This window comes from Saccharopolyspora sp. NPDC047091 (assembly GCF_040643635.1).
Lineage (GTDB): Bacteria > Actinomycetota > Actinomycetes > Mycobacteriales > Pseudonocardiaceae > Saccharopolyspora_C.
Genome location: NZ_JBEYUS010000031.1, coordinates 1 through 57,671 on the forward strand (window position 1 = coordinate 1; position 57,671 = coordinate 57,671).

A 57,671-nucleotide genomic window follows, 5' to 3' on the forward strand; every position below is an offset into this window, starting at 1 on the left:
GCCGTGGTGCACGCCGCGGGCGTCGTCGACGACGGCGTGGTGGACGCGCTCGACGCGGAGCGGCTGGCGGCGGTGCTGCGGCCGAAGGTGGACGCGGCCTGGCACCTGCACGAGCTCACCGGTGACCTGGACGCGTTCGTGCTGTTCTCCTCGCTGGCGGGCACCTTCGGCTCGCCCGCGCAGGGCAACTACGCGGCGGCGAACGCGTTCCTCGACGCGCTCGCCCGGCACCGGCGCACCGCGGGGCTGCCCGCGACCTCATTGGCCTGGGGACCGTGGGCGGCGGACGGCATGACCGGCGCGCTCACCGACGCCGACCGGGAGCGGATGGCCCGCTCCGGGATGCCGCCGCTGGCGGTGGAGCAGGGGCTCGCCCTGTTCGACCTGGCGGTCGGCGCGGGCGAACCGGTGGTGCTCCCCGCCCGGCTGGACCTGCCCGCGCTGCGCGCCCGCGGCGACGTGCCGAGCGTGCTGCGCGGCCTGATCCGCACCCGCACCCGGCGGGCCGGTGCCGGGACCGGGGTGGCCCGCGCGCTCGGCGACCGGCTCGCCGCGCTGCCGGAGGCCGAGCGCGCCACCGCGCTGCTCGACCTGGTGCGCGGCCAGGTCGCCACCGTGCTCGGGCATTCCGGGCCGACCGCGGTGGAGCCGCGGCGCGCCTTCCAGGAACTCGGCTTCGACTCGCTGACCGCGGTCGAGCTGCGCAACGGCATCAACGCGGCCACCGGGCTGCGGCTGCCCGCGACCGCCGTGTTCGACCACCCGAACGCCGAAGCGCTGGCCGGGTTCGTCGCCGAAGAGCTGTTCGGCGCCACCGCCGCCGCGACCCCCGACGAGGTGCTGCCGCCGGTCGTCGACGACCCCGTGGTGATCGTCGGCATGGCCTGCCGCTACCCGGGCGGGGTGTCCTCGCCGGAGGACCTGTGGCGGCTGGTGTCCGACGGCGTCGACGCGACCGGCGACTTCCCGGCCGACCGCGGCTGGAACCTGGACGAGCTGTACCACCCGGACCCCGACCACCCCGGCACCTCCTACACCCGCCGCGGCGGATTCCTGCACCGCGCGGCCGAATTCGACCCGGGTTTCTTCGGGATGAGCCCGCGGGAGGCGCTGTCCACCGACTCGCAGCAGCGGCTGCTGCTGGAGGTGTCCTGGGAAGCCGTGGAACGCGCCGGCATCGACCCGATCTCGTTGCGCGGCAGCCGGACCGGCGTGTTCGCCGGGGTGATGTACAACGACTACGGATCGCTGCTGGCGGGCACCGAGTTCGAGGGTTACCAGGGCAGCGGCAGCGCGGGCAGCGTCGCCTCCGGCCGGGTGTCCTACACGTTCGGTTTCGAGGGGCCGGCCGTCACCGTCGACACCGCGTGCTCGTCCTCGCTGGTCGGGATGCACCTGGCGGCGCAGGCGCTGCGCGCGGGGGAGTGCTCGCTGGCGCTGGCCGGGGGCGTGACGGTGATGTCCACGCCGAGCACGTTCGTCGAGTTCTCCCGGCAGCGCGGCCTGTCCCCGGACGGGCGCTGCCGCTCGTTCTCCGCCGAGGCCGACGGCGTCGGCTGGTCGGAGGGCGTGGGCGTGCTGGTGCTGGAGCGGTTGTCCGACGCGCGCAGGCACGGGCACCGGGTGCTGGCGGTGCTGCGGGGCAGTGCGGTGAACCAGGACGGGGCGTCGAACGGGTTGACCGCGCCGAACGGGCCGTCGCAGCAGCGGGTGATCCGGCAGGCGCTCGCCAGCGCTGGACTGTCCACTTCGGACGTCGATGCGGTGGAGGCGCACGGCACCGGCACGTCGCTCGGTGACCCGATCGAAGCCCAGGCGTTGCTGGCGACCTACGGGCAGGACCGGGACGTCCCGCTGTGGCTGGGTTCGATCAAGTCGAATCTCGGGCACGCCCAGGCCGCCGCCGGTGTCGCGGGCGTCATCAAGATGGTGCAGGCGATCCGGCACGGCGCCCTGCCCGCCACCCTGCACGCCGACGCGCCCTCCACCCACGTGGACTGGGAGGACGGCGCGGTGGAGCTGCTCACCGAGCGGCGCCGCTGGCCCGAGCACGACCGGCCGCGCCGCGCCGGGGTGTCCTCGTTCGGCATCAGCGGCACCAACGCGCACGTCATCCTCGAACAGGCCGAACCCGAACCGGTGCCCGCCGACCGGCCGCGGCGGGCGATCGGGGCGGTGCCGTGGGTGCTGTCGGCCCGCGGCGAACCGGCGCTGCGCGCGCAGGCCGCCCGCCTCGCCGAGCACCTGGACGTCATCCCGGGCGCCGACCCCGCCGACGTGGGTTACTCGCTGGCCACCGCCCGCACCGGGTTCGAGCACCGCGCCGTGGTGTTCGCCGACGAACCCACCGGAACCCTGGAGGCGCTGCGCGCCGTCGCCGAAGGCAGGCCCGAGGCCGTGCACGGTCAGGTGGCCGACGGCGGACTCGCGTTCCTGTTCGCCGGGCAGGGGTCGCAGCGGCTCGGCATGGGCCGCGAGCTGCACGCCCGCTTCCCGGTCTTCGCCGCGGCCCTCGACGCCGCCTGCGCCGAGCTCGACCCGCACCTGCCGCGCCCGCTGCGCGAGGCGATGTGGGGCGAGGACGCGGAATCGTTGCACCGCACCGAATTCGCCCAGCCCGCGCTGTTCGCGGTGGAGACCGCGCTGTTCCGCCTCGTCGAGTCCTGGGGCGTGCACCCGGACCACCTCGCCGGGCACTCCATCGGCGAGATCACCGCCGCGCACGCCGCGGGCGTGCTGTCGCTGGCCGACGCGGCGAAGCTCGTCGCCGCGCGCGGCCGGTTGATGCAGGCGCTGCCCGCGGGCGGCGTGATGAGCGCGCTGCGCGCCGCCGAAGCCGAGGTCGCCGAGCTCGTGGACGGCCGCGAGGACATCGGGATCGCCGCCGTCAACGGCCCCGACTCGGTCGTGGTCTCCGGCACCGACGCCGCGGTCGCCGAGGTGGAGCAGCGGTTCCCCGGGGCGACGCGGCTGCGCGTCTCGCACGCCTTCCACTCGCCGCTGATGCACCCGGTGCTCGCCGAATTCCGCGCCGTGGCGGAAGAACTCACCTACCACCCGGCGGCGATCCCCGTCGTGTCCGCCGTGACCGGGCGGCGGGACGAGGTGCGCGACCCCGAGCACTGGGTGCGGCACGTTCGCGAGGCGGTGCGCTTCGCCGACGCCGTGCGGGAACTGGTGACGCTGGGCGCGACGACGCTGCTGGACATCGGGCCGGACGGATCGCTGGCCGCGCTCGCGCAGCACTCGCTGGACGCGACGGCCGTCGCGGTCCCGCTGGTGCGCAAGGACCGGGCCGAGACGGATGCGGTGCGCACGGCGTTGGCCGGGCTGCACGTCCGCGGCGTCGAGCTGGACTGGGCGGCGCTGCTGCCCGGGGCGCGGCAGGTGGAGCTGCCGACCTACGCGTTCCAGCACCGCCGGTTCTGGCCGGAACCGGCCGCCGGCGGCGGGAACGTGCGCGCCGCCGGGCTCAGCTCGGCGGGGCACCCGCTGCTGGGCGCTGCGGTGGAGCGCGCCGACGAGGACGGGTTCCTGTTCACCAGCAGGTTGTCCACCGGCAGCCACCCGTGGCTGGCCGAGCACGTGGTGCGCGGTGCGGTGCTGGTGCCGGGCACCGCGTTCGCCGAGCTGGCGCTGCGCGCCGGGGACGAGGCTGGCTGCGACCGGGTGGACGAGCTGACGCTGCTCGCGCCGCTGGTGCTGCCGGAGCGGGCCGCGGTGCGGGTGCAGGTGTGGGTCGGCGCCGAGGAGGACGGGCGGCGCGGCGTCGAGGTGTACTCGCGCCCGGACGACGACGCGGACCGCGCCTGGACGCGGCACGCCACCGGCGTGCTCACCGGCGGGGGCGCGCGCGTCGAGCTCCCGACCGGCGCGGGCGCGGGCACGGCGATCGAGCTGGCCGGGTTCCACGAGGGCCTCGCCGAGGCCGGTTTCGACTACGGGCCGGTGTTCCGCGGCCTGCGCGCCGCCTGGCGCGACGAGGACGCGGTGGTCGCCGAGGTGGAGCTGCCGGAGGAGACCGGCGTCGCCGGGTTCGGCCTGCACCCGGCGCTGCTGGACGCGGCCGTGCAGGCGGCGGCGCTGCTCGGCGGGTTGCCTGCCGGGGCGCTGCCGTTCGCCTGGCGCGGCATGTCGCTGCACGCCACGGGCGCGCGAGCGCTGCGAGTGCGGATCACCCGCACCGGCGCGGACGAGGTGTCGATCGCCGCCGTCGACCCGGCCGGGGAGCCGGTCGTCTCGGTGGAGTCGCTGGTGCTGCGCGCGGGCGCGCCGCAGCGCACGGCCGAGCAGGACGGGCTGTACCGGTTGCGGTGGACCGGGACCGAGCCCGGCACCGCCGAGCACCCGGTGGTGGTGCTGGGGTCCGCGGACTTCGCCGCCGAGTTGCGCGCCGCCGACGTCGATGCGCGCCACGTGGCGGACCTCGCCGACATGACCGAGTTCCCGGACGTACCGGCGGAATCCGCGCTGGTGCTCGTCCCGATCACCGGTGGCGCGGACGTCCCGCGATCGGTCCGCGAGCTCGTCACCCGGGTGCTGGACCTGCTCCGGGAGCCCGCGCTGCGCGAGGCCCGGCTGGTGTTCGTCACGCGCGGCGCGGTGGCCCGCGACGACGCCGAGGACGTGCGCGATCTCGCCGCCGCCGCGATCTGGGGCCTGATCCGCGCGGCGCAGGCGGAGAACCCGGGTGCGATCGGGCTGCTCGACCTCGACGACGACCCGGCCTCGCTGCCGTCGGCGGCCGAGTGGTCGGCCGAACCGCGCGTGGTGCGCGCCGGAGTCCCGCACGTCGGGCGGCTCGCCACCGGCACGGCCGGGCCGGGCGCGTCCTGGGCGTCCTGCGGCCGGGTGCTCATCACCGGCGGAACCGGTGGTCTCGGCGCCGCGGTCGCGCGGCACCTGGTGGCCGAGCACGGGGTGCGGGAGCTGCTGCTGGTCAGCCGCACCGGCCGCGCCGACGAACTCGTCGCCGAACTATCCGAAGTGGACGTACTGGTGGAGTCCTGCGACGTCGCCGACCGGGACGCGCTAGCCGCGCTGCTCGACCGCCATCCGGTGGGCGCGGTGGTGCACGCGGCCGGGGTGCTCGACGACGGGGTGCTCGACTCGCTCACCCCGGAGCGGTTCGACGCGGTGCTGCGACCGAAGGTCGACGCCGCCTGGAACCTGCACGAACTGGCCGGGGACGTCGCCGAGTTCGTGCTGTTCTCCTCGCTGGCCGGCACGTTCGGTTCGGCCGGGCAGGCGAACTACGCGACCGCGAACGCGTTCCTCGACGCGCTGGCCGCGCACCGCCGCGCGGCCGGGCTGCCCGGGGTGTCCCTGGCCTGGGGGCCGTGGGTGGAGTCCGGTGGCATGACCGGGACCCTCGCCGAGGCGGACCGGCGGCGCCTGGAGCGCTCCGGCATCCCGCCGCTGACGCACGAGCGGGGCCTCGCCCTGTTCGACGCGGCGGTCGGCGGGGACGAGGCCGTCGCGGTCCCGGTGCGGTTCGACTTCGCCGCGCTGCGCGGGCGGGAGGAGCTGCCCAGCCTGCTGCGCGGCCTGGTGCGGGCGCCCGCGCGTCGCGCGGTGGCCGCCGCGACCGCCACCCAGGTGCAGCGGTTCGCCGGGCTCGGCGCCGAGGAACGGCACCGGCAGGTGCTGGAGCTGGTACGCGGCCAGGTCGCCGCGGTGCTCGGCCATGCCACCACCGACGAGGTGGACCCGCACCTGGCGTTCCAGGACCTCGGGTTCGATTCGCTGACCGCGGTGGAGCTGCGCAACCGGCTCGCCGCCGACACCGGGCTGCGGCTGCCCGCGACGCTGGTGTTCGACCACCCGACGGCGGCCGCGCTGGCCACCAGGCTGCTCGCCGAACTCGTCGGGGAGGAGGAGACCGCGCCGGCCGAGGTGCCGGTGCGGGCGGTCGACGGCGATCCGATCGTCATCGTCGGCATGGCCTGCCGCTACCCGGGCGGGGTGTCCTCACCGGAGGACCTGTGGCGGCTGGTGTCCGAGGGGACCGACGCGATCAGCTCCTTCCCGGAGAACCGCGGCTGGGACCTGGACGCCCTCTACGACCCGGATCCGGACGCCGCGGGCACGTCCTCCACGCGGCACGGCGGATTCCTGCACGACGCCGCCGAGTTCGACCCGGGCTTCTTCGGGATGAGCCCGCGCGAGGCGCTCACCACCGACCCGCAGCAGCGGCTGCTGCTGGAGACCTCCTGGGAGGCGCTGGAACGCACCGGCGTCGACCCGATCTCGTTGCGCGGCAGCGACACCGGCGTGTTCGCCGGGGTGATGTACAACGACTACAGCGCCACCTTGGCCGGTTCGGAGCACGAGGGCTACCAGGGGCACGGCAGCGCGGGCAGCGTCGCCTCCGGCCGGGTCGCCTACACCTTCGGGTTGGAGGGACCTGCGGTCACGGTCGACACGGCGTGCTCCTCCTCGCTGGTGGCGATGCACTGGGCCGCGCAGGCCCTGCGCTCGGGGGAGTGCTCGCTGGCACTCGCGGGCGGCGTGACGGTGATGTCGACGCCCGCGGCGTTCGTCGAGTTCTCCCGGCAGCGCGGGCTGTCCGCGGACGGCCGGTGCAAGGCGTTCTCGGCTGCGGCCGACGGGGTCGGCTGGGCCGAGGGCGTCGGGATGCTGGTGCTGGAGCGGAAGTCGGATGCCGAGCGGCACGGGCACGAGGTGCTGGCGGTGCTGCGGGGCAGCGCGGTGAACCAGGACGGCGCGTCGAACGGGTTGACGGCGCCGAACGGGCCGTCGCAGCAGCGGGTGATCCGGCAGGCGCTCGCCGCCGCTGATCTGTCCACTTCGGACATCGATGCGGTGGAGGCGCACGGCACCGGAACCCGGCTGGGCGATCCGATCGAGGCGCAGGCGTTGCTGGCGACCTACGGGCAGGACCGGGACGTCCCGCTGTGGCTCGGCTCGATCAAGTCGAACCTCGGACACACCCAGGCCGCCGCCGGTGTCGCAGGCGTCATCAAGATGGTGCAGGCCATGCGGCACGGCACCCTCCCGCGCACCCTGCACGCGGGCAGCCCGTCGTCCGAAGTGGACTGGACGGCCGGAGCCGTGCGGCTGCTCGCCGAACCCGCCGACTGGCCGGATACCGGGCGGCCGCGCCGTGCCGCGATCTCCTCGTTCGGCATCAGCGGCACCAACGTGCACACCATCCTCGAACAGCCCGCTCCCCGGCCGCTGCCGGAGCGGGAGGTGCCGGCCGGTCCGGTGCCGCTGGTGCTGTCCGCGAAGACCCCGGCGGCGCTGCGCGCCCACGCCGAGCGCCTCGCCGACCACCTCGCCGACCCCGCTGCCGACTGCGCTGTCGAACCGGCCGACCTGGCGTTCTCGCTGGCCACCGGCCGATCCCGGTTCGACCGGGCGGCCGCGGTGGTCGCCGCGGACGGACCGGCGGCGGTGCGCTCGCTGCGCGCCCTGGCCGCCGGGACACCGGACGGCGCCACCGTCGAAGGGCTGGCCGGTCGTGGCGGTCCGGCCGGTCGCGGCGGGCTGGCCGTGCTGTTCACCGGCCAAGGCGCCCAGCGGCTCGGGATGGGCCGCGAACTGCACGCGCGGTTCCCGGCGTTCGCGGCCGCCCTCGACGAGGCCTGCGCCGCGCTCGACCCGCACCTGGAGCGCCCGCTGCGGGACGTCATGTGGGGCGAGGACGTGGAAGCGCTGCAGCGCACCGAATTCGCGCAGCCCGCGCTGTTCGCCGTCGAGGTGGCCCTGTTCCGGTTGCTGGAGTCCTGGGGCGTGCGGCCGGACCACCTCGCCGGGCATTCCATCGGCGAGATCACCGCGGCGCACGTCGCGGGCGTCCTCGACCTGCCCGACGCGGCCACCCTCGTCGCCGCGCGCGGCGGCCTGATGCAGGCGCTGCCCGCCGGTGGCGCGATGACCGCCGTGCAGGCCACCGAGGACGAGGTGCTGCCGCTGCTCGCGGACCGCGAACTCGGCGTCGCCGCCGTCAACGGACCGGACTCGGTGGTGCTCTCCGGTGCCGCCGACGCCGTCGAGGACGTCGCCGCGCACTTCCGGGAGCTCGGTCGCCGCACCACCGCACTGCGGGTGTCGCACGCCTTCCACTCACCGCTGATGAACCCGGTGCTCGACGAATTCCGCGCGGTGGCGGCCGGGCTGACCTACCGCGACCCCGAGATCCCGATCACCTCCACCAGCGGCGAGCCCGGCGACTTCGACGCCGAGCACTGGGTGCGGCACCTGCGCGCCCCGGTCCGGTTCGCCGACGCCGTCCGCGACCTCGCCGACCGGGGGGCCACCGCGTTCCTCGAACTCGGGCCGGACGGCGCGCTCACCGCGCTCGCCCGCGACACCGCCCCGGAGTACGCGGTGCTGATCCCCGCGCTGCGCGCCGGGCACCCCGAGGAACCGGCGGTGCTCACCGCGCTCGCCCGGCTGCGGATGCACGGCACCGAACCGGACTGGCGGGCGGTGCTGCCCGGGGCGCGGCGCGTCGACCTGCCCACCTACCCGTTCCAGCACCAGGAGTTCTGGCCGGACACCCCGCCCGCCGCGGCCGGGAACGTCACCGCGGCCGGGCTGCGCGACGCCGGGCACCCGCTGCTCGGGGCCGCCGTGGAACTCGCCGACGCGGGCACCGCGCTGTTCACCGGCACGCTGTCCCGCCGCACCCACCCGTGGTTGGCCGAGCACGTCGTCGGCGGCACCGCGCTGGTGCCCGGCACCGCCCTGCTGGAGCTGGCGCTGCGCGCGGGAGAGGAGACCGGCTGCGACCGCGTCGAGGAGCTCACCCTCACCGCACCGCTGGTGCTGCCCGCGCGCGGCGGGGTGCAGGTGCAGGTCGCGGCCGCCGCTCCGGACGCGGACGGCCACCGCGCGCTCACCGTGCACGCCCGCGAGGACGACGGGCAGGACTGGCGGCTGCACGCCACCGGATCGCTCGCCCCGGCCGCCGGCGAACCGGCCGAGCTCGGCACCTGGCCACCGCCCGGCGCGGAACCGGTCGATGTCGACAACTGCTACCAGCGGTTCGCCGACCTCGGGTTCGACTACGGGCCGGTGTTCCAAGGCCTCCAGGCCGCCTGGCGCGACGCGGACGCGGTGTTCGCCGAGGTGGCCCTGCCCGCCGAGGTGGACGTCGCGGGCTACGGCCTGCACCCGGCGCTGCTGGACGCGGCGCTGCACGCCGCGATCCTCGCGAGCTCCGGCGACGGCGAGCTGCCCTTCGAGTGGCGCGGCGTCACCGCGCACGCCACCGGCGCCCGCGCGCTGCGGGTGCGGCTGACCCGCGACGGGGACGCGTTGAGCATCGCGCTCACCGACCCGGCCGGGACGCCCGTCGCGACCGTCGACGCGCTGCGCACCCGGGCGGCCGCGCCGGTGCGGCACGGCATCGGGCGGGACTCGCTGTTCCGCCGCGACTGGGCCGAACCCGCCGCGACCGGCGCGCCCGCCGAGGTCCCGGCGCTGGCCGGACCGGACCCGTTCGGGCTGACCGAGCTGTTCCGCGAAGCCGGGCGGCTCGCCGAGATCCACGACCACCCGGGCGACGCGACCGGGACGGTGCTGTGCTCGCTGGACGGCGGCGACGAGCCGGCGGCCGCACACGCTCTCACCCGGCAGGTCCTCGACCTGGTGCGAGAGCACCTCGCCGCCGACCGCGGCGGCACGCTGGTGTTCGTCACCCGTGAAGCCGAGGACCTCGCGGCCGCCGCCGCGGCCGGACTGGTGCGCACCGCCGCCACCGAACACCCCGGCCGGTTCGCGCTGCTCGACCTCGGCACCGGGCCGGTCACCGCGGACGCGGTGCTGCGCGCCCTCGCCGTCGACGAACCGCACGTGTCCCTAGTGGACGGTGCGCCGCGGGTGCCGCGGCTGGTGCGGGCCGAGCCCGTCGAACCCGCCGAGCTCGCCGAACCCGCCGACCAGGACCCGACCGGCACCGTGCTCATCACCGGCGGCACCGGCGGCCTCGGCCGCGCGCTGGCCCGGCACCTCGCCGGACGGGGAGCGCGGCACCTGCTGCTGGCAGGCAGGCGCGGACCCGACGCCGACGGCGCCGCGGAACTGGTCGCCGAACTCGCCGGGCTCGGTGCGCACGCCGAACTCGCCGCCTGCGACTTCGCCGACGGCGAGGCCGTGGCCGCGCTGCTCGCGGACATCCCCGCGGACCGGCCGCTGCGCGCGGTGCTGCACGCGGCCGGAGTGCTCGACGACGGGACGCTCGACTCGCTCACCCCGGAACGGGTGGACGCGGTGCTGCGGCCGAAGGTCGACGCCGCCTGGAACCTGCACGACCTGGCCGGTGACGTCGCCGAATTCGTGCTGTTCTCCTCCATCGCCGGGATGTTCGGCGCCGCCGGGCAGGGCGGCTACGCCGCCGCCAACTCCTACCTCGACGCGCTGGCCCGGCACCGCCGGGCGGCCGGGCTGCCCGCCGTGTCGATGGCGTGGGGCCCGTGGGACAGCGGCATGGCCGGAGCGCTCGACGAGCGGGACACCGCACGCCTCGAACGCGCCGGAACCCCACCGCTGAGCGAAGAACTCGGCCTGGCGCTGTTCGACGCCGCGCTCGCCGCGGACGATCCGGTGCCCGCACCGGTGCGGCTCGACCTGGCCGCCCTGCGCACCCAGGACGAACCGGCGCCGCTGCTGCGCGGACTGCTGCGCACCCCCGCGAAGCGGGCCGCGAGCACCGGCGAGGACCTGGCCACGACGCTCGCTGCGCAAACCGGGCCGCAGCGCCGCGACACCCTGCTGGAACTGGTGCGCACCCACGCCGCCCAGGTCCTCGGGCACGCCGACGCCACCGGTGTCGAACCGCACGACGAGTTCAAGGGACTCGGCTTCGACTCGCTCACCGCCGTCGAATACCGCAACCGGATGAGCGCGGCGACCGGGCTCCGGCTACCCGCCACCCTGCTGTTCGACCATCCGACCCCGGCCGAGCTCGTCGAGCACCTGCTCGGCGAACTCGCCCCGGAACGCGGTGGGGCGGCGGCGCTGCTGGCCGAACTGGACCGGCTGCACCGGGCCTTCGACGGGCTCGAAGTGGACGAGGAGCTGCACGAGCAGGTCACCGGTCGCCTCGACGTGCTGCGCAGCAAGTGGGGAGCGCTGCGCGGCGGGGAACCCGCCGAAGAGTTCAGCTTCGACGAGGCCAGCGACGAGGACATGTTCCACATGCTCGACGACGAACTGTCCTGAAAACGGTCTCCGCGCTCGTTCTGCTCGGTGGGGTGGGTGGCGGAACCTCAGCTGTTCCCTCGCTGCGGGATCGATTTCACCGGTGGCTCCGCCACAGGAGAAATCGCTGTCCTCGCGAGGAAACAGCTGAGAACCCGCGGGTGGTCCTGCTGCGTGCGTGGTCGCTGCTCAGCGGCTTCGCCGCTGACAGGATGGTGGGGAGATCCGGTTCGTAGGTGTCGTTCGCGGTTGCTTTGTTGCGGGAGATCTTGCGGGCGGCGATGTTCGTACTGCGGGGTCGTCGTTCTGGGACGCTGGGAGTCGCCGGGTGTGCCGGCGGCCGGGGTCGCCGGTGGGATGGAATCGGGAGTTCGCCCGGTCTGAGCCTGCGGACTGGGGGTGGCGCATCCGCAAAGAGCGCAACCAGGGCTCAAGCGGGGACGTTTTCGCCCGCCGTCAGGGGATCGGCGGTGCCTTACGGTGATACGGCGCGGTGGCATCCGTTGCCGTGCGGGGAACCGTGCGGCGGCCGAGCTGGATCGGCGGTGGTCGAGCCGGACCGGCGGTCGAGCCGGACCGGGCGGCGATCAGGCCGGACGGGCGGCGGGCCGGATCAGAGCGGGCGGCGGAAGCCGCGGATCGCGAGGGCGGCGCTGGCCAAGGTGACCAGGACGCTGATCAGCAGCGACGGCACCACCAGCTGCCCGCCGTCGGCCAGGTCGAGCGCCACCGCGCGGGAGGCGTCCACCGCGTAGGTGAGCGGGTTCAACCGCGCCACGACCTCCAGCCAGTCCGGCAGCTGCTCGATCGGCACGAACGCGCTGGAGATGAACATCAGCGGCACCATCACCAGCACGCTGATGTTCTGCATCGGCTCGGTGCGCCGCATGCAGGCGCCCATCGCGAGGAAAGCCCAGCTCAACGCACTGCCCACGGCCAGCGTCAGCAGCGCGGACAGCACCATGCCGACGAACCCGCCGCGCGGCGCGTAGCCGAGCAGCCCGACGGCCAGCGCCAGGATCATCACCAGCTGCACCGCGGTGCGCACGAAGTCGGAGGTGCTGCGCGCCAGCAGCAGCGAACTCGGCATGATCGGCAGCGATCGCAGCCGCGACACGATCCCGTTGCGCAGGTCCTCCACCAGCCCGACGCCGGTCTGCGAGGACGTCTGCACCACGTGGTTCACCAGCACCGCGGGCATCAGGAAGTCGAGGTATTCGGTGCCCGGCGGCAACCCGCCCGCCAGCGGCAGGTTCCCGAAGATCTGGGTGAACACGAACAGCGTCATCACCGGCTGGATCAGCCCGACCAGCACCAGTCCGGGATCGGTGAGGAAGGCGCGCAGCGAACGGCCGGTCAGCACCACCACCTGGGTGACCGCGGAACTGCCGTTCCAGCGGGGCGGTGCGCAGCCGGTGATCGTGGTGGTCATGCTCGCTCCACTGCGGTCGAGGGGGGCGCGTCGCGCGCGTGGCGGGCGAGCGCCAGGTACACGTCGTCCAGCGTCGGCTCGCCGAAGGCCAGCTCGGCCGCGTCGATCCCGGCTTCGTCGAGCACCCGGATCACCGCGGCCGTCTCCCGGGATTCCTCGATCGGCGTCACGATCGCGGCGCCGTCCTGCGCGGCCGACGGGGCGAAACCGGCGCGGCGCAGCGCCGCGCAGCCGATCTCCGCGTCGGAGCCGGTGCCGAGCACGACGGTGACGGTGCGCTTGCCGACCTGCGCCTTGAGCTCCGCGGCCGAGCCGGCGGCGACGACCGTTCCGGCGGACAGCACGGTGATCGTGTCGGCGAGCCGGTCCGCCTCGTCGAGGTACTGGGTGGTCAGCAGCACCGTGGTGCCCTCCGCGACGAGGCGTTCCACGATGTCCCACATCGCCATCCGGCTCGACGGGTCCAGCCCGGTCGTCGGCTCGTCCAGGAAGATCACTTCGGGGTTGCCGACGAGGCAGGCCGCCAGGTCCAGTCGCCGCCGCATCCCGCCGGAGTAGGTGCCCGCCCGGCGGCTCGCGGCGGCGGTGAGGTCGAACGCCTCCAGCAGCTCCGCGGCGCGCTTGCGGGCGCGGCTCCCGTCGGCGCCGAGCAGCCGGGCCAGCATGACGAGGTTGTCGCGGCCGCTCATCTGCTCGTCGACCGAGGCGAACTGGCCGGTGAGCCCGATGCGCTTGCGCACCTCCCGCGGCTGTTCGGCGACGTCGAACCCGGCGACCCTGGCCACCCCGGACGTCGCGGGCAGCATCGCGGTCAGCACGTTCACCAGCGTCGTCTTGCCCGCGCCGTTGTGCCCGAGCAGGCCGAGGACCGAGCCGCGCGGCACGCTCAACGTCACCGAATCCAGCGCGGGCACCGCGCCGAAGGACTTGCCGACGTCGATCGCCTCGATCATCGGAGTCCCGGCGCCGACGGCACCGCGGGCGGGCCGCTCACCGGGGGCCGTTGGCAGCACGGTCATGCGTGGCTCCCCCGCAACTGGTTCGTCGTGTGCCCCGGGGACGGTGCTCGCGTCTCCCCAGGATCCGCGAGCCGAGCATGCGGTACCGGTCGGTGGCGGGCCAACGGCTAGCACCGAAACACTCGTGCGACGACTAGAACAGCACGCGCCTCCGACGTCGGGAGCGCCGAATTCCGCTCCACATCTAGGGATTCGCCCACCGCCGCGCGGCGTAGCTTGGCGGCGCACGTCGAGCGGAACGAGGAGACGCGCATGCGAGTGCTGTTCGCGGTGTCCGCCTGGCCGGGCCACTACTTCCCGCTGGTCCCGCTGGGCTGGGCGCTGCGCGCCGCGGGCCACGACGTGCGGGTGCTGTGCGCGGAGTCCGATGTGGACCCGGTGACGCGGGCGGGACTGACGCCGGTGCCGGTGCTGCGCGGGCTGGACCTGCTGCTCGGCGCGCGGATGATCAACCTGATCGGCGCGTACCAGGGGAACTGGCCGTACCCGGTGCCGCCGCTGCACCCGGAGACGGGCGAGCCGCTGGACCTGGCGAGCTTCGATTTCGCCGCGTGGCAACAGGAACTGCGTCCGGTGCTGCTGGAGCACGCCACCCGCAGCACCGACGCGGCCGTCTCCTACGCCCGCGACTGGCGGCCCGACCTGGTGGTGCACGACCTGATGAGCCTGGAAGGCCCGCTGGTCGCGAAGGTCACCGGGGTGCCCGACGTCCTGCAGCTGTGGGGCCCGGTCGGCACCGGCGACGACTACAGCCCCGTCGGTGGTGGTGCACCGCAACCCGCGGTGCCGGTGGACACCAGCGGTGCCTTCGCCCGCTACGGGGTGGGCGAGATGGGTTTCCACCACGTCGACCACGTGCTGGACCCGTGCCCCGAGCAGCTCCGGCCGGGCGGCGGCGAACCGCGCATCCCCGCCCGCTACATCCCGTACAACGGGCCGGGCGCGGCACCGCTGGACCTGCCGCCGCGCACCGGGCGACCCCGGGTGTGCGTGGTGTGGGGCCGCTCGGCGACCCGCACGTTCGGCGCGACGGTGAACAAGATGCCGCAGGTCGTGGCGGCCGCGACCGGGCTGGGCTGCGAAGTGCTGCTGCTCGCCTCACCCGCCGACGCGCGCGAGTGCGGGCCGCTGCCGGACTCCGCGCACGTGCGCACCGACCTGCCGCTGAGCCTGGTGCTGCCGGAGTGCGACGCGGTGGTGCACTACGGCGGCGGGGGAGTGACGATGACCTCGGTGCTGGCCGGTGTGCCGCAGCTGGCGCTGCCGTGCGGGTTCGACCAGACGCTGATGGCGCGGCGGCTCACCGGTTCCGGAGCCGGGCTGGACATCCCGAACTGGGAGGCCGACGCCGATGGGATCACCGGTGCGCTGCACCGGCTGCTCACCGAACCGGCGTTCACCGAGTCCGCTGCCGAGGTGGCCGCTTCCGCTGCCGAACTGCCTACCCCGGCTGATGCGGTTCCTGCGTTGCTGGGGCTCGTTGCGCGGGGATGAGCTTGCGTTGTTCCGGGGTGGGTGGCGGAACCGCAGCGGGATTCTCGCTGCGGGATCCTTTCTTCGTCACGAGGGAAAAAGCCCTCCTCGCGAGAATCCCGCTGGGAACCCGCTGCGGTGCCGGTTGCTCTGGTGGTCGTCAGCTCAGCGGCTTCGCCGCTGACAGGCGAAAGACACGGCCTGTCGGGTTGGTCCACGTTGGTGGGTCACCAGGTGAACGGCCTGCTGGTCCGTCCGGATCGGGCCGGGGCCGCTCATCCGGAAATCTTGTCCACAGTGGACGCCGTGAGGTAGGAGTCCAGGTAGCGGTCCAGGAGGTCGTCGAGGTAGCCGGGACCGAAGTCGTGCTCGGCGAAGGCGGGGACCAGGCGGTGCAGCTTCGCCAGGTCCACCCGGGTCAGCTGCGGGGGGCGGGACAGCGTCCGCACCTCGGGGTCCGCGCCCAGCCGCCGCCGCAGCGCGGCCACCACCGCGGGCACCGCGATCGGCACCCCGGAGGCCACGTTCACCACCTCGTCGCGCACGCCGGCCGCGCACAGCGCATCGAGCACCGGCGGCACGTGCCGCACGTCCAGCAGGTCGCGGTGCGCCTCGGGATGCACCGTCACCACCCCGTCCAGCACGCCGCGCACCAGCGACGGCAGCAGCTGCCGCGGCTGCTGGCCGTCCCCGACCAGGTGCGTCAGCCGCAGCACCAGGTATCGGGCGCCGGAGAGCTCGCAGACCCGCTCCAGCGCCAGCTTGTGCCTGCCGTAGGCGTTCAGCGGGAACACCGGCCCGTCCTCGCGCCCCGGCGTCCCGTCCGAGCCGTAGATCGCCGCCGAGGACGTGGACAGGAACACCGCGGTCCGCCCGTCCGCCCGGCAGCGCCGCAGCACCTCGCCGACCAGCGCCGCCTCCCGGTCGAATTCGGCGGTGTCCGCGGCCGCGGTGGTGGACACCCCGGCGGCGATCACCACCACCTCCGGGTGCGCCGCGCCGAGCCGCGCGGTGAAGTGCCGGGCGAGGAAACCGGAACCGACGACCTCCATCAGGCGGGCACCCGCACCGCGCCCGCCCGCACCTGCTCCACGAGCCGCGCGGTCTCCTCCGCCGCGTCCAGCCACGCCGGTTCGTCCGGCGCGCGGTCCAGCACGGTGCGGGCGAACGCGGCGAGGGAGTCCCGGAACTGGTGCGCCGCGGCGAGCACGAGCTCCTCGGCGTGGTCCTGCTCGTCGATGCGCAGCAGCGGCCGGTGCTCGGCGGGCGGGGTGAACGCGCGGTCCAGGCCCAGCGCCCCCGTCGCGCCCCACAGCCCGTAGCGGGACCGGTAGCCGTGCTGGAAGCCGAACTCCAGGTCGGCGAACGTGCCGTCCCGCGCCACCAGCAGCGCGTGCCCGGCGAGGTCCACGCCGCGCCGCTCGTCGACGCGCAGCACCGCCCCGGACAGCGCCAGCCCCGGCCCGAGCAGCAGCTGCGCTGCCCGGATCGGGTAGACGCCCACGTCGAGCAGCGCGCCGCCGCCGAGCGCCGCGTCGTAGCGGATGTCGGAGTCCGGCAGCGGCGGGATGCCGAAGGTCGCGGTGAACGTGCGCAGCGCCCCGATCCGCCCGTCCGCGACCAGGTCGGCGACGGTCCGGTGCTGCGGGTGGTGCAGGAACGCGAAGTTCTCCCGCAGCACCAGGTTCCGCTCCCGGGCCAGCGCGGTCAGCTCGCGGGTGCGGTCGGCGCGGTCGGTGAGCGGTTTCTCGCACAGCACGTGCTTCCCGGCGCGCAGCGCCCGCAGCGCCCACTCGTGGTGCAGCGCGGTCGGCAGCGACAGGTAGACGGCGTCGACGTCGGGGTCGTCCAGCAGCGCCGCGTAGCCGGTGGTGGCGGTGCCGCCGAAGCGGTCCGCGAACTCGGCGGCCTTCGCCGCGTCCCTGCTGGCGATCGCGGTGATCTCCAGCTCCGGGATCTCGGCGACGGCGGGCAGCGCGCGGCGCCGCGCGATCGCCGAGCAGCCCAGCACGCCGAGCCGCACCCGCCGGCTCACCGCAGGCCCCGCAGGCAGGCGATGAGGCTGCGGGCCTGCACGTTCACGTAGTGGCTGTGCTCCAGCAGCCCGGTCAGCTGGTGCAGCGCCAGCCACCGGAAGTCCGGGAGGTCCGAGTCCGGGAAGTCCGCGTCCACCTCGATGATCTGGTACCGGTTGCGGGCCTGGTAGAACCGGCCGCCCTCCTCGGACAGCTCGGTGTCGAACAGCACCTGCTCGGGCCGCCTGCCCAGCACCACGTCCAAGTGCGGCGGCCGGTAGTCGACGCCGAGCCCCGCGTAGTTCTCAGGGGTGCACTGCACGGTCGGCGCCAGTTCGACCACGTCCAGGTAGCCGGGTTCGACGCGCGCGTTCAGCAGCGCGTGCAGCACCCCGTCGACCCGCTTCACCAGCAGCGCCACCACTCCGGTGCCGTGCGGGTGCAGCAGCGGCTGGGTCCAGCCGCCGACCTCGCGGCTGTTGCTGCGCACGTCCACGGCCAGCACGGTGAAGAAGGTGCCGAGCTCGTGGCGTATCTCGGCGTCGGTGCGCCGCCAGTCGCGCACCGCGTGCAGCGGGATCAGCGAGGTCTTGACCTGGTGCTCGGACTGGCGGGAGGTGATCCAGCTGCGCACCTCGGCGGTGGTGTGCAGGGTGCCCGCGCGCGGGTCCCCGGACCGGGCCAGCGCGCCCGCGAGCTCCGAACCGTCCACTTCGGACCCTTCGAAGCCGCCGGGGAGGCAGGACAGCACGGTGCGGGCGTCCATGTTCACCAGGTTGTCCACCGCCAGCAGCCGGTGCAGCTGGCCGATCGTCACCCAGCGGAAGTCCTCGTGCTCGGCGACCGGCTCGTGCACCTCCACCAGCATGTTCCGGTTGCGCTTGCGGAAGAACCAGGAGCCCTGCTCGGACTGCAGCACGTCGCTGAGCACCTGCTGCTCGGCGGCGTCGCGGAAGTGCTCCAGGTACGGCACCGAGCCGCCCTCGTGCACCCGCGTGTAGTTGCTGCGGGTCGCCTGCACCGTCGGGGACAGCTGCACCCCGTTGACGTTGCCCGGTTCGGTCTTCGCCTGCATCAGGCAGTGCAGCACGCCGTCGATCTCGCGCAGCAGGATGCCGAGGATGCCGATCTCCGGCTGGTTGATGATCGGCTGCGTCCAGGAGCGCACCGGGCCGTGGTCGCTGGACACGCGCAGGCCCTGCACGCTGAAGAACTTGCCGCTGGCGTGCCCGAGGTCGCCGGTGGCGTCGTCGAAGCGCCACTTGTCCAGCGCCGCGAACGGAATCCGCCGCACGTCGTGCAGCTGCGCCGCGCCGCGTTCGCGCACCCAGGCGAGCAGTTCCTCGGTGGAGTGCAGCGCGTCCTGCTCGGCGTGCGCCGAGCGCGCCAACCGGTGCGGCAGCGTCGTGTCCGGCTTGCGCAGCAAGCCCGTTCCGGCGGAGGGCGCCATCGGGATCTCCTCACGGCGGTGATTGCCGGCGATCCGCAGGCGCGGCAGGCCGGTTCGCGACCATTCCTACCGGGCGAAGAGTAGGAGAAACCCCAACCCGGGCCCGCCCGATCGGATGATTGCGCGCGGAACTCGGCGGGTAGCCGGGGGCTGATCGCGATTTCCGAAAGCAAGGAGGCGCAGCACGATGACGACGGCACGGCAGATCATGACGGCGGGCGCCGAGTGCGTGAACACCGACCAGACCGCGGCGGACGCGGCGCGCAAGATGACCGACCTCGGCGTCGGCGCGCTGCCCATCTGCGGCCCGGACGAGAAGATCAAGGGCGTGATCACCGACCGCGACCTGGTCGTCAAGGTCGTCGGCAAGGGCCGGGACGCCGGGACGTTCCCCGCCGGGGACCTGAACCAGGCGGAGGCGATCACCGCGGGCGCCGACGACTCCGCGGAAGAGGTGCTGGCGACGATGAAGGACCACCAGGTGCGCCGGGTACCGGTGATCGACGGGCAGCGGCTCGTCGGCATGGTGTCCCTGGGCGACGTCGCGAAGGCGCTGCCCCACCACGAGGTAGGAGACCTGGTGGACACCCTGTCCACCTGACGGAGTGCGCCGAACCCGCGCGGCGGTTCCGGTAGTCGTCCCATCAGCGGCTAATCGTCCTGTCAGCGGCGAAGCCGCTGAGCAGACGACCACCCGAGCAACTCGCACCGCAGCGGGTTCTCAGCTGCTTCCTCGCGAGGACAGCGTTTTCTCCTGTGGCGGAGCCACCGGTGAAAACGATCCCGCAGCGAGGGAGCAGCTGAGGTTCCGCCACCCCAGCACCACGCGGCAGGAGCAGAGCAAGAATCAGCTCTTCGGGGTGAGTTCGCCCATCTTGGACCAGCCGTCGCCCGGGACCTCGACGTTGATGATGTCCGGGGTCGCCGAGATCGCCTCGGACATGCGCTCCAGCGCGGCCTGGAAGTGCGCGGACTGCACGTGCTCGACGCCGGCCTCCTGCGAGGCGAAGCCTTCGGTGAGCACGAACTGGTTCGGGTCGTCGACGCTGCGGGCCCAGTCGAAGAACAGGTTGCCGGGCTCGTTCCGGGTCGCCCTGGTGAACTCGTCCACCAGCGAGAGCCACTGGTCGGCGAGGTCGGGCCGGACGTGGAACTTGACGACGATGAAGATCACTGGCTCGGCTCCCTGCGAGATCGACGACGCGCGGCGCCCGCGCGCCGCCCCGCACACCCTGCCGCACCGTCCGAACCGGCCCAACCCCCGTTGTCACATGCTGATAACCCGCCGCGCACCCCAGCCGAACACCCATCGACCTCGCCGGAGCCCCCACCGACCAGGAGAGCCGCCCAAGGTGAGTGGCCCACCGGCCCAACAGGGTTGGTCGGGTGGGCCATTCATCTGGTGGGTCGGTCGGGGTGAGTGGCCCACCGGCCCAGCGGGGTTGGTCGGGTGGGCCATTCACCTGGCGAGTGGATTCAGGTGAGTGGGCCACCGGTGCGGGGGGTCGGGTGGGTGGGCCGTTCACCTGGTGGGGGTCAGGTGGTGTGGTGGACCTCCTGGAGGCCGTAGACGGGAGTGGGGACCCCTTCGAAGCGGGCCTTGAGCTGCAACGCCAGGTACAGCGAGTAGTGCCGGGACTGGTGCAGGTTCCCGCCGTGGAACCACAGCGCCTCCTGCTGCGTGGGCTTCCACATGTTGCGCAGCTCGCCCTCCCACGGCCCGGGGTCCTTGGTGGTGTCGGAGCCGACGCCCCACACCTTGCCGACCTTGTCCGCGACCTCCTGGCTGATCAGGTCCGCCGCCCACCCGTTCATCGAGCCGTACCCGGTGGCGTAGACGACGAGGTCCGCGGGCAGCGCGGTGCCGTCGGCGAGCAGCACCGCGTCCTCGGTGAGCTCGGCGACCTGTCCGTGCGCGAGCGCCACCCGCCCGTCCGCGACGAGGTCCGCCGCCCCGACGTCGATGTAGTAGCCGGACCCGCGCCGCAGGTACTTCATGAACAGCCCCGAGTCGTCGTCGCCGAAGTCGTGCCGGAACCCGGCGGCGGCCAGCCGCGCGTAGAAGTCGGCGTCGCGCTCCCGCATCGCCTCGCACGCGGGCCGCTGGAACCGGTCCATGATCCGGTAGGGCTGGGAGGCGAACACCAGGTCCGCCTGCTGGGTGGTGATGCCCGCCTCGACGGCTTCCTCGGAGTACAGCGGGGCGAGCGAGAGCTCCATCAGCGAGTCGGACTTGGCGATGTGCGTGGAGGAGCGCTGCACCATCGTCACGTCGGCGCCGACCTCCCACAGCGCCCCGCAGATGTCGAACGCCGAGTTGTTGGATCCGATCACCACGGCCCGCTTCCCGCGGTACGCGTCCGGTCCGGGGTGCCGCGAGCTGTGGTGCTGCTCGCCGCGGAACCGGTCCTGCCCGGGGAGTTCGGGCACGTTCGGCTTCCCCGCCATGCCGGTGGCGAGCACGAGCTGCCGCGGCCGCAGTTCGACCTGCTCGCCGTCGCGGTCCACCAGCACCGTCCACTCGCCGGTGCGCTCGTCGTAGGAGGCGGAGCGGCAGGTCGACGAAGACCAGTAGTTGATCTCCATGACCTTGGTGTACATCTCCAGCCAGTCCGCGATCTTGTCCTTGGGTGCGAACACCGGCCAGTTCCGCGGGAAGTCCAGGTACGGCAGGTGGTCGTACCAGACGGGGTCGTGCAGGCACAGCGACTTGTACCGGCCGCGCCACTGGTCGCCGGGCCGGGCGTGCGCGTCGAGCACCACGTGCGGCACCCCGAGCTGGCGCAGCCGGGCGCCGAGCGCGATGCCGCCCTGGCCGCCGCCGACGACCACCACGTACGGCTGGCGGGTGCGGCCGAGCTCCGCCGCTTCGGCGTCGCGGGATTCGCGCCAGGTGGTGCGGTCCGGGTCGGCGCCGTGCTCGGCGCCCTTCGGGCGGCGGTGCCCGCTCGGTTCCTCGTGGCCCTTGAGCTCGTGCAGCGTGGTCAGCAGCGTCCAGGCGCCCTCGTCGACGAGCCGCAGGTGCCCGCGTCCGCGACCGGCCGTGGTCTCGAAGCCGAGCCACGCCTCGACGACGCCGTCGGTTTCGGTGGGTTCCGCGGTGAGGTGGAAGTCGTGGGCGCCGGTGTCGGCGGCGGTGGCGCGGACCAGGTCGGCGACGCCGTCCCGGTCCTCGACGGTCTTGAGGTTCCAGGTGAACGCGACCAGGTCGCGCCAGAACGAGGTGGTGGCGAACAGCGCGGCCGCCCGGTCCGGGTCGCGGGCGGTGAGGGCCGCTTCGAATTCGGCGAGCCAGGCCTCGGCGCGGGTGCGGGCCGCGGACTTCGCGGCGGGTGGCCGCGTCTCCCAGCCCTGCCGCGCCGCCGGGTCTCCCTGGGACGTCTGGTTCGCTTCGCGCGTCTGGTCATCTCCGAGCGTCTGGGACATGGACGAGCCTCCCGGAACACCGCGCGCCGTCGCCTGTGACGGCGCGTCCGGCACCCAGCGAACCCGACCGGCGCCGCACCGGGGAAGCGGTGCACCGCGTGATTCCCCCGGATGCGGGATCAGTCGCCGATCGCCTTCCCGCGCTCCGGCGGCGGCCCGACGACCACGAGGTCCAGGTCGGTGGCGGCCAGCTCCGCCGGGTCCACCGCCAGGGAGGCGGGGCCGTCCGGGTGCACGTGCAGCTCGGTGGGGCGGCCGGTGAGATCGAAGAACGGTTCGAACACGTCGGAGGTGAGGATGCCGAGCATCCGGGTGTGGTGCGCTTCGAACGCGAACGTGTGGACGGTGCCCGCCGGGGCGTGCACGAAGTCCCCTTCGGTCAGCAGCACCTCCCGCCCGTTCACGTACAACCGGATCCGGCCGGACACGCACAGGAAGTTCTCGGTGTGCAGCCGGTGGAAGTGCCGGATGAAGTACTCGGAGCGCCCGCCGAGGGTGTCGACGGCGAAGTAGCGGCCGCCGGTGTTCGCGCCGCGTGCCAGGAACGTGTTCAGCGCGTCCCCGGTCTCCCGCCGATCACCCTCCCCGCGCCGCAGGAAGTAGGGCAGCGCGCCGCCGGGCAGCGCCGCGTCCCACTCGTCGCCGGCGTCCGCGCGCGCCGCGTCCGGGAAGGTGATGCCCAGCGGTGCGCCCGCCTCGGCCCGCTGCCGCGCCGAGGTGGTGACCTCGGTGCGCCCGGAGTGCACGTGCCGCCGCGCCGGGGTGCCGAGCCGTTCGACGAGCGCCAGCGAACCACCCGGTGCCGCCCAGGTGAGCAGCCGGGTCACGTGCGCCAGCATCCGGAAGGCCACCGGTGTCCCCGGCGGCACGTGCAGGGAGTCGCCGCGGGTGAGAACGCGGCTGCGGTCGCCGAGCCACACCTGCACGCTGCCGTCGAACACGTGGAACGAGCGCTGCTCGGCGGCGTGCGCGTGCCACGGCACTTCCGCGCCGCGTCCGCCGCTGACGAAGGCGGCGTCGAACAGGCCGCCGGTGTCGGCGGCGCGGGCGATCACGGTCCACAGCACGCCGTCGATCTCGTAGCGCCGTCCCTCGCCGCTGGCGAGGTAGTACGGCACCGGTTCGCCGGGCAGCCGGTCGACGACGGGCGCGAGGTCGTGGATCGCTTCGACGTCGTGGGGCATGGTCCTCCTCGGGTTCCGGAACGCGGAACGGTGGCCCGGAGTCCGCGGGCCTGCGCGCTCACCGGCCGCCAGTGTCCCGACGTCCGGGCGCGGTGCCGGGCTGAGGCGGAACAGATCGGTGCCAGATGTTCCACCGCGCAGGTCGGCGAGGCGCGGCGGACCCGCCCACCGCGCCCGGTGGGACGATGGGCCGGTGCAGGACGTCGTTCGCGGACCGGGCCGGGTGGAGGTTGCACTGCGGGGTGCGCTGGTCGAGCTCGGTGCCGCGTCCGACGTCGGCGCGATCACCGTCTCCGCGCTGGTGCGGCGCGCCCGGGTCGGGCGCACCACGTTCTACCGGCACCACGCGGACATCGGCTCCTACCTGGAGTCGCTGCGCACGCGGGTGCTCGACGAGCTGTGCGCCGCTTTCCGCGCGGCGCAACGGGAAGCGGGCCGGGACGCCGGGCTGTACCCGGTGCTCACGTCGCGGATCGGGGCGGTCCTCGCGGTCGTCGAGGAGCACGCGGAGCTGCTGCCGCTGCTGTGCCGCGGGCCGGAGGGCGCCGGGTTCCGGCCGCGCTGCCGCCGGCTGCTGAGCGGCCTGCTCGCCGAGGACTTCGCGGTGCTGGGGGCGCGCATCGACGCGGCATACTGCCCGCCGGACTACCTGCTGGCGTTCCTGTCCCACGCGTTCGTCGGGACGGTCGAGACCTGGGCGGCGAACCCCCGGCGGGAACCGGTGGAGGACATGACGTTCTACCTGGCGGCGCTGATGAGCGGCAGCACCGCCGAGTTCCTGGAACCGCGGGTGCCGCCGCGCCGCTGACGCGCCTGCCGGGGGGTCAGGTGCGCCGGGCGCCGGTGATGGTGGTCATGGCGGCTTCCGCGGACTTCCGGCAGACCACGGCCACGTCGTAGCCCTGCAGGGACAGCACGCCGTCGAGGTAGAAGGTGGCGTAGCCGTGCGCCTGGGTGAGCAGCTGCTCCATCAGCAGCAGCGCCTGCTGCGCGGACGGGGCGGACGCGAAGCACAGCACCAGGTATTCGTCGATGAGTTCGCGGGCCGCCCGGCGCAGCTCCGGGAACCGGTCCCCGTTCAGCGGTTCCGCGAACACCACGTGCAGGCCCGCCCGGTGCCGGATCGAGTGGCCGGTGTAGGTGGCGGCCGCTTCGGCGAGCCGCCGGTCGGGGTCGTCGTGCTCGGCGATCGCGGCGGTGACCTCGGCGCGCAGTTCGCGGGCCACGGTGATCGCGACCTCGGCCTGCAGCGCGGCGCGGTCCGGGAAGTGCCGGTAGGGCGCGGCCGAGCTCACGCCGCAGCGGCGGGCGACTTCGGCGACGGAGTAGTCGCCGCGTTCCGCGAGCAGCTCGCGAGCGGCGCGGACCAGCGCGGTCCGGAGCTCGCCGTGGTGGTAGGCGCGGGGCATAAGGCAGCTCACAACGGTATCGGTTGCGTGCGATGTAAGTGGTCTCTTACTTTAGGGGAACACATGCGCATCCGGCAATGCGGATGATCACCGAACACAGGAACAGGAGGCCGCAGTGGCTCCCACACCCGCCATGGCCGCACCGAGCGCCGGTGCACCCCTGGAACGCACCGTGATCGACCGTCGCGACCTGCGCCCGGACGACGTCCTGATCGACATCGCCTACGCGGGCATCTGCCACAGCGACCTGCACCAGGCCGCCGAGGAGTGGGGCGACGCGATCTTCCCGATGGTCCCGGGTCACGAGATCGCGGGCACCGTCGCCGCCGTCGGCTCCGCCGTCACCGCGCACCAGGTCGGCGACCGCGTCGGCGTCGGCTGCATGGTCGACTCCTGCGGCGAGTGCGACCCCTGCCGGGCCGGCACCGAGCAGTTCTGCGTGCGCGGCAACGTGCAGACCTACAACGGCGTCGGCTTCGACGGCGAGAACACCTACGGCGGCTACAGCAAGCAGGTCGTCGTCCGCGACGCGTTCGTGTGCCGCATCCCCGACGGGATCGGGCTCGACGTCGCCGCCCCGCTGCTGTGCGCCGGCATCACCACCTACTCCCCGCTGAACCAGTGGCACGCGGGCCCCGGCAAGAAGGTCGCCGTCGTCGGCCTCGGCGGGCTCGGGCACATGGGCGTCAAGATCGCGGCCGCGATGGGCGCCGAGGTGACCGTGCTCAGCCAGAGCCTGAAGAAGAAGGAGGACGGGCTGCGCCTCGGCGCGTCCGACTACCACGCCACCTCGGACGAGGCGACCTTCGACGTCCTCAAGGGACGGTTCGACCTCATCCTCAACACCGTCTCCGCCGAGATCCCGGTCGACTCCTACCTGTCGCTGCTGCGGCCGGGCGGCGCGATGGTGAACGTGGGCGCGCCCGGGACCCCGCTGTCCTACAACGCCTTCTCGCTGATCGCCGGGAACAAGTCGCTGGCCGGATCGATGATCGGCGGCATCCCGGAGACGCAGGAGATGCTGGAGTTCTGCGCCGAGCACGGCATCGGCGCCGAGATCGAGGTCATCGCCGCGGACCAGGTCAACGAGGCCTACGAGCGGGTTCGGGCCAGCGACGTCCGCTACCGCTTCGTCATCGACACGGCGACGTTCTGATCGGGGCTCTCCGGGCTCCTGTTGCGTAGCAATGGGGTGGCGGAACCTCAGCTGCCTTCTCGCTGCGGGATCTTTTTCCCGAGTGGCTCCGCCACGAGGGAAAAGCTGTCCTCGCGAGAAGGCAGCTGAGAACCCGCGGGTGGTCCGGTTGATCAGGTGGTCGCCGCTCAGCGGCTTCGCCGCTGACAGGAAACGGACACGATCTGCCGGGCAGGTTCGCTCCGCGCGCACGGCCCCCGCTCCCGCTGCCGGGAGTGGGGGCCGCGTCACGTTGAGTGATCCCCCGGACGTGGGCCGTGTTCGGCGGGCGCTAAGTTGATCACCGTCCGAAATGGAGTCAGTCCGGCGGGAGAACCACCATGAGCGTGCGCGAGCGCGTCGAGAACGTCGTCGAAGCGCCCCGGTTCCACGCGTTCATCATCGGCGTGATCGTGGTCAACGCGATCACCCTCGGCCTGGAGACGGTGCCGCACCTGCTGGACCGCTACGGCACCCCGCTGCACGCGATCGACCGCACCGCGATGGCCGTGTTCGTCGTCGAGCTCCTCGCCCGGCTGTACGTGCACCGCGGCCGGTTCTTCCGCGACCCGTGGAACTGCTTCGACCTGGTGATCGTCGGGGTGGCGCTGGCGCCGGCCACCGGACCGTTCGACGTGCTGCGGGCGTTGCGCGTGCTGCGGGCGCTGCGGCTGATCTCGGTGGTGCCGACGATGCGCCGCGTGGTGTCCGCGCTGCTGGCGGCGCTGCCCGGCATGGCCTCCATCGCGGCGCTGCTCGCGCTGATCCTCTACGTGTCCTCGGTGCTGGCCACCACGCTGTACCGCGACGTGGCGCCCGAGTACTTCGGCGACCTGGGCAATTCGCTGTTCACCCTGTTCCAGGTGATGACCGGGGAGGCCTGGTCCGACGTGGCCCGCGAAGTGATGGCCGAGCGCCCCATCGCGTGGATCTTCTTCGTCGCCTACATCGCGGTCACCACGTTCACCGTGCTCAACCTGTTCATCGCCGTCGCCGTCAGCGCGATGGAGACCCAGGTGGGTCAGGAGGACCGGGAACGCGCCGCGGACGAGAGCGCCACGATGGCGGCGCTGCTGGCGGAAGTCCAGGCGCTGCGCGGAGAAATCAGCGAACTCCGCGAACTCCGCGAACTCCGCGACGAGACCGCGCGGGTCTGACGCCCGGGTGGGCGACCCGCCGGGACGGGCCGCCCACCTCGACGATCAGAGCGTGCTGGCGAGGCGGTTCGCGAGCAGCGAGGTGAACTTCGCCGGATCGCGGAGCTCACCGCCCTCGGCGAGCAGCGCCATGCCGTAGAGCAGCTGCGCCGTCTCCGCCAGGTCGGCCCGCTCGCCGTCCGCGGCGTGCGCGGACCGCAGCCCGGTCACCAGCGGGTGCGACGGGTTGATCTCCAGGATGCGCTTGACCCGCGGCACCTGCTGGCCCATCGCCCGGTACATCTTCTCCAGCGTCGGCGTCATGTCGTGGTTGTCGCCGACGATGCACGCGGGGGAGCTGCTGAGCCGGGAGGACAGCCGCACCTCCTTGATGTCCTCGGACAGCGCCTCGCCCATCCAGGACAGGACTCCGGCGAACTCCTCCTGCTGCTGGGAGTCCTCCTCGGACTTCTCGTCGAGGTCGACCTCGCCCTTGGTGATGGACTGGAAGCGCTTGCCGTCGAACTCCGGCACCGACTCGACCCACATCTCGTCGATCGGGTCGCTCAGCAGCAGCACCTCGACGCCCTTGTCCCGGAACGCCTCGATGTGCGGCGAGTTCTCGATCTTGGTGCGGGAGCCGCCGGTGATGTAGTAGATGACCTCCTGGTCCTCCGGCATCCGCTCCACGTACTGGCGCAGCGTCGTCTTGTCGCTCTCGTGGTGCGTCGACTCGAACGAGGAGATGTCCAGCACCAGCTCCGCGTTGTCCGGGTCGCCGACGATGCCCTCCTTCACGGCCTGCCCGAAGTTGTCCCAGAACGTGGCGTAGCGCTCGGCGTCGTTCGCCTGGATCTCCTGCACCGTGCTGAGGATCTTCTTCACCAGGCGGCGGCGCACCATCTGGATGCGGCGGTCCTGCTGCAGGATCTCGCGGGACACGTTCAGCGACAGGTCCTGCGCGTCCACGACGCCCTTGACGAACCGCAGGTACTCCGGCATCAGCTCTTCGCAGTCGTCCATGATGAACACGCGCTTGACGTAGAGCTGGGTGCCGCGCTTCTGGTCCCGGGAGAACAGGTCGAACGGCGCGGTCGACGGGATGAACAGCAGCGCCTGGTACTCGAAGGTGCCCTCGGCCCGCAGATGGATCGTCTCCAGCGGGTCGTTCCAGTCGTGGCTGATGTGCTTGTAGAACTCGTTGTACTCGGCCTGCTCGACCTCGCCCTTCGGGCGGGCCCACAGCGCCTTCATCGAGTTGACGGTCTCCACCTCGGTGGTGGATTCCCCTTCGGCGCCGGGCTTGTCCACCTCCATCCGGATCGGCCACGCGATGAAGTCGGAGTGCTTCTTGATGATCTGCGTGAGGGTCCGGGTGTCGGCGTAGTCCAGCAGCCGGTCCTCCTGGTCCTCCGCCTTGAGGTGCAGCGTGACCGCGGTGCCCTGCGGGGCCTCGTCGACGGTCTCGATGGTGTAGGTGCCCTCACCGCTGGACTCCCAGCGGGTCGCCGCGTCCTCGCCGGCCTTGCGGGTCAGCAGGGTGACCTTGTCGGCGACCATGAAGCTGGAGTAGAAGCCGAGGCCGAACTGGCCGATCAGCTCCTGCGCGGCGGCGCCGTCGGAGGTGTCCTTGAGCTCCTGCAGCAGTTCCGCGGTGCCCGACTTCGCGATGGTGCCGATCAGGTCGCGCACCTCGTCCTTGGACATCCCGATGCCGTTGTCGCGGATCGTCAGGGTCCGCTGCTCGCGGTCCGGCTCCACCGAGATGTGCAGGTCCTCGGTGTCGACCTGGAGGTCCTTGTCCTGGTACGAGGCCAACCGCAGCTTGTCCAGCGCGTCGGAGGCGTTGGAGATGAGCTCCCGCAGGAACGTGTCCTTGTTCGAGTAGATGGCGTGCACCATCAGCTGCAGCAGTTTTTGCGCCTCGGCCTGGAATTCGGCCGTTTCCACCTGCGTGCTCACGTGAGTTCCTTCCTGGCCGCATGTCGCGTCCGGCCGTCGAATCCGGGGATCTGGGTCCGGCCTGCGCGGCCGGGTTCGCTGGCCGTGAGGTTACCGGGCCGGTGATCGCGCCGTGCACGTGTTCGCCCTCGTCCCGGCAGGTGCGGGGCGGTCCGGCATGCTGTTGGCCATGTCCGATCCGGAGAACCCGCAGCGGCGCGCGTTGCGCTCCGACGCCCAGCGCAACCACCGGCGGATCCTGGCCGCCGCGCGCGCGGAGCTCGCGGAGCGCGGCCCGGCGATCCGGCTGGAGGACGTGGCCCGGCGTGCCGAGGTGGGGCTCGCCACGCTGTACCGCCGGTTCGCGGGCCGGCGGGAGCTGGTGGCGGCCGTGTTCGACCAGTACTTCACCGAGGAGGTCGAGCCGCTGCTCGCCGAGGCCGCCGCCGAACCCGACGCGTGGCTCGGCCTGCGCCGCGGCCTGGAGGAGAGCCTTGAAACGGTGGTGCGCAACGGAGCGCTGCTGAACGCGGTGCACGAAACCGGCGTGACGATGTCCGACGTGCTGCCGAGGTTCCTGGCGACGATGGGGGAGGTGCTGCGGCGTGCCCAGCGCGACGGGCGGGTGCGCGCGGAACTGGGGGAGCGCGACCTCACCGCCGTGGTGGTGATGGTGCTGGCGACCGCGACGACCGGGGTGGCGGAGCGCGCCACCGGCGAATCGTGCGGCTGGCGGCGCTACCTGGCACTGCTGCTCGACGGCAGCCGGGCGGGGGGAGCGGAACTGCCGTGCCCGCCGGGCGAAGCCTCGACGGCTTCGGAGTGCTGAGTTTCTGCTGCTTCGGTCGCGCGGTGGTGGAGTGGCGGAACCTCGGCTGTTCCCTCGCTGCGGGATGCCAGCGGCCGCGCCGCTGACGACCTAGGTGAGTGGCCCGCTCGACCAACCCCGCTGGGCGGGTGGGCCACTCACCTGAATCGGCATGTTGGGTGAGTGGGTCGCTTGACCATTCCTGTTGGGCGGGTGGGCCACTCACCTTCGGCTCGGTGGGTGGCCGGTCGGGTCGGGGTGAGCTCTCAGGAAGTTCACAGCCGGATTAAGTGAGAGTCGACTCTCGGTTAGGTAGCGTGGGTCGGGTTCCCCTTCCGACACCAGGAGCGCCCATGTCCTCTGCGACGGACAGCCCGGCCACCACTCCCGCCCTGCCCCTGCACATGCGGCGCAACGGGTTCGACCCGGTTCCCGACCTCGCCGCGGCCCGCGAGAACGACGGCGTCACCCAGGTCGCCACCCCGTTCGGCGCCCGCGCCTGGCTGGTCACCCGGCACGCGGACGTCCGCGCGCTGCTCGGCGACACGGAGACCTTCAGCAACGGCTGGCAGCGGCCGAACAGCGACTTGTCCCCGGAGGAGGCGGCGGAGCTGCGCCGCGGCAACCTGCTGGGCTACGACCCGCCGGAGCACACCCGGCTGCGCAAGATGCTCACCCCCGAGTTCACGGTGCGCCGGATGCGGCGGCTCGAACCGCGCATCGTGGAGATCGTCGACCAGCACCTGGACGCGATGCGCCGGGCCGGTGCTCCGCGCGACCTGGTGACCGACTTCGCGCTGCCGGTGCCCTCGCTGGTGATCTGCGAGCTGCTGGGCGTGCCCTACGCCGACCGCGACGAGTTCCAGACCCGCACCGGCACGATCCTGGACACCTCGCTGCCCGAGGACGTGCGGCGGCAGGCCAGCCTCGCGCAGCGGGCGTACATGCGCGAACTCGTCGAACGCGCGCAGGCCGATCCGGGCGAGGACATGCTCGGCATGCTGGTGCGCGAGCACGGCCACGAGCTGGAGACCCCGGACCTGACCGGCATCGCGAGCCTGCTGCTGCTCGCCGGGCACGAGACGACCTCCAACATGCTGGGCCTCGGCACCCTCGCGCTGCTGCGCCACCCCGACCAGCTGGCGCTGGTGCGCGACGACCCGGAGCGGGTGGCGCCCGCGGTGGAGGAGCTGATGCGCTGGCTGAGCATCGTGCACTCCGGCACGCCGCGGGTGACCACCACCGAGGTGGAGATCGCCGGCCAGGTGATCCCCGCCGGGGAGATGGTCGTGTTCGCGCTGCCCGCGGCGAACCGGGATCCGGAACTGGTCGACGATCCCGACGCGCTCGACATCACCCGCAAACCGACGAACCACATCGGCTTCGGCCACGGCATCCACCACTGCCTCGGCGCGCCGCTGGCCCGGATGGAGATGCGCATCGCGTTCCCCGCGCTGCTGCGGGCGTTCCCGGAGCTGCGCACCGCCATCCCCGACGACGAGATCGAGTTCCGCTCGTACCACTTCGTCTACGGCCTGAAGTCGCTGCCCGTCGCCTGGTGATCCCGCGGCCCGGCCCGTCCGACTCGATACCTCGGGACGGACGGGCTGTTCGCCTTACCCGGGTTTCGCCGACCAGCGTGCGCCGGTGGCGCAGCGCAGCGCTGGAAAGATCCGCCTACGTCGCCGAAGGCGCGCCTTGACGTAGATAGAGAAATCCTCGCCTGCCGGAGCAAGCGAGGATTCACAAGGAAGCGTCTTATTCTGCGTGAGGTAAGCGTCCCGCTTTAACTGCACCGATGAGCGAGACCACGGTGTCGTGACTCAGAGACAGGGCCGGGCCGTGCGGGTCCTTGCTGTCACGGATGGCGTGCCAGGTGTGGTCTTGAGCGCCGAGTTCGACGCAGTTGTTCGCGCCGCCGCTGCTGCGGCTGCTCTTGTGCCAGGTGGCGCTGCGTTCGTCCTTGAGCGTCGTCACGTCGCTTCCTCACTCGGCAGTTCACGGATCGCCCTATCGAGCGTCTCCAGTGTCTCACGCTGACCGAGTGCAGCGATCCGCAGTCGCTCGGCGACCAGCTCGTACACCTGCACGTGTTGGTCGCCGTCCAGGCAATCCGCCCGTGTGAGGTCTTCGAGGTAGGCGTAGGTGAAGGCGACGCCCTCCAGGTTCAGGCGAAGTAGCGTGAACGAGGTGCCCAGCGCGGCGTGCTCGCCGGATTTGAACGGCAGCACTTGGAGAGTCACGTGAGGCAGCGTGGCGATGGTGCGCAGGTGAAGCAGTTGCTCGCGGAGCACTGCCGGGCCGCCGATCTCACGTCTGAGGGCGGCTTCTCCGAGGATGATATTCAGCTGGGGTGGTTCGGGTCTGGTGACGAGGTGCTGTCTCCGCAGTCGCGCCTTGACCGTTTGATCGATATCGGCCGTGGCCACAACGACTGACGTCGAGACCACCGCACGGGCGTAGCTTTCGGTCTGAACCAGTCCTGGGATCAGCTCGGCATCCCAGATGGTCAGCGTGTCCGCGTCTGACTCCAAGCCGAGGTATTGCCTCGACCAGTCGGGCACCTTCCCGAAGCTCCCGCGCTTGCGTGCTTGTTGTGCAAGTGCACGGACCCGGTCCGAGTCGGCGTCCTTCACGTTGAACAACGTCAGCAGCTTGTCGACTTCGGTGACTTGCAGCGTGGCCTGACCTTGCTCGACTCGGCTGACCTTGCTTCCTGTCCAGCCTGTTCGTTTGCCGAGCTCGTCGCGCGTGACGCCTGCGGCGTCGCGGAGTTGTCGGAGTTCACGGCCGAGAAGCAGACGGCACACCGCCGGGCTCGGTGGGTTCATGGTCGTCAATCTTGCCCCCTTGGCTCAAGACGGTCCCATCACCCGAACGAATCATTTCAACTTGAATTTCAAGTTGAAATGCTTCTGCGAAGTCGGGTCAGTTCTGGTGGCGGAAGTTGTACCAGCTACGACCGAGGGGACCTACGCAGGGAGGCCACGTGTCAGATCAAGTTCAGCGGCTTGCGCAGCAGGAACTAGCTAGCGGCACGGCCGCCGAAGTCGTCGGAGGTGGTCGGTGATGTGGGTGTGGGCTGCGTCGTGGGGTCCGGTGGATACGCGGTGGCACGTGGTGACGCGTCGGGGTGGTGGTGCGTTGCCGTCGGCGTGTGGTGCGTGGGTGTACGGGCCGGTGTTCACGCGTCGGGCGGTGTGTCCGGATGGTGTGGCGGATCGCGAGGTCTGCCCGATGTGTGCGCTGCGGGTGGGTGTGGCGGTGCCGCGTCCGGTGAGCTTGTTCGCGTGGGATGAACCGGTGGTCGATCCACCTGTCGCGGATGTTGCGGGGATCGTGGCGTCGGGGGTGTTGCCGGAGCCGTGCCGGGCCGGTGCGGCCTTCGAGGACGGGGACGCGGTGGTGTGGCCGACGGCTGACCCGGATGCACCGGCCCCGGCTCCGATCTCGGCGATCTCCGTCGAAGTGCCTGCGTGGAAGCGGGGGCGGGGTCGGCATCGGTTGCGGGAGGGGCCGGGGTGCGCGGGAATTCGGCAGGCGGCGGCGTGAGTCCGCTGGAGCCGGATCCGGGGTGGCACTTCTGGCGCCCGGCGGGTGACGGAATCCGGCACGCGTTCCGGGGGAGGCGCTACAACGGTCAGGCCGAGGGCATGTCGGTGTGTGACGTGTCGGTGGCGTTGGAGCAGGAGATTTCGGAACAGGGCTGGTGCATGGCCCCGACGTGCGGAACGTGCAACGGGATTCTGATTTCGGAGCGTGCGCCGGTGGGAGGCGCGGACATCGATGACGACGAATAGCTAGTACCCCTTGAAAGTCTCCTGATCCACGCGGGGCCGCTGATCCGTGTGGAGGCAGGGGCCTCCTGTCCGCAGCGACCCGAAAGCCCCGATTCGGGGTGTGCGCGAGGGAGGAAGCCGGGGGCATTCCGCGGCCCCAGCAGGAATGCCCCCGGCATCTCGTCGGCTCGTGATCGCGAACCGTGTTCCAGGAAAGATGACCAAGCGAGGATGAGACTCGTCCTGCGGGCTCCGGTCGATCCGGTTGTAGGACCAGGTCGGCCGAAGAGATCACCGAGTGACGTTGCACTGAACCGGAAGGAGCATCATGAGCACTGAGCCTCGCGGCTGGCGCAAGTCCAGCAGGTCGGCCCAGCAGACCGATTGCGTCGAGGTCGGTCGGGTTGTGGACGGCGCCGCGGTCCGCGACACGAAGGATCGTGCGGCCGGTTTCCTGACGGCGACGGCCGGTCAGTGGTCGGCGTTCGTGGGTGCGGTCAAGTCCGGTCGCTTCGACGGCTGAACCACTTCGAGCAGGTGCCCCGGCGAAGCGAATCCGTCGGGGCCTTTTCCTTTCCGCGGAGCGCGAGTCGTCCAGCGGTGGTGCTCGTTTCGTCCGGTTGGGCGTGCGGATGCGCCGGGGAGTTCGGGATCATCGACTGATGATTCCGCCGAGCTGGAAGGAGCATCATGATCAGGCAGCCCAGCGGTTGGCGCAAGTCCAGCAGGTCGGCCCAGCAGACGAACTGCGTCGAGGTCGGCCGGTCGGCCGGTGGTGCCGCGGTTCGTGACACGAAGGACCGCCCGGCCGGTTTCTTGACGGCGACGGGCGGCCAGTGGTCGGCGTTCGTCGGTGCCGTGAAGAGCGGCCGTTTCGACGGCTGAACCGCTCGACTATCCCCCGGCGATGCGATCCGGCGGGGCTCCTCGCCGTTCGAGTCTCGTCCGACAGGTTCCGAGCTCGGCGAATCACCGAGCTGGAAGGAGCATCATGAGCACCGAGCCTCGCGGCTGGCGCAAGTCCAGCAGGTCAGCTCAGCAGACCAGTTGCGTCGAGGTCGGACGGGTCGCCGATGGCGCGGCCGTCCGTGACACCAAGGATCGAGCGGCGGGGTACTTCACCGCCACGGCCGGCCAGTGGTCGGCTTTCGTCGGTGCGGTGAAGGCCGGTCGTTTCGACGGCTGACCTGTTCCGAGACGGAGCCCCGGCGGTGCGATCCGCCGGGGCTCTTCTCCGTTCCGGGTGTCAGAACGAGCTCAGCGTCGGGTCGTAGTCGGTTTCGCCGACCGGGTACATGCTGGTCATCCAGTGGTAGAAGTTGTCGCCGCGCTCGCGCAGCAGCTCGTAGAGGCGGCGCAGCATCGCGTTGCGGATCTCGCGGACCTCGGGCTGCTCGTAGCGGTTGTGCAGCTCGTCCGGGTCGAGTTCCAGGTCGTAGAGCTCGTTGTGCGATTCGGGGTTGACCACCAGCTTGTAGCGGGCGCCGCGCAGCATCCGCTGCGGGTACGGGAAGTGGTGGCCGTGGTACTCGGCGACCAGGTCCGGCGCCCACTCCGGGTGCTCGCCGCGCACCAGCGGCAGCAGGCTGCGGCTGTCCACGGCGGGGGACGGGTCCTCCCCTGCGAGGTCCAGGATCGTGGCGGTGAAGTCGGTGAGGCTGACGAACTCGTCCCGCACCTGCGGCGGCTCCCCGGGCACCGAGACGATGCCGGGGATGCGGTAGATGTCGTCGTACATCGCCGGGCCCTTGTCGTGCAGCCGGTGCGCGCCGGTGAACTCGCCGTGGTCGGCGGTGAACATGATCGAGGTGCGGTCGGCCAGGCCGAGTTCGTCGAGCGCGCGGCGCAACCGGCCGACCTGCTCGTCGATCAGCGTCACGTAACCGCGGTAGACGGCGATGAGCTTGCGGCTCTCCTCCGGCGACATCGTGTCGAACGCCCAGTGCTCGCTGTAGTTGCGCTGCACCGGCGGCTTGCCCTCGAAGGTCTCCAGCACCGAGCGCGGCAGCTCGATCTCGTCCGGGTCGTACATGTCGTAGTAGTGGTCCGGCAGCAGGTACGGCAGGTGCGGGCCGAAGTAGTGCGTGGCCAAGAAGAACGGTGTGTCCGAAGTGGACTCATCGGCGGCGAACCGGTGCAGCATCTCGATGGTGCGGGTCGTCAGGTAGTGCTCGAAGGTCGCCTCCACCGGCTGCTGCAACCGCGCCGCGAGCAGGTTGCCGGGGTTGCCGTTCGGCGCCGTCCCGCGCACCTCGTCGCGGATCGCGTACGGCGGCAGCCCGTGCTCCGCCAGGTACGCCAGGTAGTCCGGGTGGTCCACCGGGTTGTGCCAGCCCGGCAGGTCCGGGCCCTGGAAGCCGTAGTCGGCGGCGTTGCGCCGCACCCCGCCGTGCCACTTGCCGAGCAGCCCCAGGTTGTAGCCGCGCTCGGCGAGCCGCTCGGCGAAGGTGAACTGGTCCGGCGCCAGGTCCTCCAGGTAGCCGACGTTGCGCTCGTAGTTCGCCAGCAGCTTGTGCCGGAACGGCGCGTACCCGGTGAGCAGGCTCGCGCGCGCGGGCGTGCAGATCGCGGTGGGGGTGAAGCAGTTCGCGAACCGGGTGCCGCCCGCGGCGAGCGCGTCCAGGTTCGGAGTGTGCACCGCCGACGGGTCGCCGTAGCAGCCCAGCGTGTCGATGCGGTGCTGGTCGGTCATCAGGAACAGGACGTTGCGCGGCACGGTGGAACTCCTGGTCGGGGAGGGGCGGGTCGTCGGGAGAGGGGTCTGGTCGTCGGGGAAGGGTCAGCTGCCGGATCCGGCGTCGGCGGGAGCGGCCGGTTCCGAGCCCGCGGGCAGCGGATACCGCGCCAGCAGCGGGGATTCGTGCAGGGCGAGCGCCAGCCCGCCGAGCGCGCCGCCCCACGGCGCGGTGGTGGCGCGGTCGAACTCGACGCCGCCGCGCAGCGAGCGCATCGCGCGCCGGTCGAAGGATTCCCGCAGCGGGCCGAGGAAGACCTCGCCCAGCTCGGCGAGCTCCCCGCCGAGCACCACGCGCCCCGCGTTGACCGCGGTGCACATCGCGGCCAGCGCCGTGCCCGCGTGCGCACCGGCGGCTCGCACCGCTTCGCGTTCCGCGGCCCGCGCCGCGCCCTGATCGGCGGCCCGCGCATCGCGTTCGGCGGCCCGCGCACCGTCTTCGACGGCCCGCGCAGCGCCGGGTTCGGCGACACCGCCGAGGGCGTCCCGCAGCATCGGCCAGCGCCGGTGCCCGGCGGCGCGCAGCACGGCGGGCACCGAGGCGTAGCGCTCCAGGCAGCCGCGACCGCCGCACCAGCACTCCGGTCCGGACTCGTCCACGCACAGGTGCCCGAGCTCCGCGGCCACGCCGCCCGCACCGCGGATCAGCTGGCCGCCGACGATCAGGCCACCGCCGACGCCGTGCGAGAAGTGCGCGTACAGCAGGTCCGAAGCCCCGGCGGCCGCGCCCCAGGTCGCCTCGGCGAGCGCGGTGAGCCGGGTGTTGTTGTCCACGCCCACCGGTGCCCCGAACGCGCGGGCCAGCCCGTCGGCGACCACTTCCCGCCCGCGCAGCGCACCGGGCAGTCCGCCGGCGTCGGCGAGTACCAGCTCACCCGGGCCGGTGGAACCGACGCCGATCCCGGCGAGGGCGTCCAGCGTGATGCCGTGCCGCCGCGCGGTGTCCCGGACGGCCCGCTCGGCCAGCGCGAGCCGTTCCGCAGCCGACCGCGCCGCGCCGTAGGGCAGTTCGTGCCGGGCCCGCACCTGGTGCGAGGCGTCGGCGAGCACCAGCCGGATCCGGTTGCGGCCCAACTCGATCCCCAGGTACTGGCCCGCGGCCGGGTTGAGCACCAGCCCGCTCGTGGGACGTCCGCGCCGGTTCGACGGCGGACGTTCCGTCTCCACCACGAGGCCGCGGCGCATCAGGTCGCCGAGGATCGCCGACAGCGTGGTGCGGGACAGCCCGCTGTGCTCGGCGACCTCGGCGCGGCTCAGCTCGCCGTGCCTGCGCAGGCAACCGAGGACCCGTTCGGCGTTGCTCTGGCGCAGCCGGTGCAGCGCGGTCGGTGCGGCGTCGGACATGGCGGCAGCGTATCCGCCGCCCGGCCGAATTACGACCGGAGTCGGTCAAAAATCCGTCCCGGAATCTGACCGAGTGTTGACGGAAATGGTGGCCGGTGCCACGCTCCATCGCACCGATCCGCCGGGACCATCCGATCCCGCCGCCGGAAGTGGAGATGTGCATGACCGAGACCCGTTCGCCCAGTTCGTCCGCCGCGGCGCGCTCGGTGTTCTTCTTCGGTTCCTTCGGCGGCATCCTCGCCGGGTACGACCAGGGCATCGCGGCCGGTTCGCTGCTGTTCCTCACGCCCGCGCTGGGGCTCACCCCGTGGACGAAGGGCCTGGTGGTGAGCTCGCTGATGTTCGGCGCGATCCTCGGCAGCCTGGTGGCGGGCTCGCTCGCGGAGCGCTGGGGCCGGCGGCCGATCCTGCAGCTGGGCGCGGCCGTGTTCGGCGTGTCCGCGATCGGCATGGCGCTCGCCCCGTCGGTGGCGGTGCTGGTCGCGGCCCGGGTGCTCGGCGGGCTCGCCGTCGGCATCGCCTCGGTGGTGGTGCCGACCTACCTGTCCGAGCTGGCGCCGACCCGCAACCGCGGCGGCATCGCCACCCTCAACCAGCTGATGATCGCGATCGGGATCTTCGTCGCCTACGTGACGAGCCTGGCACTGTCGCCGTGGGGCGCGTGGCGGTGGATGCTGGGCCTCGCGCTGGTGCCGTCGTTGCTGCTGCTGTTCGGGGTGTCCCGCTCGCCGGAGACGCCGCGCTGGCTCGTCGCGCACGGCCGGGACGAGGAGGCGCGGCGGGTGCTGCGCGCGCAGCTCGGCGAGGACGAGGCGGCATCGGTGCTCGCCGACATCCGCCGCACCAAGGACGCCGAACCCGAGCAGGACCGGGCCCGCTGGCGCGAACTGCTCACGCCCGCGCTGCGCAGGCCGCTGCTGGTGGCCGTCGGACTGGCGCTGCTGCAGCAGTTCATCGGCATCAACACGATCGTCTACTACGCGCCGACGATCCTGCGCGCCGCCGGGTTCGGCGACAGCGCCGCGCTGCTCAACAGCGTCGGGCTCGGCGCGCTGTCCATCATCACCACGCTGATCACGGCGCGGGTGGTGGACGCGGTGGGGCGCAAGAAGCTGCTCATGATCGGCGGCACCGCGATGCTGCTGAGCATGAGCGTGCTCGCGGTGCTGTTCGGCGCGGAACTGCTCGCCGGAACGGCCGGGGCGACCGGTGCGGTGCTGTGCCTGGCGGTGTTCAAGGTGGCGTTCTCGCTGAGCTGGGGCCCGCTGATGTGGGTGCTGCTGCCGGAGCAGTTCCCGCTGCGGGTGCGCACCCTCGGCGTCGGCGTCGGGTCGTTCGTGAACTGGACGGGGAACCTGCTGGTGTCCCAGTTCTTCCCGGTGCTGCTCGTGTTCGGGGCGGGTGCCGTGTTCGGCATCTTCGCCGGTTTCGCCGCGCTGGCGCTGGTGTTCACGTTCTTCTGCGTGCGGGAGACCTCGCGGCGCAGCCTCGAAGACCTCGAACTGGCGGGGTAGCACCGGCACCGGCGGTGTGCATCGAACCGTTGCGGCGCAACGGGTTCCCGCCGGATTCGAGCACCTCCCCGGAACGGGTTCGGCGACGTCGCGCGGAGTCCTGCCCGGGCGGCGCCGACCCGGCTCGGGGTGCGCCGGCAGCCGGCCGGAAACCCCGACGCGACGGCACACCTGAACGCTCCACCCGGCCTGATGGCCCCGGAGCACCGGCCGATCAGCCGACCCCGCGCGGCCGGTCGGATGAGGTGCGCGCCCCTCGTCCGCTGCGAACGTTCCTCCCGATCGACTTCGGCACCAGCGACCGCGCCGCACGGCGCGCATCGGGACCAGGGGGAACAACACATGCAGCAGGGGCGCACACCGGCGAGCCGGGCGGTGCTGGCGGGCCGCGGCCTGGCGAAGCAGTACGGCGAGCACTGGGCGCTGGGCGGCGCCGACATCGAGGTTCGAGCCGGTGAGGTGCTGGCGATCGTGGGCCCGTCCGGCTCCGGCAAGACCACGATGCTGCACGTGCTCGCCGGGATCCTGCGCCCGGACCGCGGGGAGGTCGTCTTCGGCGAGCGCCGCGTCGACCAGCTCTCCGAGACCAAGCGCAGCGAGCTGCGGCGGCACGAGTTCGGCTTCGTGTTCCAGCAGGGCATGCTCGTCGGCGAGCTGACCGCCGAGGAGAACGTGGCGCTGCCGCTGCTGCTCGGCGGCACCGACCGGCGCACGGCCACGAGAACCGCCCGCGAATGGCTGGCCGAGCTGGGGCTGAGCGGCATGGAAGGACGACTGCCCGGCCGGCTCTCCGGCGGCCAGGCGCAGCGGGTGGCGATCGCGCGAGCGATGGCGCACGAACCGAAGGTGATCTTCGCGGACGAGCCGACCGGCGCGCTGGACACCCGCACCGGTGCGGCGACGATGCGGGCGCTGGCCGACGGCGCGAGCCGATCCGGCGCCGCGGTCGTCGTGGTCACCCACGACCGCGAACTGGCCGCCCGGTGCAGCCGCGTGGTGGAGATCCGCGACGGCCTCATCGCCGACGACGTCACCGCGCACGGCGGGGCGGTGGCCCGGTGAACCCGCTGCAGCTGGCCGTGCGGGTGCTGCGGCACGACCCCCGCACCCGCACCTCGGCGATCCTGACCGCGGCCGGCGTGATGGTGGCGACCGCGCTGGTGCTGATCCTCACGGCGCTGCCACACGCCGCGCAGGCGCGCACCGATCGCTCCTCCTGGCAGGAGGGCCACCAGGGCGTCTCCGAGACGGGCGGGGTGGAACTGGCCTCCCAGGACTACGTGCGCGGCGAGATGATCACTCGGCTGGACGTCTCCGGCGCCTCCGGCGGTGGGAAGGCCCCGGAATTCCCGGCTCCCGGCGAGGCGCTGCTGTCCCCGGCGCTCGCGGAGAAGGCGGCCGCGCTGCCCGACGGCGAACTGGCCGACCGCTTCCCGCAGCGCATCGCGGGCACGATCGACCCGCGGCTGCTGCGCTACCCGGAACAGCTCGTCGCCGTCGTCGGGCATCCGCGAGGCGCGCTGGACGAGGCCGCCGCCGTCGCCAACCCGTACTCCTCGGTGACGATCCAGGCGGAGTCCGAGGACCTGCTGCTGCAACCGATGGCGTTGTTCGGCTTGTTCGTACTGGCGGCTCCCAGCCTCGTGCTGGTCGCCTCGGCCTCGCGGCTGACCGCGGCGCGCCGGGAACGCCGGATGGCGTCGCTGCGGATGGCGGGTGCGACTCCGTCCCAAGTGGTCTCGACGGTCGCCGCGGAGACCGGGCTCGCCGCGGTGGCCGGAACCGCCGCCGGGCTGCTGCTGACCTGGCCGCTGCGGTACCTCATCGCAATGGTCCCCTGGGGCGACGGCACCTGGTTCGTCAGCGACATCACCCCGTCGACCTGGGCGGTGCTGGGCGTGGCGATCGGCGTTCCGGCGCTGGTGGTGGCCTCGTCCGTGCTGGGCGCCGGGCGGGTCGTGCGCGCGCCGCTGAGCGCAGCCACCGAGCAGCCGCGCGGCAGGCCCCAGGCGTGGCGGCTGCTGATCATCGCGGTGGTCGCCGGGCTGTTCGTGCTCGGCATGGTGAAGTACGACGACGGCGCGGGATTCCTGGTGCTCGTGCTGCCGATCGCCGCGGTGGTGTGGTCGTTCTCGCTGGTCGGACCCTGGATCACCGCCACCATCGGCCGGCTGTTCGCGCGGGTGTGGCGCGGCCCTTCGGTGCTGCTGGCGGGCAGGCGGCTGGTCAGCGACCCGAAGAGCGCCTACCGGTCGTCGTCCGGCATGGTGCTCGCGGTGTTCACCGGGGCGATGGCGCTGACGGCGTTGCCCGCGATGACCGCCGGGCCCTCTTCGATGGGCAGCTGGGACGAGCAGGACGTGATCCTCGCGGACGTGCCCGGCAGCCGAGCACCCGAACTGCGCCAACGCCTCACCGACGAACTGGCGGCGCGGGGCGTGCGGGCCACCGTCGCCGACTACGAGCAGGTGCTGGTCGGCGGGATCGGCGACTCGTCCACCTTCGGGCTGGTCATCGACTGCCGCGCCGCTCGCGAGGTGACCCCCTTCCGGCCCTCCTGCGAGGGACCGCCCGGCGTCCACGTGCCGAGCGGGGCGCAGCCGTCGGAACTCACCGTCACCCCGAGCACCGGTGGCGCCGACCGGCCGCCCGCCGTGCCGGTGCCGCCCGGAACCCCGGTCATCGCCGAGCCGAACCTGGACACCGTGCTCATCGACCCGGGCGCGGTGCCCGCGGCGGACGGTTCGGAGCAGGCCACGGTGTCCGTGCTCCCGGCCACCGAGGCGGACCGGATCGAGGTGCGCACCGCCATGGCGCGCACGATCCCCGGTGCGGACATCGAGTCGATCGAGTCGCGCAGCGTCGCCGGGGACGTCCAGACCGGCGACCTGCACCGGATCACGGTGATCGGGTTGTCGATCGCGTCGGTGCTCGCGGCGGCCAGCGCGGCGATCACGGCGGCGGGCTCGGTCGTCGACCGGCGCCGCACGCTGGGGGCGCTGATCGCCGCCGGAACGCAGCGCCGGGTGCTGGTCCGCGCCCTGCACGTCGAGGCGGCACTGCCGGCGCTGGTCGCGGCCGGGATGGCGACCGCGGGAGGCACCGGGGTCAGCCTCGGGCTGCTCCACGTGCTGGACCAGAGCACCACGCTGGCCCCGTCGATCCTGGTGCCGATCGTGCTCGGCCTGCTGGTGGCGGCGCTGGCGGCGTCGGCGAGCGGGCTGATGCTGCGCGGGATCGGCGCGGAGCCGCTCGCCGACGAGTAGCGGGACGGCGGCGGACAGCCCCCGCCGCCTCCTGCCCGTCCGCCGGGGATCAGGCCCTCGGTGCCGCGCGGGTTCCCCGACCGGCCGATCCGGTCGACCGGGGTGGCACCGGCTCCGGCGGGTTCGCGCCGAAGCGGCGGCGGTAGGCGGACGGGCTGAGCCCGGTGTGCTCGCGCAGCCGGGCGCGGAGGTTCGCGGCCGTGCCGAACCCGCTGGCCGCGGCGACCCGGTCCAGGCTGAGCGAGCCGCGCTCGATGAGCCGGCACGCCAGCGCGACCCGCTCGGCCGTGAGCCAGCCCAGCGGGGTGGTGCCGAGCTCCGCGCGGAACCGCCGGTGCAGCGTCGCCGGGCTGGTGGCGAGCCGGGCGGCCAGGTCCGGCACGGTCAGCGGCCGGTCCAGGTGCGCGCGGGCCCAGTCCAGCGCGGGTGCCAGCGAGGTGTCCGCGACGTCCGGCACCGGCCGTTCCACGAACTGCCGCTGGCCGCCGTCGCGGTGCCCGGTGAACACCAGCCGCCTGCTCACCGCGTTCGCGACCTCGGCGCCGTGGTCCCGGTTGATCAGGTGCAGCCCCAGGTCCAGCGCCGCCGCGCTGCCCGCCGCGGTGAGCACCGGGTCGTCGTCGACGTAGAGCACGTCCGGTTCGAGGCGCACCGCCGGGAAACGGCGGGTGAACTCCGCGGCCCAGCGCCAGTGCGTGGTGGCGCGCCTGCCGTCCAGCACGCCCGCCTCGGCGAGGGTGAAGGCGCCGGTGCAGAAGCTCACCAGCCGAGCCCCGCGCCGCGCCGCGCGGGCGATGACGGCCAGCACTTCGGGCGCGGCGGGCACGTCCGGATCGGGCCGGTTGGGCACGATCAGCGTGTCCGCGGCGTCCGCGACCTCCGGCCCGGCGACGTCGGAGAGGGTGAACATGCCCAGGTGCATCCGCACCCGCGGCCGCACCGCGCACACCGCGAAGTCGTACCAGCGGCGGTCCAGCTCCGGGCGGCGCAGCCCGAACAGCTCGGTCGCGACGCCCATCTCGAACGGGTTCGAGCCCTCGTCGACCAGCACCGCGACCCGGTGCGAGAATTCTTGCGGCATGTGCGATTCCTAGCACTCGTGGTGCGGTCGGGTCGAGCCGAGGATGGGTGCCATGACCACGAACCCGATCGACCTCAAGTCCGCGCTGGACGGCTTCGACGCCCCGTGGAGCCCGCGGATCATCGCCTACCTCAACGACTACGACATCCGGCTCGCCCGGTTCCACGGCGAGCACGTGTGGCACGTGCACCTGGAGACCGACGAGTTCTTCCTGGTGCTGGACGGCGAGATCGCCATCGGGCTGCGCGAGGAGGACGGCGAGCGGACGGTGACCTTGCCGCGTGGTTCGGTGTTCGTGGTGCCGCGCGGCACGTTCCACAAGCCGTCGTCGGAGCACGGCGCGGCCGTGCTGCTGGTGGAGCCGACCGGAACCCTCTCGGTCGGGGACGCGCACGACGAGGTGCCCGAGCACGTGGACGTCACCACCGGCCATCCGGTGCCGTAGCGGCGTCCGCGCGGGTGATCCCGACCGGTCCCGGCACCACCGCCTCCAAGATCATGTTCAAATGTCCGTTGGGCCGCAACGGAAATCGGTGGCCCGGTGATCCGGCGCTGCGCCGTCCGGCCGAGCGCAGCGTTCGTCCGTCCGGTCGCGGCGCCTCGACCGAGGGAGCGGACAGGGCATGGAAGCGGGCGGCCACGCGTGCACGGGAGCGTTGGCGGGGGCGGCATCGAGCAGCACGGTGGGCGCGCTCACCGGCGCGGACCTCGGAGTCGCGGGCACCGCGCTGGGCGCGTTGCTGGGCGCGGGCGCGGCGCTGCTGCCCGACCTCGACGCCGACGGCGCCACCGCCTACCGCAGCGGCGGGCGGGTGACGGCGCTGGTGGGGGAGTCCTTCCAGCTCCTGGCGCGCACCACCTACGGCCGGACGCGGCTGCCGCACGATCCGCCCGGCGACGGCGAGCACCGCGGCCTGGTGCACACCCCGCTCTTCGCGGCCGGGCTGGGCCTGCTGGTCGCGCTGGGCGCGCTGCTGACGCCGTGGGTGCCGGGGATCGCGATGGTCCTGGTGCTGGCGCCCGGTATCAGCACCCTGTCCCGGTCCGGCCCGAAGTGGGTGCGGCGCAGGCTGTGCACCGACCAGGACGCGGTGGCGCTGATCGCCGCGGTCGCCATCAGCTGGTCGCTGGCGGCGGCGGGCGCGATGGCCGAGCTCGGCTGGTTCGCCGGGGTGTCCATCACGATGGGGATGCTGGTGCACTCGGTGGGGGATTCGGCGACGCGCAGCGGGATCTGCTGGACGTTCCCGATCCGCCGCCGCTGCGCGAAGTGCAGCCGGAAGCGCACGGCGCGCTGCTCGGGTGCCCGCTGGCGCCGCGGTCACGTGCTGCCGAAGTCGATGCGCTGGAGCGTCGGATCGAAGCAGGGCAAGCGGATCGAGCGCAGCATCGAGCTGGTGTGCCTGGTGCTGGTCGCGGTGCTGCTGGTGCCGGACGCCGCCGAACTCGCCCGCACGCTCGGGTGACATCGGAATTCCCGTTGTGGCCAAGGGTTTCAGCGGACTCTGGTCGTTCGGGACGGCCGACTGTTCGGGACGGGCGGGCGTTCGGCGACGGCTGGTTGTTCGGGACGGCCGGTTATTCGGGAAGGCTGGTCGTTCGGGGCCGCCGGGCGTTCGGCGACCGCTGGATGTTCGGGGACGCGGCCCCGGCGCGCACCCCCGCTGGTGCGCTACCGGAGCCGCTCGCCGACGGCGGAACCCCCGTTCCCCTCCACCGCCGGCGGTCTCATCCCGCCGCGATCACGCGTCGGCTCACAGCACGCGCGTCGCGATCCAGGTGGTGAGCACGCCGGTCAGCACCAGCACCGGCGCGCCCACCGAGGATGGGTCCGCCCACCAGCTCTCGATCACGGCGGCGGAGATCGTGGCCGCCCACATGTACGGACCCGACCGGGTCCGCCTGCGACGGATCTTGCCGACCGGCAGCGGAGCCGTTCGGTGCGCGGAAGTCGTGGCCATCATGGAAGAACCTCCTGTCGAACGCCGGAAACTGCTCGCTGATGCCTCATTGGTAGTCCCGCGCCCCCGCCCCCTCTACGTCAAAAGTCACGTTCGGCGGATTTCCCCGGGCCGGGCACGCAAGTGGGAAGCAGTGGTCCGAGCGCGAACGCGGGAGCACGAGCGGAGGCGGCGGTTGCGTCGTGATCGGCCCGCGCGGGAGGGCCGGGCGCTGGACAGCACCGCGGCTGATCGTTCCGAGCGGGCCACGAGCTCGCCGCGCTGACGGGCTTTCGCCGGTGCGCGGCCCATCGGCATCGGCCGCGCACCGCGGTCTGTGATGGTTGGCACGGTTCGTTCCGGTGGTGCGGAGCTTGTGATCTGCTGAAGCCGCGCTCCGAGGAGCCGCATCGTCGGAAGGCCGTCGCCGTCCCTCCGCGCTCGTGCCGCGGGAATCCGGTCGCGATCGCACCTCCGCCCGTGCCCGCGCCGCCTGCCGCGGGAAACCACCGGGCTGACGCCTGTGATCACCGGATTCGGAGAAGCCGTGCACTGGAACTGGAACGATGCCGCTGAGTTCGACGAGGAAGCCTTCCTGTCGGCGGCGATGGACTGGCACTTCTCCCCGGAAACGGGGTCGCCCTTCTGGCTCGACCGGGCGGCTTCGCTCGGGTTCGACCCGCGGCGCGACGTGCGCAGGCACGCCGACCTGGCCCGCTTCCCGAACGTGGTGAACGAGCTCCGCGGCGTCCCGATCCGCGACCTGGTTCCGCGCGGCTACGGCGACCGGCCCGACGTGCTCGGCGCGTTCGACAGCGGGGGCACCACCGGTGCCCCGAAGCGGGTCGTGCTGCTGCGGGACTGGCTGGAGCACTCGCTGGCGTGGAAGTCGGCCCGGATGGACGAGCTCGGCTTCCCGCGCGACGCGCACTGGCTGACGGTGGCGCCCGGCGGCCCGCACATCTTCGGCAGGTTGATGGCGGAACTGCCGGGCATGCGCGGCGGCATCGCGTTCACCGTGGACCTCGACCCGCGGTGGGTGCGCCGCAGCATCGCCGAAGGCCGCCCGGACGAGGCGGACCGCTACGCCGAGCACGTCGTGGACCAGGTGGAAGCGGTGCTGGACAGCCAGGAGGTCGGCGTGCTGGTGGCGACTCCGCCGCTGCTGGAGCGCATCGCCGACCGCGACCGCCTCACCGCGGCGATCAACGACCGGGTCGGCACCATCATGTGGGGCGGTGCGCACCTGGACCCGGACACCCGGTACCTGCTGCAGCACGAGGTATTCCCGGACGTGGCGCTGCGCGGCCAGTACGGCAGCACCACGATCCTCGGCGGCAGCATGGAACGGCCGGGTTGCGACGACCGGGCCTGCACGTTCGACTCGTTCTCCCCGTACACCACGTTCACCGTCGTCGACCCGGACACCGGGGCCGAGGTGGCGGAAGGCGAGCGCGGGCAGGTCGTGATGCACCACGTCAGCAAGGCCATGCTGCTGCCGAACAACCTCGAACGCGACGTCGCCACCCGCATCGCCGCGCCCGCCGGATCGCTGGGTTCCTCGGTCGCCGACGTCGCGCCCGTGCGGACCTTCGAGAACTCCGCCGTGATCGAGGGGGTGTACTGATGAGCGCCCGCCGGCTCGATGCGCTCGGCGCCACCGGTGCGTTCCGCGCCACCCGCCGCCGGGAGGTCACCGCCGTCGACGGAGCGGTGCTCGCCGAGCTGAGCCTGGTGCCCCGGCTCTACGTCAAGCGCAGCGTCGCCGCGCTGCGCCGGGCCGAGCCGCTGTCCGCGCCGCGCCGCCGACGCGCGCTCGCCGACGCGGCCCGGGCCTTCCTCGGCACCGTGGACGGGATTCCGCTGCCCGAGCACGAACGCGAGGTGTGCCGGGCGTCCGGCGTCGCGCTGCCCGTGGTGCGGGCCGCATCGCTCGCGCTCGCCCGCAGCGCCGAAGCGGCCGCCGAGTCGGTGGACCGGGCGCGCCCGACCGGCTCCGCCGCGCACTGGCTGGACCGCGCCGGATCGGGCGCGGTGTGGAGCCGCCGCGGTGAGGTGCTCGCCGTGCACGCGCCCGGAAACCACCCGGGCACGCACACCGAGTGGATCGAGGCGCTCGCGCTCGGCTACCGGATCGCGGTGCGCCCCTCCGCGCGGGAACCGTTCACCCCGCACCGGCTGGTCGCCGCGCTGCGGCAGGCCGGTTTCGGGCCGGACCAGGTGGTGCTGCTGCCGACGGACCACGACGTCGCCGCCGACCTCGTGACCGCCGCCGACCTCGCCCTCGTCTACGGCGGCGACCAGGCGGTGCACCGCTACGGGAACCGGTCCGACGTGCTGGTGCAGGGGCCGGGCCGGTCCAAGGTGCTGCTCGCCGACGGGCGGCCCGCCGAGCACCTCGACGTGGTCGTCGACTCGATCACCGGTCACGGCGGGACCGCCTGCGTCAACGCCACCGCCGTGTTCGTCGACGGCGACGCCGAGGACCTGGCCCGGCGGCTCGCCGAACGCCTCGACGCGATCCCCGTGCACCCCGTCGACCACGACGAGGCCGTGCTGCCCGCGCACACGCCCGAACGCGCCCGCGAACTCGAAGCGCACCTGCGGTCCCGGCTGGACGGCGCCCGGCTGATCACCGGGGGCGACCTGGTGCGCGAGCAACCCGACGGATCCGCGGTGCTGCGCCCCGCCGTCGTGCTGCTCGACGTCGCCGACGCGCCGCAGGCCGGCATCGAGCTGCCGTTCCCCTGCGCCTGGGTGGCGCCGTGGACGCCCGGCGACGGCGTCGGCCCGCTGCGCGACACCCTGGTGCTCACCGCCGTCACCGGTGACGACGCGCTGCTCACCCGGCTCATCGACGAACCGAGCATCAGCAACGTGCACGTCGGCGACCACGCCACCCACCTGATGGCGCCGGGACTCCCGCACGACGGCCACCTCGCCGAATTCCTGATGCGCAGCAAGACGGTGCTGCGCACCGGAACCGAGGACGCCGACCCGCACACCAGGCTGCTCGGGCTGCTGTCCGGGCACTGGGCGGCGCGCGCCGTGCACGTCGCCGCCGGGCTCGGCCTCGCGGACCTGGTGCGGGACCGACCGCTGACCGGCGCGGAGGTCGCGGCGGGCCTCGGCACCGACCCCGGCGCGACCGAGCGGCTGCTGCGCTACCTCGCGCACCTCGGCCTGCTCCGCGACACCGGAGGCGGCGCGTTCACCACGACCGGCACCGGTGCGCTGCTGCACGACGACGACCCGTTCCGCGACCTGGTCCGGCTCTACGGCGCGGAGTTCTACCAGGCGTGGAACGACCTGGAGCCCGCGGTGCGCACCGGTGGGACCGCCTTCGGCCACCACTACGGCATCGAGCACTTCGACCACTTCGCCCGGCACCCCGGCACCGCGCGGACGTTCGACCGCGCCATGCGGGCCGTGACCCGGTTGGTCGGGGAGGCGTTGCCCGCGGTGGCGGAGTTCCCCGCTACGGGCACCGCGATCGACGTCGGCGGCGGCGACGGCACCCTGCTGCGGCACGTCCTCGCGGCGAACCCCGGGCTGCACGGCGTGCTGTTCGACCGCGACCACGTCACGGGCCGCCTCGACGACGACTGCGGCGGCCGGTTGACGGCCGCGGCGGGCGACTTCTTCCGGCAGATGCCCGCGGGCGGCGACGTCTACCTGCTGTCCCGGGTGCTGCACGACTGGAACGATGCGGACTGCGCGCGGCTGCTCCGGACCTGCCGGGACGCCTGCGAACCCGGAACGCGCCTGCTCGTCGTGGAACGGCTGCTGCCGGACGTCGCGGGCCGGGAATCGCTGGCCGCGGCCTGGGACATGCAGATGCTGGCGATCACCGGCGGCCGCGAACGGCACCGGGACGAGTACGAGAAGTTGCTCAGCGGCGCCGGGTTCGCCGTCGAATCCGCGCGGCGCCTGCCGGTGGACCTGTCGTTGCTCACCGCCCGGGCGGTGTGAAGCCGCGCCGGGCGGATCTGGTCGGATGTCCGGTGGGGCGGCCTGGTTCAGTCGTTTGACTCAACCGGGTGGTGGTTGTTGACTGGCGGTGCGCGAGAACCCCGTGCGCAGGGGGAACTCGGTGCCGGACGGGTTGGAACGGGTGGTGGTGCAGATGGCGGGCCAAGCGGCGCGCAGCGAGCGGGTCGGGGCGACCCGGGAGGCGATCCTGGACGCGGCGGAGCGGTTGTTCGCCGAGAACGGGGTGTTCGCGGTGTCCAACCGGCAGGTCAGCGAGGCCGCCGGGCAGGGCAACAACACCGCGGTCGGCTACCACTTCGGCACCAAGACCGACCTGGTGCGGGCGATCGTGCGCAGGCACGCCGAGCCGATCGAGCGGATCCGGGTGCGGATGCTCGCCGAGGTCGGCGAGGACGCGGGAATCCGGGACTGGGTGGAATGCCTGGTGCGGCCCAGCATCGAGCACCTCGCCTCGCTGGGGGTGCCGACCTGGTTCGCCCGGTTCGGCGCGCAGGTGATGACCGATCCGTCGCTGCGCCCGGTGATGGTGGAGGAATCGCTCAGCGAACCGTCGCTGCACCGGATCATCGACGGGATGCGCCGGTGCCTGCCCGCGCTGCCGGACGAGGTGCGCGCCGAGCGCAACGACATGGCGCGGCAGCTCATGGTGCACATGCCCGCGGAACGGGAGCGGGCGCTCGCGGACTCCGGCTCCACGCCGCGGTCCACGTGGGACGACGCCGCGACGGGGCTGATCGACGCGATCACCGGCCTGTGGCTGGCGCCGGTCTCCGACCGCTGATCTCGCGGCGGCCCTCCGGCCGCTGATCTCGCGGCGGAAGGGTTTCTGATCGCTGATCTCGGGGCGCGACGATCTCCAGGCGCTGATCTCGCAGCGGAACGGCCCTCCGGGCGCTGATCTCGCGGCGGAGGGGCCTTCCGGCTGCTGACCTCGCGGTTCGGCCCTCCACCGCTGATCTCGCGGTGAGCGCTCCTCCGGCGCTGACCGCGGGCGGAACGGCCGCCGGGCCGGACGGGCCGTCCGCCCGCGGTGATCAGGCTTCGTGGAGCAGGCGTTCGGTGACGGTGACCTCGCGGGACCCGGGCACCACGTGCTCCGCGGCCGCCTCGGTCCAGGCCGCGAAGTGCGGGCTCGCCCGGTGCGCCTCCAGCGCCGCCTGGTCCCGGTAGACCTCGTACAGGAAGAAGTGGTGGTCGTCCGCGGTGTCGACGACCACGTCGAAGCTCACGCACCCCGGCTCGTTCGCCGCGGAAGCCTCCGCGTCGGCGGTGATGGCGGCCAGGAAAGCGTCCCGGTGGCCCGGCTTGGCCTGCATGGACACGACGAGGGCGAGCACTCGATCCTCCTGAGCTGGAACGGTCCGGCGACCCCGACGGCCGCCGAGCGGCGACGATAACCCCGGCCGCGGCGGCCCGGCCCGCGGAGTGCGGATGATCTCATCGGCGGCGCGTCCCGCTCCGCCCATACTGGACCGGCCGAACGAGAGGAGACGAAGGTGATCCGGGTGGACGGCCGCACGCTGCGGTGCACCGACGTCGCCGACGCCGCGCGCACCGCGGGACCGCTGGCGATCGACCTGTCCACGGCGGCGCTGCGGGTGGCGGAGCACTCGTGGCGGCTCGCCGACGAGCTCAGCACCGAACGCGTCGTGTACGGCCGGACCACCGGCGTCGGCGCCAACAAGGACGACGTGGTCGGCGACCGCGACTCCGCCGAGCACGGGCTGCGGCTGCTGCGCAGCCACGCGGGCGGCAGCGGCGAACCCATGTCCGCCGAGCACACCCGCGGCACGCTGCTGATCCGGCTCAACCAGCTCGTCGCGGGCCGGGCCGGGGTCAGCCCCGTCCTGATCACCGCGCTCGCCCAGGCCGTGCGCACCGGGGCGCTGCCGCTGGTGCACCGGCTCGGCGCCATCGGCACCGGCGACCTCGCACCGCTGGCCGAGACCGCGCTCGCCCTCGCCGGTGAACGCCCCTGGCTGGCCGGGCAGGTGGAGCCGGTGGAGATCGCGGCCGGGGACGCGCTCGCGTTCATGAGCAGCAACGCCGCCACCCTCGCCGAAGCGACCCTCGCGACCCTCGACCTGGAGCGGCTCACCCGAGCCAGCCACGTCGTCGCCGCCCTCACCTACGTCGCCCTCGACGGCAACCCCGAGGCGTACGCGACGCCGGTGCACGAAGCCCGCCCGCACGCCGGGCAGGTCGGTTGCGCCGCGCAGATGCGGCGGCTGCTCGGGCTGGACAGCACCCCGAAGCCGGGCAGGCGCATCCAGGACCCGTTCGGGCTGCGCGCCTACCCGCAGGTGCAGGGCGCCGCGGTCGACGCGGTGCACTACCTGCGGGACGTGCTCGCCATCGAGATCAACGCGGGCACCGAGAACCCGATGATCTCGGTGGTGCACCGGGACGCCTACCACCACGCGCACTTCCACACCGCCTACGTGGCGTCCGCGCTGGACTGGGTGCGGGCGACGGTGCACCAGGTGGCGGAACTGTCCGCCGCGCGCCTCGGCGACCTGGTCGAACCGGAGTTCACCGGGCTGCGCCCGTTCCTCGCCGCGGGCCCCTCCGGCAGCTCCGGGGTGATGATCCTCGAATACGTGGCGCACGACGCGCTCGCGGAGCTGCGCCACGCCGCGCTGCCCGCCACCCTCGGCACCGCCGTCGTGTCCCGCGGGCTCGAAGACCACGCCAGCTTCTCCACGCAGGCGGCGCGCGCGACCACCGCGGCCGCCGCCGCGTACCGGCGGCTGCTGGCCTGCGAACTCGTCGCCGCGGTGCGGGCGTTGCGGATGCGGGAGGCCGACCTGATCGACGTGCCGGTGCGGGAGGCGTTCCACCTGGCCGCCGACACCCTCGACTCGCGGGTGGAGGACCGGCCGCTCACCGAGGACATCAGCAAGGCCGGGGACCTGCTCGACGACCTCGTCCGCTTCTGACGACCGGCGCCGGTGGACCTCGCGGCGTGCCGGCGAGATCATCGGTCCCGGCTCCGGGACCGCCCCGGCCCCGCACCTCCCGGGCCAGGGCAAGACGAAGCCCCGGCGACATGATCGGAGATCAGGGGCCATCCGGGGCTATTCGTCGGGAAGCGTAGCACGACCGAAGGGACACCCGTGGCGGCCTGGATCGAGCAGTGGCTCTCGGCGCCGAGGCTCGCGCCCTACCGCGCGGCCGCGAGCACCGAGCGGGCCGCCCTGGAGCTCTACGAGTGGAACGCCACGATCTCCGCGGCGTTCCACCACGACATCGCCCACCTCGAGGTCGGGCTGCGCAACGCGCACGACCGGTCGTTGTGCGCGGACCTGGAAGCCGGGGAGCCGCACTGGACGGCCACGCCCGCGCGGTTCTTCCCGCCCGCCCGGCACCGGGCCGCCAACGGCCGCCTGGTCGACACCAACGACACCGCCCGCGCGACGATCGCGAAAGCCCGCGGCCAGGCCGCCCGCGGGCTGCCGCGCGGCACCGAACCCCCACCGGGCAAGGTGATCGCCGAGCTGTCGTTCGGCTTCTGGCGGTTCCTCACCTCCCGCCGCCACCACGACCGGCTCTGGATCCCGCTGCTGCACCGCGCGTTCCCCCGGGGCACCGCGCGCGCCGACCTGGACCGGCCGCTGGGGCGGCTGCACGGCCTGCGCAACCGCGCCGCCCACCACGAGAACCTGCTGCGGGCGAACCTGCCCGCGCGGCACCAGGACGTGCTCGACGTCGCCGCCCTGCTCGCCCCGGAACTCGCCACCCACCTCAAGGCGACCAGCACGGTGCCCGCGCTGCTCGGCGAACGCCCCCGGTGAACCCGCTGCCGAACGCGTGTGCGCACCGGGATGTGTGAGTGCGGGCTGTGCGGGTACGCGCCGGTGGAAGGCAACGTCCACCGGAAGGAGACGGCGTCATGGGCGACGAGGACAAGGCCCAGCACAAGGCCGAAGAGCTCAAGGGCCAGGCCAAGGAGAAGGCGGGCGACGTCACCGGGAACGAGCAGTGGCAGGCCGAAGGCAAGGCCGACCAGGCCAAGGGCGGCTTCAAGCAGGCCGTGGAGAAGGTCAAGGACGCCGTGAAGGGGCGCTGAACCGGCTCCCGCCCCGCCGGGTGGCGGCCCCGCCGCCGCCCGGCGGCAGACCCCTGCGAGGAGGTATCGCGACCAGTGGCTGATCCGAAGAACGTCGCCGAGCACATCGTCGAACGACTGGGCAGCTGGGGCGCTCGCCGCTTCTACGGCTACCCGGGCGACGGCATCGGCGGGGTGATCGCCGCGCTGCGCACCGCTCCCGGCACCGAGTTCATCCAGGTCCGGCACGAGGAGACCGCGGGCTTCGCGGCGTGCGCGGACGTCAAGTACGGCGGCAGCGCACTCGGCTGCTGCGCCGTGACCAGCGGGCCCGGCGCGGTGCACGCGCTCAACGGGCTCTACGACGCGAAGCTCGACCACCAGCCGGTGGTGGCGCTGCTCGGGCACACCGCGAGCACCGCGCTCGGCGGCGGTTACTACCAGGAGATCGACCTGACGAACCTGTTCAAGGACGTCGCGGGCGACTTCTGCGAGCAGCTGGTGGAACCCAGCCAGGTCCGCCACCTCGTCGACCGGGCCTGCCGCACCGCGCTGGCGCACCGGACGGTGACGGCCCTGGTGCTGCCCAGCGATCTGCTGGAGCAGGCGGCCGTGCCCGAGCCGCCCGCCGAGCACGGCTACTACCGGACCTCCGCGGTGCCCAGCACCCCGGTCGCCGCCGCCGATCCGCGCGGCGTCGCGCAGGCCGCCGAGGTGCTCAACGCGGGGGAGAAGGTCGCGATCCTCGCGGGCGCGGGCGCGCACGGCGCGACCGAGGCGCTCACCGCCGTCGCCGACCGGCTCGGCGCGGGCGCGGCGAAGGCGCTGCTGGGCAAGACGGTCCTGGACGACGCGCTGCCGTGGGTCACCGGCCCCATCGGGCTGCTCGGCTCCACCGCCAGCTGGCACCTGATGCGCGAGTGCGACACGTTGCTGATCGTCGGCTCGACCATGCCCTACACCGAGTTCTACCCGGCACCGGGGCAGGCGCGGGCCGTGCAGATCGACGTGGACGGGGCGCGCTGCGGCACCCGGTACGACACCGAGGTGAACCTCGTCGGCGACGCCCGCGCGACCCTGGAGGCGCTGCTGCCGCAGCTCGACGAACGCACCGGGCACACCTGGCGGAACCACGTCGCGCAGTGGACGCGGCGCTGGGACTCCTACAGCGAGAAGCGCGCCGACGCCGACACCAGCGGGCTCAACCCGGAACTGGTGGTGCGGGAGCTGTCCCGGCGACTGCCGGACGACGTGATGGTCGCCGCGGACTGCGGCACCGCCACCAGCTGGTACGCCCGGGATCTGCAGATGCGGCCCGGCATGCTCGGCAGCCTCTCCGGCACGCTGCTGTCCATGGGCGGCGGGCTGCCGTACGCGCTGGCCGCGAAGTTCGCCCACCCGGAGCGGCCGGTGGTGGCGCTCGTCGGGGACGGGGCGATGCAGATGAACGGGGTCAACGAGCTGATCACCGTGGCGAAGTACTGGCAGGAGTGGGCCGATCCGCGGTTCACCGTGCTGGTGCTCGCCAACGACGACCTGTCCTACGTGACCTGGGAGACCAGGGCGATGCTCGGCGACAAGCCGTACCCGGAGGCCCAGCACCTGCCGCAGGTGCCGTACGCGAAGTGGGCCGAACTGCTCGGCCTGTCCGGGCACGAGCTGGACCGCGCCGACCAGGCAGGCGAGGTGTGGGACCGGGCGCTGCACGCCGACCGGCCGACGGTGGTCGACGCCCGGGTCGACCCGGCGGTGCCGCTGGTCCCGCCGCACGTCACCGTCTCGCAGGCGCTGAACACGGCCCGTTCGCAGGTGCGGGGCGATCCGGACGCGCTGCGCATCATCGCCGACGGGGTGCGGGAGACGATCGGCGCGAAGGCCCGGTCGGTGCTCAGCGCGCCCCTCGACTGAACCCGCGGTGCCCGCCGTGCTCGCGCCGCCGCGACGGCACGAGCACGGCGACCAGCCCGCCGGAGGTCAGCAGCAGCGCCCCCGCCAGGCCCGCGATCAGCAGCCGCCGGTCCTGCCCGGCCCGCTGCACCTGCCGCTGGTCGTCGTAGCTGTTGAGCGTGCTGCCCGCGCTGGAGACCAGGCGGCACACCTGGTCCCGGCCCATGAGCTGCTCCCCGCACCGGACCGGACCGCCGCCCGTGGTGGCCAGCACCGCGCCGCCGCCCACTAGCAGCACGACGAGCACCGCGATCCCCGCACGCGCCAGTGACCCCATCGCGTCCCCCTCCGCCGGGTGTCCAGTGTGGTCTCGGCCCGGGCCCGGTGGGCAGGCTCGCACCGGCGTGGCCGGTGGAAAGAGCTGGTCAGCGGGGCGTGGCGGGTTTTCCGGTCCGGATCCGGTGCTCAGCCCACGAGAACGGACTCCGCGTGCTCGGCCTCGCGGGCGCGCGCGGCGTAGCGCAGCAGCGCCCAGGCGAACAGCAGCACCGCGGGCCCGCCCAGGCCGATCAGCCACGGCCAGGTCGTGGAGGTCCGCGCGGTCACCACGACCAGTTCGCCGCCGCCCGCGACGTCGGCGGGGTCCGACGGCACCAGCAGGTGGTCCGCCGGGGAGAACAGGTCGTTGTGCCTGCGGAAGTCCGCCAGGCCGCCCGGATAGGTGCGGCCGGTGCCGTCGATGAGCAGCGGCCGCGCCGCGGGCGCCGTGGCGACGTAGACGGTGCCGAGCTCCAGGCCGCCGTCCGCGTACCCCACCAGCACCGCCCGGCCGTGCAGCCGGGCGTCCGGCGCGTGCTCCGCCGCCGCCCGCCGCACCGCGCGGCCCGCGTCGCAGCGCGCCGCACCCCGGTCCCGCGCCTCGTTCGAGCCGCTTTCCTCGCCCGATGGGGGCTCCTCGCAGGGGAAGGCGCGGAACAGCTCCGCCGCCAGCTCGTCCGGGGTGTAGTAGGCCGCGAAGTCCGCGAGCCGATCCTCGCTGGTGCCTGCGGCGGGGAACCGGTCGTGCACCACCGCGGTGGAACCCAGGTAGTCCGCGAACAGGTCCGGTGGTTCCGCGGATCCGCAGGAACAGGTCGTGACCAGCACCGCGAGCACCGCGGTTCCGGTGGACAAGCGCATCATCGCTCCTCGGCGCGAGCCGACGGCGCGGGGACGCCGCCGCGCCGCTCGTCGCCGCCGAGACTGGCACGGGACCGGCGGGTCCAGTACCCGCTTTCGCAGGTAGTGGCGGGCCGGCGCTCCGGCTCAGTCGTCCGGAACGAGGCGTTTGCCCAGGTCCACGGCGTCATACGGGGTGTAGCCGAGGCGTGCGTAGAAGTCCACGACCCCGGTGTTGTCCGGCCGGACCTGCAACTGCACCTTCGGGCAGCCCAGCGCCGCCAGCGCGGCCTCGGCCCGTTCGACGAGCGCGCGGCCCAGGCCGGTGCCGCGCTGCTCGTCGGCGACGGCCAGGTAGTGGATCCAGCCGCGATGACCGTCGTAACCGGCCATCGCGGAGCCGACCACGGCGCCGGAACCGTCCTCGGCGACGAAGAACAGCTCCGGCTGCACCGACCGCTTGCGCCGCACGTCGGCCCACGGGTCGTTCCAGGGGCGGGTCAGCCCCGCCGCCTGCCACAACGCCACCACCGCTCCGGTGTCGCCCTCGGCGAATGTCCTGATCCGCACCGCTCCCGCTCCTCCCGCCGTGTCCCGGCCGCACGGTACGCGGTCCACGGTGGACGGCGCTGCGGATTTTCCCGGCCGCGAGCGGGTTCGCCGGTGGTCAGGAGGCGTGCGGCACGGCGAGGCCTGCGGCGGCGAGCTCGGAGCGGGTGGCGTCCGGGGCGTAGCGGTGCAGCAGCTCCAGCCCGAGCTGCGCGCGGCGCACCCGTTCGCGGCCCAGCGCGATCGCGGTCGGGGTCAGGTGCGTGCCGCTCGGGTAGATGTTCGGGGCGTTGCGCAGCCCGAACTTCAGGTACACGGGTGCGGCGACCCGCACGATCTCGGCGATCTCGAAGTGCCGCACGAACCCGCCGAGGTCGTCCGGCGCCTCCACGTACACGTCCAGCGGCAGTTCGGTGGCGGCCCGGATGTCGGCGAGCTGCCGGAGGTCGAGGTCGGTGGGCACGTTGTAGCTGTTCGCGCCGAGCTCCTCCGCGATGCGCACCGAAGCCGGATTCGACAGTCCCATTTGGACACTGATCTTGAATTGCAGATCCGGTTGCAGCGCACCGGATTCGCGCATCCGGGACGCGGTCGCCAGCACGCCGAGGTCGGTGATCAGCACGCTGCGGATGCCCGCTTCGGCGGTCCGGCGGACGTCCTCCAGCGCGTGCACGAGTCCTTCGGTGCCGCGGGCCTGCGCGGCGACCGGCCCGCCACCGCTCGCGGTGGCCAGCGCCCC

The 57,671-nt window shown here is 73.1% G+C and carries 44 protein-coding genes (1 of these 44 running past the window's edge); 23 read left to right on the top strand and 21 right to left on the bottom strand.

The window, feature by feature from the left end; all coding sequences use genetic code 11:
- Positions 1–6 precede the first annotated feature (6 nt).
- Positions 7–11,193: an SDR family NAD(P)-dependent oxidoreductase gene (locus ABZ805_RS15575; protein ID WP_358440028.1), complete on the top strand. Its 11,187-nt coding sequence runs from the start codon at positions 7–9 to the stop codon at positions 11,191–11,193.
- Positions 11,194–11,785: 592 nt separating this feature from the next.
- On the opposite strand, the gene ABZ805_RS15580 is transcribed toward ABZ805_RS15575, so the two are convergent.
- Together ABZ805_RS15580 and ABZ805_RS15585 are read right to left on the bottom strand one after the other, a co-directional pair.
- Complete coding sequence (locus ABZ805_RS15580; RefSeq protein WP_358440030.1) at positions 11,786–12,604, bottom strand: ABC transporter permease; 819 nt, start codon at positions 12,602–12,604, stop codon at positions 11,786–11,788.
- The gene (locus ABZ805_RS15585) at positions 12,601–13,623 is read right to left on the bottom strand and encodes an ATP-binding cassette domain-containing protein (protein ID WP_358440032.1); all 1,023 of its coding nucleotides are present in this window, start codon (positions 13,621–13,623) and stop codon (positions 12,601–12,603) included. The genes ABZ805_RS15580 and ABZ805_RS15585 overlap by 4 nt, the downstream gene beginning before the upstream one ends.
- A 252-nt stretch (positions 13,624–13,875) precedes the next feature.
- Here ABZ805_RS15585 and ABZ805_RS15590 point away from each other — a divergent pair, with 252 nt between their 5' ends.
- Entirely contained in the window at positions 13,876–15,117 is a 1,242-nt protein-coding gene (locus ABZ805_RS15590; protein WP_358440034.1) for a nucleotide disphospho-sugar-binding domain-containing protein, read from the top strand.
- 254 nt (positions 15,118–15,371) lie between these two features.
- On the opposite strand, the gene ABZ805_RS15595 is transcribed toward ABZ805_RS15590, so the two are convergent.
- From ABZ805_RS15595 to ABZ805_RS15605, 3 genes are read right to left on the bottom strand one after another with little or no spacing between them, the layout of a single operon-like run.
- Complete coding sequence (locus ABZ805_RS15595; protein WP_358440035.1) at positions 15,372–16,148, bottom strand: NAD-dependent epimerase/dehydratase family protein; 777 nt, start codon at positions 16,146–16,148, stop codon at positions 15,372–15,374.
- Positions 16,148–17,131 carry a Gfo/Idh/MocA family oxidoreductase gene (locus ABZ805_RS15600; protein WP_358440036.1) on the bottom strand — a complete coding sequence of 328 codons (984 nt, stop codon included), beginning with the start codon at positions 17,129–17,131 and terminating at the stop codon, positions 16,148–16,150. Before ABZ805_RS15600 ends, ABZ805_RS15595 begins: the two co-directional genes overlap by 1 nt.
- Entirely contained in the window at positions 17,128–18,561 is a 1,434-nt protein-coding gene (locus ABZ805_RS15605; RefSeq protein ID WP_358440039.1) for an NDP-hexose 2,3-dehydratase family protein, read from the bottom strand. Before ABZ805_RS15605 ends, ABZ805_RS15600 begins: the two co-directional genes overlap by 4 nt.
- A 187-nt stretch (positions 18,562–18,748) precedes the next feature.
- Between ABZ805_RS15605 and ABZ805_RS15610 the strand changes: the two genes are divergently transcribed.
- Entirely contained in the window at positions 18,749–19,162 is a 414-nt protein-coding gene (locus ABZ805_RS15610) for a CBS domain-containing protein (protein WP_358440041.1), read from the top strand.
- A gap of 246 nt (positions 19,163–19,408) precedes the next feature.
- On the opposite strand, the gene ABZ805_RS15615 is transcribed toward ABZ805_RS15610, so the two are convergent.
- The 3 genes from ABZ805_RS15615 to ABZ805_RS15625 form a co-directional block, all read right to left on the bottom strand.
- Positions 19,409–19,735, bottom strand: a complete 327-nt coding sequence (locus ABZ805_RS15615) for a putative quinol monooxygenase (RefSeq protein ID WP_358440045.1) — start codon at positions 19,733–19,735, stop codon at positions 19,409–19,411.
- A 362-nt stretch (positions 19,736–20,097) separates the two neighbouring features.
- Positions 20,098–21,987, bottom strand: coding sequence for an NAD(P)/FAD-dependent oxidoreductase (locus tag ABZ805_RS15620; RefSeq protein WP_358440047.1), 1,890 nt, complete (start codon positions 21,985–21,987; stop codon positions 20,098–20,100).
- Positions 21,988–22,106: 119 nt separating this feature from the next.
- Positions 22,107–23,171, bottom strand: a complete 1,065-nt coding sequence (locus tag ABZ805_RS15625) for a quercetin 2,3-dioxygenase (RefSeq protein ID WP_358440050.1) — start codon at positions 23,169–23,171, stop codon at positions 22,107–22,109.
- A gap of 193 nt (positions 23,172–23,364) precedes the next feature.
- Here ABZ805_RS15625 and ABZ805_RS15630 point away from each other — a divergent pair, with 193 nt between their 5' ends.
- Positions 23,365–23,979, top strand: a complete 615-nt coding sequence (locus tag ABZ805_RS15630) for a TetR-like C-terminal domain-containing protein (RefSeq protein ID WP_358440053.1) — start codon at positions 23,365–23,367, stop codon at positions 23,977–23,979.
- A 16-nt stretch (positions 23,980–23,995) separates the two neighbouring features.
- Here ABZ805_RS15630 and ABZ805_RS15635 read toward each other — a convergent pair whose 3' ends face one another.
- Entirely contained in the window at positions 23,996–24,580 is a 585-nt protein-coding gene (locus ABZ805_RS15635) for a helix-turn-helix domain-containing protein (protein WP_358440056.1), read from the bottom strand.
- A 133-nt stretch (positions 24,581–24,713) separates the two neighbouring features.
- On the opposite strand from ABZ805_RS15635, the gene ABZ805_RS15640 reads away from it, so the two are divergent.
- Together ABZ805_RS15640 and ABZ805_RS15645 are read left to right on the top strand one after the other, a co-directional pair.
- Positions 24,714–25,736 (top strand): NAD(P)-dependent alcohol dehydrogenase, encoded by a 1,023-nt coding sequence (locus ABZ805_RS15640; RefSeq protein ID WP_358440149.1) that lies wholly within the window; start codon positions 24,714–24,716, stop codon positions 25,734–25,736.
- Between the two features lie 359 nt (positions 25,737–26,095).
- Positions 26,096–26,911 carry an ion transporter gene (locus ABZ805_RS15645; protein ID WP_358440059.1) on the top strand — a complete coding sequence of 272 codons (816 nt, stop codon included), beginning with the start codon at positions 26,096–26,098 and terminating at the stop codon, positions 26,909–26,911.
- A 45-nt stretch (positions 26,912–26,956) separates the two neighbouring features.
- On the opposite strand, the gene htpG is transcribed toward ABZ805_RS15645, so the two are convergent.
- Positions 26,957–28,852 (bottom strand): molecular chaperone HtpG, encoded by a 1,896-nt coding sequence (htpG, locus tag ABZ805_RS15650; RefSeq protein ID WP_358440061.1) that lies wholly within the window; start codon positions 28,850–28,852, stop codon positions 26,957–26,959.
- Positions 28,853–29,021: 169 nt separating this feature from the next.
- Between htpG and ABZ805_RS15655 the strand changes: the two genes are divergently transcribed.
- The gene (locus ABZ805_RS15655; RefSeq protein ID WP_358440064.1) at positions 29,022–29,660 is read left to right on the top strand and encodes a TetR/AcrR family transcriptional regulator; all 639 of its coding nucleotides are present in this window, start codon (positions 29,022–29,024) and stop codon (positions 29,658–29,660) included.
- A 332-nt stretch (positions 29,661–29,992) separates the two neighbouring features.
- Complete coding sequence (locus ABZ805_RS15660) at positions 29,993–31,201, top strand: cytochrome P450 (RefSeq protein WP_358440066.1); 1,209 nt, start codon at positions 29,993–29,995, stop codon at positions 31,199–31,201.
- 196 nt (positions 31,202–31,397) lie between these two features.
- On the opposite strand, the gene ABZ805_RS15665 is transcribed toward ABZ805_RS15660, so the two are convergent.
- Together ABZ805_RS15665 and ABZ805_RS15670 are read right to left on the bottom strand one after the other, a co-directional pair.
- Positions 31,398–31,616 (bottom strand): DUF397 domain-containing protein, encoded by a 219-nt coding sequence (locus tag ABZ805_RS15665; protein ID WP_358440068.1) that lies wholly within the window; start codon positions 31,614–31,616, stop codon positions 31,398–31,400.
- Positions 31,613–32,470: a helix-turn-helix transcriptional regulator gene (locus tag ABZ805_RS15670; RefSeq protein ID WP_358440071.1), complete on the bottom strand. Its 858-nt coding sequence runs from the start codon at positions 32,468–32,470 to the stop codon at positions 31,613–31,615. The genes ABZ805_RS15665 and ABZ805_RS15670 overlap by 4 nt, the downstream gene beginning before the upstream one ends.
- A gap of 1,276 nt (positions 32,471–33,746) precedes the next feature.
- On the opposite strand from ABZ805_RS15670, the gene ABZ805_RS15675 reads away from it, so the two are divergent.
- From ABZ805_RS15675 to ABZ805_RS15685, 3 genes are all read left to right on the top strand, one after another.
- Positions 33,747–33,941, top strand: coding sequence for a DUF397 domain-containing protein (locus ABZ805_RS15675; protein ID WP_358440073.1), 195 nt, complete (start codon positions 33,747–33,749; stop codon positions 33,939–33,941).
- Positions 33,942–34,108: 167 nt separating this feature from the next.
- Positions 34,109–34,303, top strand: coding sequence for a DUF397 domain-containing protein (locus ABZ805_RS15680; protein WP_358440075.1), 195 nt, complete (start codon positions 34,109–34,111; stop codon positions 34,301–34,303).
- 106 nt (positions 34,304–34,409) lie between these two features.
- Entirely contained in the window at positions 34,410–34,604 is a 195-nt protein-coding gene (locus ABZ805_RS15685) for a DUF397 domain-containing protein (protein ID WP_358440077.1), read from the top strand.
- Positions 34,605–34,664: 60 nt separating this feature from the next.
- On the opposite strand, the gene ABZ805_RS15690 is transcribed toward ABZ805_RS15685, so the two are convergent.
- Positions 34,665–36,134, bottom strand: a complete 1,470-nt coding sequence (locus tag ABZ805_RS15690; RefSeq protein ID WP_358440080.1) for a sulfatase-like hydrolase/transferase — start codon at positions 36,132–36,134, stop codon at positions 34,665–34,667.
- Between the two features lie 63 nt (positions 36,135–36,197).
- Positions 36,198–37,496: an ROK family transcriptional regulator gene (locus ABZ805_RS15695; RefSeq protein WP_358440082.1), complete on the bottom strand. Its 1,299-nt coding sequence runs from the start codon at positions 37,494–37,496 to the stop codon at positions 36,198–36,200.
- A 161-nt stretch (positions 37,497–37,657) separates the two neighbouring features.
- Here ABZ805_RS15695 and ABZ805_RS15700 point away from each other — a divergent pair, with 161 nt between their 5' ends.
- The 3 genes from ABZ805_RS15700 to ABZ805_RS15710 all read left to right on the top strand — a co-directional run bounded on the left by ABZ805_RS15700 (position 37,658) and on the right by ABZ805_RS15710 (position 42,276).
- Positions 37,658–39,010: a sugar porter family MFS transporter gene (locus ABZ805_RS15700; RefSeq protein WP_358440085.1), complete on the top strand. Its 1,353-nt coding sequence runs from the start codon at positions 37,658–37,660 to the stop codon at positions 39,008–39,010.
- A 342-nt stretch (positions 39,011–39,352) separates the two neighbouring features.
- Complete coding sequence (locus tag ABZ805_RS15705) at positions 39,353–40,072, top strand: ABC transporter ATP-binding protein (RefSeq protein WP_358440088.1); 720 nt, start codon at positions 39,353–39,355, stop codon at positions 40,070–40,072.
- Complete coding sequence (locus ABZ805_RS15710) at positions 40,069–42,276, top strand: FtsX-like permease family protein (RefSeq protein ID WP_358440090.1); 2,208 nt, start codon at positions 40,069–40,071, stop codon at positions 42,274–42,276. Before ABZ805_RS15705 ends, ABZ805_RS15710 begins: the two co-directional genes overlap by 4 nt.
- A 49-nt stretch (positions 42,277–42,325) precedes the next feature.
- On the opposite strand, the gene ABZ805_RS15715 is transcribed toward ABZ805_RS15710, so the two are convergent.
- Positions 42,326–43,357 carry a helix-turn-helix domain-containing protein gene (locus tag ABZ805_RS15715; protein WP_358440093.1) on the bottom strand — a complete coding sequence of 344 codons (1,032 nt, stop codon included), beginning with the start codon at positions 43,355–43,357 and terminating at the stop codon, positions 42,326–42,328.
- A 52-nt stretch (positions 43,358–43,409) separates the two neighbouring features.
- Here ABZ805_RS15715 and ABZ805_RS15720 point away from each other — a divergent pair, with 52 nt between their 5' ends.
- Both ABZ805_RS15720 and ABZ805_RS15725 read left to right on the top strand, forming a co-directional pair.
- On the top strand, positions 43,410–43,802 hold the full coding sequence (locus tag ABZ805_RS15720; protein WP_358440096.1) for a cupin domain-containing protein: 393 nt from the start codon (positions 43,410–43,412) through the stop codon (positions 43,800–43,802).
- A gap of 178 nt (positions 43,803–43,980) precedes the next feature.
- Complete coding sequence (locus ABZ805_RS15725; RefSeq protein ID WP_358440098.1) at positions 43,981–44,823, top strand: metal-dependent hydrolase; 843 nt, start codon at positions 43,981–43,983, stop codon at positions 44,821–44,823.
- A 288-nt stretch (positions 44,824–45,111) separates the two neighbouring features.
- On the opposite strand, the gene ABZ805_RS15730 is transcribed toward ABZ805_RS15725, so the two are convergent.
- Entirely contained in the window at positions 45,112–45,321 is a 210-nt protein-coding gene (locus ABZ805_RS15730) for a hypothetical protein (RefSeq protein ID WP_358440101.1), read from the bottom strand.
- A gap of 523 nt (positions 45,322–45,844) precedes the next feature.
- Between ABZ805_RS15730 and ABZ805_RS15735 the strand changes: the two genes are divergently transcribed.
- The 3 genes from ABZ805_RS15735 to ABZ805_RS15745 all read left to right on the top strand — a co-directional run bounded on the left by ABZ805_RS15735 (position 45,845) and on the right by ABZ805_RS15745 (position 50,071).
- The gene (locus ABZ805_RS15735) at positions 45,845–46,924 is read left to right on the top strand and encodes an AMP-binding protein (RefSeq protein WP_358440103.1); all 1,080 of its coding nucleotides are present in this window, start codon (positions 45,845–45,847) and stop codon (positions 46,922–46,924) included.
- Positions 46,924–49,269, top strand: coding sequence for an aldehyde dehydrogenase family protein (locus ABZ805_RS15740; RefSeq protein ID WP_358440105.1), 2,346 nt, complete (start codon positions 46,924–46,926; stop codon positions 49,267–49,269). Before ABZ805_RS15735 ends, ABZ805_RS15740 begins: the two co-directional genes overlap by 1 nt.
- A 154-nt stretch (positions 49,270–49,423) precedes the next feature.
- Positions 49,424–50,071: a TetR family transcriptional regulator gene (locus ABZ805_RS15745; RefSeq protein WP_358440152.1), complete on the top strand. Its 648-nt coding sequence runs from the start codon at positions 49,424–49,426 to the stop codon at positions 50,069–50,071.
- 253 nt (positions 50,072–50,324) lie between these two features.
- Here the strand turns inward: ABZ805_RS15745 and ABZ805_RS15750 are convergent, their stop codons facing one another.
- The gene (locus tag ABZ805_RS15750) at positions 50,325–50,627 is read right to left on the bottom strand and encodes a putative quinol monooxygenase (protein ID WP_358440107.1); all 303 of its coding nucleotides are present in this window, start codon (positions 50,625–50,627) and stop codon (positions 50,325–50,327) included.
- A 159-nt stretch (positions 50,628–50,786) separates the two neighbouring features.
- Between ABZ805_RS15750 and ABZ805_RS15755 the strand changes: the two genes are divergently transcribed.
- The 4 genes from ABZ805_RS15755 to ABZ805_RS15770 all read left to right on the top strand — a co-directional run bounded on the left by ABZ805_RS15755 (position 50,787) and on the right by ABZ805_RS15770 (position 55,246).
- Positions 50,787–52,229, top strand: a complete 1,443-nt coding sequence (locus ABZ805_RS15755) for an aromatic amino acid ammonia-lyase (RefSeq protein WP_358440109.1) — start codon at positions 50,787–50,789, stop codon at positions 52,227–52,229.
- A gap of 177 nt (positions 52,230–52,406) precedes the next feature.
- Positions 52,407–53,084, top strand: coding sequence for a hypothetical protein (locus tag ABZ805_RS15760; protein WP_358440112.1), 678 nt, complete (start codon positions 52,407–52,409; stop codon positions 53,082–53,084).
- 98 nt (positions 53,085–53,182) lie between these two features.
- Entirely contained in the window at positions 53,183–53,359 is a 177-nt protein-coding gene (locus tag ABZ805_RS15765; RefSeq protein ID WP_224955812.1) for a CsbD family protein, read from the top strand.
- Between the two features lie 75 nt (positions 53,360–53,434).
- On the top strand, positions 53,435–55,246 hold the full coding sequence (locus tag ABZ805_RS15770; RefSeq protein WP_358440114.1) for a thiamine pyrophosphate-requiring protein: 1,812 nt from the start codon (positions 53,435–53,437) through the stop codon (positions 55,244–55,246).
- On the opposite strand, the gene ABZ805_RS15775 is transcribed toward ABZ805_RS15770, so the two are convergent.
- The 4 genes from ABZ805_RS15775 to ABZ805_RS15790 all read right to left on the bottom strand — a co-directional run.
- Positions 55,227–55,562: a hypothetical protein gene (locus ABZ805_RS15775; RefSeq protein ID WP_358440117.1), complete on the bottom strand. Its 336-nt coding sequence runs from the start codon at positions 55,560–55,562 to the stop codon at positions 55,227–55,229. The genes ABZ805_RS15770 and ABZ805_RS15775 overlap by 20 nt on opposite strands.
- Positions 55,563–55,690: 128 nt before the next feature.
- Positions 55,691–56,398, bottom strand: coding sequence for a hypothetical protein (locus ABZ805_RS15780; RefSeq protein WP_358440119.1), 708 nt, complete (start codon positions 56,396–56,398; stop codon positions 55,691–55,693).
- A 132-nt stretch (positions 56,399–56,530) separates the two neighbouring features.
- On the bottom strand, positions 56,531–56,953 hold the full coding sequence (locus ABZ805_RS15785) for a GNAT family acetyltransferase (protein ID WP_358440122.1): 423 nt from the start codon (positions 56,951–56,953) through the stop codon (positions 56,531–56,533).
- A gap of 97 nt (positions 56,954–57,050) precedes the next feature.
- Positions 57,051–57,671 carry the 3' portion of a U32 family peptidase gene (locus ABZ805_RS15790; RefSeq protein WP_358440125.1) on the bottom strand. The gene runs 309 nt beyond the window's last position, so 621 of the gene's 930 nt are visible here — the last part of the coding sequence; its start codon lies beyond the right edge, outside the window — the gene reads right to left on this strand; its stop codon occupies positions 57,051–57,053.

Excerpts from the sequence above, each read along its gene's own strand:
- ABZ805_RS15580 (WP_358440030.1), bottom strand. The coding sequence starts at position 12,604 with ATGACCACCACGATCACCGGCTGCGCACCGCCCCGCTGGAACGGCAGT.
- ABZ805_RS15585 (WP_358440032.1), bottom strand. The coding sequence starts at position 13,623 with ATGACCGTGCTGCCAACGGCCCCCGGTGAGCGGCCCGCCCGCGGTGCC.
- ABZ805_RS15590 (WP_358440034.1), top strand. The coding sequence starts at position 13,876 with ATGCGAGTGCTGTTCGCGGTGTCCGCCTGGCCGGGCCACTACTTCCCG.
- ABZ805_RS15595 (WP_358440035.1), bottom strand. The coding sequence starts at position 16,148 with ATGGAGGTCGTCGGTTCCGGTTTCCTCGCCCGGCACTTCACCGCGCGG.
- ABZ805_RS15605 (WP_358440039.1), bottom strand. The coding sequence starts at position 18,561 with ATGGCGCCCTCCGCCGGAACGGGCTTGCTGCGCAAGCCGGACACGACG.
- ABZ805_RS15610 (WP_358440041.1), top strand. The coding sequence starts at position 18,749 with ATGACGACGGCACGGCAGATCATGACGGCGGGCGCCGAGTGCGTGAAC.
- ABZ805_RS15620 (WP_358440047.1), bottom strand. The coding sequence starts at position 21,987 with ATGTCCCAGACGCTCGGAGATGACCAGACGCGCGAAGCGAACCAGACG.
- ABZ805_RS15625 (WP_358440050.1), bottom strand. The coding sequence starts at position 23,171 with ATGCCCCACGACGTCGAAGCGATCCACGACCTCGCGCCCGTCGTCGAC.
- ABZ805_RS15635 (WP_358440056.1), bottom strand. The coding sequence starts at position 24,580 with ATGCCCCGCGCCTACCACCACGGCGAGCTCCGGACCGCGCTGGTCCGC.
- ABZ805_RS15640 (WP_358440149.1), top strand. The coding sequence starts at position 24,714 with ATGGCCGCACCGAGCGCCGGTGCACCCCTGGAACGCACCGTGATCGAC.
- ABZ805_RS15645 (WP_358440059.1), top strand. The coding sequence starts at position 26,096 with ATGAGCGTGCGCGAGCGCGTCGAGAACGTCGTCGAAGCGCCCCGGTTC.
- ABZ805_RS15655 (WP_358440064.1), top strand. The coding sequence starts at position 29,022 with ATGTCCGATCCGGAGAACCCGCAGCGGCGCGCGTTGCGCTCCGACGCC.
- ABZ805_RS15660 (WP_358440066.1), top strand. The coding sequence starts at position 29,993 with ATGTCCTCTGCGACGGACAGCCCGGCCACCACTCCCGCCCTGCCCCTG.
- ABZ805_RS15670 (WP_358440071.1), bottom strand. The coding sequence starts at position 32,470 with ATGAACCCACCGAGCCCGGCGGTGTGCCGTCTGCTTCTCGGCCGTGAA.
- ABZ805_RS15675 (WP_358440073.1), top strand. The coding sequence starts at position 33,747 with ATGAGCACTGAGCCTCGCGGCTGGCGCAAGTCCAGCAGGTCGGCCCAG.
- ABZ805_RS15680 (WP_358440075.1), top strand. The coding sequence starts at position 34,109 with ATGATCAGGCAGCCCAGCGGTTGGCGCAAGTCCAGCAGGTCGGCCCAG.
- ABZ805_RS15685 (WP_358440077.1), top strand. The coding sequence starts at position 34,410 with ATGAGCACCGAGCCTCGCGGCTGGCGCAAGTCCAGCAGGTCAGCTCAG.
- ABZ805_RS15695 (WP_358440082.1), bottom strand. The coding sequence starts at position 37,496 with ATGTCCGACGCCGCACCGACCGCGCTGCACCGGCTGCGCCAGAGCAAC.
- ABZ805_RS15700 (WP_358440085.1), top strand. The coding sequence starts at position 37,658 with ATGACCGAGACCCGTTCGCCCAGTTCGTCCGCCGCGGCGCGCTCGGTG.
- ABZ805_RS15705 (WP_358440088.1), top strand. The coding sequence starts at position 39,353 with ATGCAGCAGGGGCGCACACCGGCGAGCCGGGCGGTGCTGGCGGGCCGC.
- ABZ805_RS15715 (WP_358440093.1), bottom strand. The coding sequence starts at position 43,357 with ATGCCGCAAGAATTCTCGCACCGGGTCGCGGTGCTGGTCGACGAGGGC.
- ABZ805_RS15720 (WP_358440096.1), top strand. The coding sequence starts at position 43,410 with ATGACCACGAACCCGATCGACCTCAAGTCCGCGCTGGACGGCTTCGAC.
- ABZ805_RS15725 (WP_358440098.1), top strand. The coding sequence starts at position 43,981 with ATGGAAGCGGGCGGCCACGCGTGCACGGGAGCGTTGGCGGGGGCGGCA.
- ABZ805_RS15730 (WP_358440101.1), bottom strand. The coding sequence starts at position 45,321 with ATGATGGCCACGACTTCCGCGCACCGAACGGCTCCGCTGCCGGTCGGC.
- ABZ805_RS15740 (WP_358440105.1), top strand. The coding sequence starts at position 46,924 with ATGAGCGCCCGCCGGCTCGATGCGCTCGGCGCCACCGGTGCGTTCCGC.
- ABZ805_RS15745 (WP_358440152.1), top strand. The coding sequence starts at position 49,424 with ATGGCGGGCCAAGCGGCGCGCAGCGAGCGGGTCGGGGCGACCCGGGAG.
- ABZ805_RS15765 (WP_224955812.1), top strand. The coding sequence starts at position 53,183 with ATGGGCGACGAGGACAAGGCCCAGCACAAGGCCGAAGAGCTCAAGGGC.
- ABZ805_RS15775 (WP_358440117.1), bottom strand. The coding sequence starts at position 55,562 with ATGGGGTCACTGGCGCGTGCGGGGATCGCGGTGCTCGTCGTGCTGCTA.